The following is a 56,630-nucleotide window of genomic DNA, read 5'->3' on the forward strand; positions in this document are numbered from 1 at the left end:
TTCCGAGCCTCAGGCCGGTGTTCAACCTGACCGGCACCATCCTGCACACCAATCTCGGCCGGGCGCTGATCGCCGAAAGCGCGATCGAGGCGGCGGTCGCCGCCATGCGCTCGGCGGTGGCGCTGGAATTCGACCTCGGCACCGGCAAGCGGGGCGAGCGCGACGACCATGTCGAGGCGCTGCTGTGCGAACTGACCGGCGCGGAGGCGGCGACCGTCGTCAACAACAATGCCGCCGCCGTGCTGATCGCGCTCAACAGCCTCGGCAAGGGGCGCGAGGCCATCGTCTCGCGCGGCGAGCTCATCGAGATCGGCGGCGCCTTCCGCATGCCCGACATCATGGCGCGTGCCGGCACGCGCCTCGTCGAGGTCGGCACCACCAATCGCACCCATCTCAAGGACTATGCCGGCGCGATCGGGCCGAAGACCGGCCTCATCCTCAAGGTCCATACCTCCAACTACCGCATCACCGGCTTTACCAAGGAGGTGCCGGCCGGCGAGCTCGCGAGCCTGGCCGCCGGGGCGGATGTCCCGCTGGTGAACGACCTCGGCTCGGGCACGCTCGTCGACATGAGCGCCTATTGCCAGGGCCTGAGGCACGAGCCGACCGTCGCGCAGGCCGTGGCGGAAGGGGCTGATATCGTCACCTTCTCGGGCGACAAGCTGCTGGGCGGGCCACAGGCCGGCTTCATCGTCGGGCGCAAGGCGCTCATTGCGCGCATCAACCGCAATCCGATGAAGCGGGCGCTGCGGGTCGACAAGATCCGCCTCGCGGCGATCGAAGCGACGCTGAAGCTCTATCGCGACCCGGATCGCCTGGTGGCGAGCCTGCCGACCTTGCGGTTTCTCGCACGGCCCGCGCGCGAGATCGAAAGCCTCGGCGAGCGGCTGCGCGGCCCCGTCGAAGGGCTGCTCGGTCAGGCCTTCAGCGTGACCGTTGTGGGGGCTGATTGCCAGGTCGGTTCCGGGGCGCTGCCGACCGACACTCTGCCGGGCTTCTGCCTGGCGATCGCCGCAGCGGGCGGCAAGACGGCGAAGCGGGTCGAGGCGCTGCAGGCGGCGCTGCGCCGCTTGCCCGTGCCGGTGATCGGCCGGGTGGAGCGCCAGCGCCTGCTGCTCGATCTGCGCTGCCTGGAGGACGAGGCCGGCTTCCTCGCCAACCTCTCGGGACTTGCACGCGGAGATACCGACAATGGCCTGGCGTGACTGGCTTTCGACACGCGCCTGGGCGCGGCGCGAGGCCGCCGAGCCGGCCGACTCGATCTCGGCCATGCTCGACGAGGCGCGCGCCGCCGCCGATGCGGGCCGTTTCGAGCAGGCCCTCGCCATCTGGTCGCCGCTGGCCCATGCCGGCGTCGCCCGCGCCCAGAACAATATCGGCGCGTGCTTCTCGCGCGGCTGGGGCGTGGAGAAGGACATGGCGCTCGCCGTGCGCTGGCTGACCCTTGCGGCGCAGGGCGGCGACCATGCGGCCGAGTTCAATCTCGCCCAGCTCTATTTCAACGGCGACGAGATCGAGCGGGACTACGGGCGGGCGGCGACGTTCTACCGGCGCGCGGCCGAAGCCGGCAATGCCATGGCGCAGGACATGCTGAGCATGATGCTGCTCGACGAGGCGGTGATCCCGCCCGACTACGGCGAGGCGCGGCGCTGGGCCGAGGCGGCGGCCGGGCAGGGCATGGTGGATGCGATGGCCAGGATGGGCCTTATCTACCATGAGGGGCTCGGCGTGGAGCGGGATCCGCGGCTCGCCGCCGAGTGGTGGGCCAAGGCCGCCGAACGGGGGCAGGCCTGGGCGCAGACGATGCTGGGCGCTGCATTCCATCTCGGCGCCGGCGTGCCGAAAGACGCGGTCGCGAGCTATGCGCTGCTGCTGCGGGCGCGGGCAGGGGGCAGCGAACTGGCGCAGGCCTATATGCGTGCGGTGCTGCGCGAACTGAGCCCGGCCGAGCAGGCCGAGGCCGAGGAGCGGGCGGCGCGTCCCCTGCCGGAGCCGGGCTCATGATCGTCGGTACCGCCGGTCATATCGATCATGGCAAGACGGCCCTGATCCGGGCGCTGACCGGCGTCGAGACCGATCGGCTGAAGGAGGAGAAGGTCCGCGGCATCTCGATCGAGCTGGGCTTTGCCTATCTGAGCGATCGCGAGGGGACGAGGCTCGGCTTCGTCGACGTGCCCGGCCACGAGAAATTCGTGCACACCATGCTGGCCGGCGCCACCGGCATCGACTTCGCGCTGCTGGTGATCGCCGCCGACGACGGGATCATGCCGCAGACCCGCGAACATCTCGCCATTCTCGACCTGCTCGGCCTGTCCGCCGGGCTGGTGGCCGTGACCAAATGCGACAAGGTCGGGCCGGAACGGCTCGCCGAGGTCACCGCGGAGGCCACCGAGCTGGTGGCATCGACGCGCCTTGCCGGCGCCGCGATCGTGCCGGTCTCGGCGCTGACGGGCGAGGGCATCGACGAGCTCCGCACTCGGCTCTTCACTGCGGCTAGCGCGCTCGGCGCAAGGCGCGCCACGGGCGCCTTCCGGCTCGCCGTCGACCGCTCGTTCACGCTGGCCGGGGCCGGCACGGTTGTGACCGGCACGGTCCTGTCCGGTACGGTTGGGATCGGCGACCGCGTGATCGTCAGCCCGTCCGGTCTCGGCGCGCGGGTGCGGGCCATTCACGCGCAGAACGTTGCGGTGGAGCGCGGCCGGGCCGGGGAGCGCTGCGCGCTGAATCTCGCCGGCGAGGGCGTGAGCAAGGATGCGATCGCGCGCGGCGACGTCGTGCTCGACCCGGCCCTGCACGCGCCCGCCGCCCGCATCGACGCCGCACTCGACGTGCTGGCCTCTGAGCCGCGCGCACTCGTGCAATGGATGCCGGTCCGGCTGCATCACGCGGCCGCCGATATCGGCGCCCGGCTTGTCCTGATCGACGAGACGCCGGCGGTTGCCGGCGCGCATGTCCGCGTGCAGCTGGTGCTCGAACGGCCGATTGCCGCCGCCGTCGGCGACCGTTTCGTGCTGCGCGATACGACGGCGCAGCGCACCATGGCGGGCGGCACCATGCTCGACTTGCGGGCTCCCGCGCGCAAGCGCCGCACGCCCGAACGCATGGCGCAGCTCGATGCCCTCGGGCATGTCGATCCGGCGGCCGCCCTCGAGGCCCTTCTGGCGGCGCCGCCGCACCATGTCGACCTTGCCGCCTTCGCGCGCGACCACGCCCTGGGCGATGCCGAGCGGGAGGCCATCGCGGCGAGGCTCGGTCTCGTCAGGAGCCAGGCCGGGGCCGGCGAGATCGTGCTCTCGCCGGCATCTGCCGAGCGCTTCCGGGCGGGCATCGTCGCCGCTCTCCACGCCTATCATCAGGACAATCCGGACCTGCCCGGCATCGGGCTCGAGCGCCTGCGCATGCAGAGCGAACCCAGGCTTCCCGCACCGGCCTTCAAGGCCTTTCTCCGGCCGCTCGCCGCCGACGGCACGCTGGCGCTCGACGGCGCCTGGGTGCGGCTTGCCAGCCATGAGGTCAAGCTCTCGGCCGCCGACGAGGCGGCCTGGGAGCGGATCGCCGGCCTGATCGGCGGCGCGGAGCGCTTCAAGCCGCCGCGCGTGCGCGACATAGCAGGCCTCACCGGCCTCGACGAGGCGCATGTGCGCCGGCTCGCCAAGCTCGCCGGCCGCCTCGGCCGGGTCGACGAGATCGCCCACGACCATTTCTTCCTGCGTTCGGCGGTCGGCGAGATCGTCGCCATCATCGTCGATATCGCGGCCGCCGCTCCCAAGGGTGAATTCATCGCCGCGCAGCTGCGCGACCGACTGGACAATGGCCGCAAGGTCGCCATCCAGATCCTGGAGTTCTTCGATCGCCACGGCGTGACCTTCCGCCGCGGCGATCTCCGCCGCATCAATCCGCACCGGCTTGATTTGTTCGGGCAACCGGCGGAAGACTCGCCGACGCGCCAACAGCATTCTGGAAGAGAATCGTCCCCGGTGGGGCGTCCGGACTTCAAATCCGGGAGGGGCCGCGAGCCGGTCTCTGGTGGGTTCGACTCCCTCTCTCCTCCGCCATTTCCATGCTTCTTTCGTTCGCCCGACGCCGAGGACGGCCGTCCGGGCGAACGCAGGAGGCAAAAGGATACGGAAAGCCAGTAGCTTGCCCAGGGACGAGACGATGCCGGCCGCAGCTTTCCTCGACGATCTCGCGCGTGCCGCGAGCACGGCCGCCGAGGCGGAAACGGAGTTTCGCCGGTCCGTCGGCGCCCGCATCGCCGCGCTCGAGCAGGAGCGGGCCGTCGCCTTCCGGCGCCTCAACCTGATGCGCGGCCTCAGCGAGGCCGTGGGCCAGGCGGATGACGAGGCGGCCGCCCTCGGCGCGGGCCGGGCCATGCTGGCCGGCAGGCTCGGTTGGCAGGCCATGAGCGAGGCACGCGAAGAGGTGCTCGGCCGGTTCACGGCCGTGGTGCGCGCGGTCCTGGCCCTCGACCGCGGCGAGCCGGACCGCGAGGAGCCGGCCGATCCCGCCGGCGCGCTCGCCGAATTCGAGGCCTGGTATGCGGCGAGCCGCGGCACGCCGTTCTGGCGCCTGTTCGATACGGCCATGCCGGAGACGCCACTTGTCGACTTCTGAGCCGGTCCGCACCGATTTCGATCGCTGGCTGCGCGGCGAATTTGCCGGTCGCGGCGAGTTCACCGCCCTCGTCGTGCTCGTCGCCATTACCGAGACCAAGGTCTCGCCGCTCTGCTCGACCTATTTCAACGTCATCGGCGCGGAGGTCGACTGGCCCGAAATCACCATGCTGCTCGCCGGTTCCGGCCAGGCCTGGCAGGGCGCGGCCTTCTTTCCGGAGGTGGCGGCCGATGGCGGGGCGCTCGACAATCCGACGGCGCGGCTCCGGCTGCGGCTTCTCGAAGAACGGCTCGGCCAGGACCGGCTGGTGCTGAACGAGGGGCATTTCTTCGATCAATGGGGCCGGCGGCTCCAGGTCGAGGAAGTGTGACGCCGATGGCCGGCGCGCTCCGCCTGGTCGATACGGGGCTCGCTCCGGCGCGCTGGAACGTCGCGGTGACCGCCGCGCTGACCGAGGCGCGGCGCCGGCCTGCCGCCCGTGATATCCTGCGCTTCCACCGCTATCGGCCGGCCGTCCTCGTCGGCCGTGGCCAGAGGCTCGCCGATGCGATCGATGCCGCGGCCTGCCGGCGCGCCGGCGTCGAGATCGCGCGACGGGTCAGCGGCGGCGGTGCGATCGTGGTCACGCCTTCCGTGCTGACCTTCGACCTCGTCGTCGCCGGCGGCGTGCGCGACCTTGCCGCACGCGTCGCCTCGGCCCTGGCCGGGGCCCTCAGCGGATTGGGCGCCGAACCCGTCACGCCGACGGCCAATGCCGTGCTGATCGGCGGAGCCAAGGTCTGCGGGCTCGCCGGCGGCTTCGACGGCCAGGTCTCGGCGCTGCAGGCTTCGCTTCTCATCGCCGATATCGGCCCTGCCATCGCCATGCTGCTGGCGCCGCAGGTCGCGGCCGCGAAGGGCCCGGCCGTGACGGATCTGACCGCCGCGCTCCGGCGGAGCCCCGGCCTCGACATGGTGCAGGCCGCGATCGGCAGGGCGGTCGCGGCGGAGCTGACGCTCGCGCCGCAGCCGGATCGTCTGAGCGCCGCGGAACTGGATCTCGCCGGCCGCCTGCTGACCGAGGAGATCGGCACGGACGCCTTCGTCGACGGCGACAGGCCGGCGCCGCACCGCGCGGGAGCCGTCAGATGACCGCGCGCCGTCTGCTGATCCTGCTCGTCAACACCGATCCCGGACGGGTCGAGGAGCTCGGCGCGCCGTTCTATTACGCGGCGATCGCGGCGGCGATGGATTTCGAGGTCGATGTCGTCTGCACCGCGGCAGCCGGGCGCCTCATGGTGAAGGGCGTCGCCGAGCGGCTCGTCCTGAAGCCCGGCGATCCCAAGACCGCGCTCGACTGGATTCGCGAGGCGCACGACCAGGGCGCGCGGTTCTGGGCCTGCCCGGCCAATCTCGACCTCATCGGCCACACATCCGACGACCTCATCGCCGAATGTTCGGGCCTGATGGGTGCGGCCGCGGTGATCAATGACGTGATGGAGGGGGAATGCCGGGTGCTCACCTTCTGACGGTCGGATGCCTGCGGCCATGAGCGCGGCCGGCGAGCGCTATCCCGAGCGGCTGTTCTACGACCTGGACAACCAGATCTGGTACGAGCCGCTGGCCGACGGCACGATCCGCGCCGGCTTCACGCCGGTCGCCATGGAGCTTGCCGGCGACGTGCTGGTGTTCACACCGAAACGGATCGGACGCGATTTCGAGGCCGGGCGGTGGTTCGCCACCATCGAATGCGGCAAATGGGTCGGCTCGGCGCGGGCTGCCTTCGACGGCGTGGTGGTGGCGCACAACGAGGAGCTGGTGCGCCGCCCCGGGCTCCTCAATACCGATGCCCTCGGCGCCGGCTGGATGCTGATCGTCTCGGCCGCGGCGGCGGGCTGGCAGGCGGGGCTCGTCACCGGCCCCGCGGTCGCGCCGGCCTTCGCGGCCTGGCGGGCGTCCGATGCCTATCGCGACCGTTCGGAATAAGGCAGAGGACGCTGTCGCCGCAGGCCGCCAAGGGCCCGCACATTGCGAACGAGAGCCGCGGGGGCCGGACGGAACCATCGGTCATCCGCGATATCAGATGGTGCGCTGTCAGAACGCCTTGAACGTGATGATCGTGTGGGTGTCCTGGATGCCCGGGATGACCTGCACCTTCTCGTTGACGAAATGGCCGATGTCGACGTCGCGCTCGACATAGAATTTCACCAGCAGATCGAAATTGCCGGCGGTCGAATAGATCTCCGAGGCGATCTCGCGGTCGGCGAGCTGGGCGGCGACCTCGTAGGATTTGCCGAGCTGGCATTTGATCTGGACGAAGAAGGGGATCATGGCGGGCCTCTGTGCTGCGCAGCAGATTCCACGAGGAGGGGGGGCTTCGCAAGGGCAGGCTGCGTCATCGGCCCTTGCACGCCGGCCCGGCTTGACCTACGTCAGGATCATAGTCTCGTCGGGGTGCCTTCGGGCTGAGAGGCGGCAGAAACCGCCAACCCGCGGAACCTGAACCGGGTCATGCCGGCGGAGGAAGCGAGATGTGCGGATATTGCGCCTCGGACGGGAGGCGATGATGGCGGCCACCGAACTCGGCTGGAATGCGGCCGCCCTGGTCGACAGGATCAGGGCGAACCGGCCGCGCGTCCACTGCCTCACCAACGGCGTGGCGCAGGGCTTCACGGCCAATGCGCTGCTGGCGATCGGCGCCGTGCCGTCGATGACCACCTCGCCCGAGGAGGTCGGCGCCTTCGTCTCCGGTGCCGACGCCCTGCTGGTCAATCTCGGCACGCTCGACGAGCCGCGCCGCCAGGTGATCCGGCTCGCCGTCGCGGCGGCCGGCGCCAAGGCGTTGCCCTGGGTGCTCGATCCTGTCTTCATCGACCGTTCGCCCGGCCGGGCGGCCTTTGCCCGCGAGCTCGCCGCCGGCGCTCCGGCGGTGATCCGCGGCAATGCCGCCGAGATCGCGGTGCTGGCCCAGAGCCAGCCGGTCTCCGCCTATGCCGCCGGCCTTGCGACGGTGGTGATCGCCACCGGCGAGACCGACGAGGTGGTCGACGGCCGGCGCCGGGTCGGCACGCCGAACGGCCATCCGCTGATGGCACGCGTCACCGCCATGGGCTGCGCGGGAGCGGCGATCGTCGCGGCCTTCCTGGCCGTCACCGAAGACCGCCTGGAAGCCTCGGCCGCGGCGATGATCGCGCTCGGCGTCGCCGGCGAGATCGCCGCCGAACACGCGGCCGGCCCGGGCAGCTTCGCGAGCGCCTATCTCGATGCGCTCTACGGGCTCGATGCCGGCAAGCTCGCGACGCGCGCGCGCACCGTCTGACGCAGCGCCCTGCCGGATCAATGAAGGAGAAGAGGCCATGACGGCCATTGCCTTGACCATTGCGGGATCGGATTCGGGCGGTGGCGCCGGGATCCAGGCGGACCTGAAGACCTTTTCCGCGCTCGGCGTCTACGGCGCCAGCGTGATCACCGCGCTCACCGCGCAGAACACGCTGGGCGTCCAGGGCATTTTCGACGTGCCGGCGGATTTCATCGCCGCCCAGATGGATTCGGTCTTTTCCGACCTCAAGGTCGGCGCGGTGAAGATCGGCATGCTGTCGCAGCCCGCCGTCATCGAGACGGTAGCGGCCGGCCTGAAGCGCCACGGCGCGAGCCGCGTCGTGCTCGACCCCGTCATGGTCTCGGCATCGGGCCATCGCCTGCTCAATCCCGATGCGGTCGACGCGCTGCGGCGGGTGCTGATCCCGCTCGCGACCGTCATCACGCCCAATCTGCCCGAGGCCGCCGTCCTGCTCGACCGGCCGGTGGCGCGGAACGAGGAGGAGATGCTCGACCAGGGGCGGATGCTGGTCGCCGGCGGCGCGCGGGCGGTGGTGATGAAGGGCGGCCATGCCGAAGGGCCGGTCAGCGCCGACCTGCTGATCGTCGGCGACAAGGTCGTCCGGCTCGAATCGGCGCGGATCGCGACACGCAACAGCCACGGCACGGGATGCACCCTGTCCTCGGCCATCGCCGCCGGGCTCGCCAAGGGCCTCGAGCTCGGCCATGCCGTGGCCGAGGCCAAGGACTATGTCACCAAGGCCATCGCCGCATCCGACCGGCTGGAGATCGGCGCGGGGCATGGGCCGACCCACCACTTCCACGCCTGGTGGTGAGGCCATGAGGATCGATCGTCGCGCAACGCTCGCCGCCGCCGCGGGCCTCGTCGCCGCACCGCAGGTCGCCCGCGGCCAGGAAATCCGGCGCTGGCGCATGGCCACCTCCTGGCCGAAGAACCTGCCCGGCCCCGGCTTTTCGGCGCAGCGCATCGCCGATCGCATCGGAGCGCTGTCGGGCGGCCGCATCGCTGTGCAGGTCTTCGCCGCGAACGAGCTGGTGCCGGCCTTCTCGGTCGAGGAAGCCGTCGGCAACGCCACCATCGAGCTCGGTCACAGCGCGGCCTTCTTCGGCATGGGCCGCGAGCCGGCCTCGGCCTTCTTCACCTCGGTGCCCTTCGGCCTGACGCCGGTGGAACATCAGGCCTGGATCCTCGAGGGCGGCGGGCAGGCGCTCTGGGACGAAAGCGCCGCCCGGTTCGGCTACAAGCCGCTCATGGGTGGCAATACCGGCGTCTCCATGGGCGGCTGGTTCCGCCGCGAGCTGCACGCTGCGGACGACCTGAAAGGCCTCAAGATCCGGATGGCCGGGCTCGGCGCGGAGCTGTTCCAGCGGCTCGGCGCGACCGCGCTGGTGGTTCCGCCGGGCGACATCTATCCGGCGCTCGAACGCGGCGCCATCGACGCCGCCGAATTCACCTCGCCCGGCGCCGATATCCAGCTGACATTGTGGCGTGCCGCACCCTTCTATTACGCGCCGGGCTTCAACAAGCCGAACGGTTCGAGCGAGCTGATCGTCAACCGCAAGCTCTGGGACGGTCTCGACAGCGAGCTCAAGGGCGTGATCGAGGCGGCCGCGCTCGTCGAGCAGACCGTGGCGCTCGCCGAGATCGAGCGGCTGAACATGGATGCGCTGGCGCAGATGGTCGCCGGCCATGGCGTCAAGCTGCGCGCCTTTCCGCAGGACCTGCTGCAGCTCGCGCGGCGGCATGCCGGCGAGCTGCAGCAGGATCTCGCCGGACGCAGCCCGATGGCCGCCAAGGTGGCGCAGAGCTATGCCGCCTTCCAGGCGCGCATCGCGCCATGGACGCGCGTCTCGGTGCATGCGGCGCTCGGCGCCCGCGAGGTCTAGCCGGCCCGCCGGCCGCCTTCATCCCTCAATCCCGGAAGCGGTTCGGCCGCATCGCGCGAGCGGTGCGGCGACGCCATGTCTTCGGCAGCAACGGAAAGCCAGCACGGCCGGCCCGATTGGCGTGGCCACCCTACGGCGATCGGTCCAGCCGGCCTCCACCGTCAGCGGTTGTGGCCCTTGATCTCGCGCTATTGTCCGGTCATGTTCGATACCTCGAATGACATTCTATATGTCGAAATTAGAGAAGGGCCGCGGATGGCGATCCCTTGCGTCGCATGACGCGAGGTGCCGCGCGGGACGGAGGATGGATGACGGGGCAGAAGCAGCGGGAGCGCGATCTTGCGCCCGCCCTGACGCGCGGCTTGAAGATCCTCGACCTGATCGCCCGCCAGGGCCAGGCCGTGGCAATGAGCGAGATCGCAGAGCAACTGGACCTGGCGAAGAGCTCGGTTCATGGCCTGCTGGCGACGCTCGTTGCCGCCGGCTATGTGGAGAGGCTCCCCAGCGGCGGCTACCGGCTGGGGCTGCGGATCGTCCAGCTCGCCAATGCCAGGCTCGACAGCGCAGCGCTGCCGGCCGAATTCTACGCGCTCTGGGAGCAGCACACCACCTTCCGCGAGGAGGCGTCGATCCTGGCGGTGCTCGACGGTGCCGACGTGGTTTATGTCGCGTGCCGGAACAGCCGTCATGCGCTGGGCGTGACGTTCCGGCTCGGCATGCGGCTGCCGGCCTGCTGCACGGCGACCGGCAAGGCCCTGCTGAGCACGATGTCGGACGACGAGGTGCGCGCCTTCTACGCTCGCCACGACATGTCCGTCCTGACGCGGCGAAGCGTGCCGGGCATCGACGAACTGCTGGTTCAGCTCGCGGAGATCAGGACGCGGGGATCCTCGATCGACGACGGCGAAACGCGCGATCACATGTGGTCGGCGGGCGCGCCCGTCCGCACCTCCGACGGCCGCCGGGCGGAAGCGGCGGTGGCGATCAGTTTCCTGCGATCGGACATGACCGCCAACAAGGCCGAGATGGCCGGCGATTTCATCCGCCGCTTCGCCGCGAAACTATCCGAAAGCCAGGTGGCGCCGGCGGCCGGGTCCAGGGGGGCGTGATGTCGGTCGCCTGGCTCATTCCCCTGGAGCCTGCGGCGTCAGCGCCACGCGCCCGGGCCGGGTTGCGCGAACTGGCGGTCGATACGCGCGACGTGGAGGCGTCCGCCGAGCTTCTGGCGGGCCTCGAGATCCTCGTGACCAGCGAGGTGCCTGTCGACGCGCGCCTGCTCGGGCGCTGCCGATGGATCAGGGCGGTCGTCGGCGTCGGTCCGCGCGCGGCCGGCCTGGTCGACCAGGCGTTTGCCGAGAGCCGGGGGCTGCTGTCGGCGATCGTCGACACGGGCTCAGGGGAAGCGGCTGCGCTGGAGGTACTGGTCGCGACGCTCGCCCGGTTGGAGCGGCAGTTGCGCGTCTACGACGACATTGCGGAGACGTGGGAGGGAACATGAGCCATGGCATCGAAGCACCTGCCGCTGAACCAGCTCGGCTGGGATCATCTTCGGGTCGTGCTTGAGGTCGCACGCGCCGGCACGCTGCTGACCGCCGCGCGTCGGCTCGGCGTCGACCAGTCGACCGTCAGCCGCCGCCTGTCGCAGATGGAATTCAGCACCGGCGGATCGCTGTTCCGGCGCAACCGCCAGGGGCTGTCGCTGACCCGGCTCGGGACCGAGATCTTCGCGCGCGTCGAACGCATGGAAGCGGCGCTGATGGAGATCCAGGGCCTCGCCACCCAGGGGCAGGCGGCGAGCGGCTGCGTGACCATCGCCTCGATGGAAGGCGTTGGCGCGATGCTGATCGCCCGGTCGGTCAAGGCGATCGCCGGCGTCCACCCGCAGATCGAGGTGCACCTGGTGACGACCTCGAACTATGTCGATCTCACCAAGCGCGAGGCCGACATCTTCGTGAGCTTCTTCAAGCCGCCGGCCGCCTCCCTCGCGACGCGCAAGGTGGCGGACGTTCATTTCTATCTCTATGCCAGCGACGACTATCTGCAGGGCCGCGAGGTGATGGACCCCGACGACCTGAAGGACGACCTCTTCATCGGCTATATCGACGATCCGATCTACCTGCCGTCCGCGCGGTGGTTGGAGGACATCGTCCCCGAGGCCCGCATCGGCTTCAGGGCTACCAGCATGTTCTCGCAGATGTTCGCCGCCGAGGAAGGGCTCGGGATCGTGATGCTGCCGCCTTATGCCCGCGCGGAGACCTGGGGCCTGAAGCGGATCATTCCGCACCGGTTCGCGGTGGTGCCGATGTTCATCAGCGTGCAGCAGGACCTGCAGTTCCTGCCCCATATCCGGGCCGTACACGATTCTCTGCTCGCCTATCTCGGCGAGACGGTGAGCTGCTGAGAGCGCGTCGCGACGGCGGGGCCGGCATCGGGCAGTCCGATGCCGGGTGGTCAGGCGATGCCGAAATAGGCCTTCTTCATCTCCGCGTCGTTGAGCAATGCGTCCGAGGTGCCGTGCGCGACGACCGAGCCCTGGCTGATCACATAGCCATAGTCCGCGATGGCCAGCGTTTGCCGGACGTTCTGCTCGACGAGCAGGATGGAGACGCCGGTCTTGTTGATCTCGCGGACGATGGCGAAGGAATCGCGCACCAGCGCCGGCGACAGGCCGAGCGAGGGCTCGTCGATCAGGAGGATGCGCGGCTCGCTCATCAGGGCGCGACCGATGGACACCATGGCCTGCTCGCCGCCCGACATCGTGCCGGCGAACTGCTGCCGGCGCTCCGCCAGGCGTGGGAAGGTCTGGTAGACCCGGTCCAGGCGCTGGCCGATCAGGCGCTTGTCGGCGACGAGATAGGCGCCGACGCGCAGGTTCTCCTCGACCGTCATCTTGGGAAACAGCTTGCGCCCTTCGGGCACGCAGCCGACGCCCCGGCCGATGCGGGCATGGGGCGAGAGCCCGCTCAAGGGTTCGCCGTCGAGCACGATGCGGCCAGCAGAGGCGGGCAGCAGGCCGATGATCGCGCGGATCAGCGAGGTCTTGCCGGCGCCGTTTGCGCCGAGGATGCAGGTGATGGCGCCGGGCCTTGCCGCGATCGAGACGGCATTGAGAACCTGGGCGCTGCCATAGGCGGCGGAGATGTTTTCGGTGATCAGGCTTCCCGTCATGACGTTCCCAGATAGGCCTCCTGGACCCAAGGATCGGCCACGACCTCGTCGAACGTGCCGTCGGCGACCTTCCGGCCGTAGTTCAGGACGATGCAGCGCTCGGCGACGCGCTGCATGAGGTCCATTTCGTGCTCGATGATGATGATGCTCATCCGCGGATTGCCGCGCCTGACCTTGAGGATGTCCGCCATGAATTCGTGGGTTTCATCCGGGGTCATGCCGGCGGAGGGTTCGTCCAGAAGCAGAAGGCGCGGCTCGCCGATGAGCGCGCGGCAGACCTCGATCCTGCGGCGGTCGATCATGTTCAGCCGGTGCAGCGGCTCGAAGATCCGGTCCGCCAGCGGCGCGCTGAAGGTCGCCAGAAGGTCGCGCACACGCTCGTGATTGCTCCGGACGGCCTCAGCGAACGCACCGCGCCGCAGGAGATTGCCAATGAGGCCGAGGTCCAGCGCATTCTGCCGGCCGATCGCCACATTGTCGAAGACCGACAGCGACAGGCAGAGGCGCGAGCGCTGGAACGTGCGGGTGACGCCGCGCCGGTAGACGTGGCGGGGCTGGAGCCCGGTCATGTCCTGGCCGTCGAGGAGAATGCGGCCGCCGGCCGTCCGGCAAAGCCCGGTGAGAGCATTGAAGAAGGTCGTCTTGCCCGAGCCGTTCGGGCCGATCAGGCCGATGATGACCCCCTCGCCGAAATCGAGGGACAGTTTGTCGAGGGCCTGCAGCCCGCCGAAACGGACCGAGACCTCCTGGGCTGAGAACAGCTGCGTCATTGCGCGACCTCCCTTCGGAATTGCCGGAGAGCGCGCGGGAACAGGCCGCTTGGGCGGAAGCGGAGCACGAGCACGACGAGCACGGCGAAGGCGAGGATGCGGAACTCGCCGATCTCCTGCAGCTTCTCCGGAATCACGACGACGAGGATCGCCGCGGGAATGATCGCCCAGAGATTGCCGAGCCCGCCGAGCACGATGATCGACAGCATGATGAGGGAATCCGAAAAGGTGAAATTGCTCGGCGCAATGAAGTTCTGCATCATCGCGAAGAGGGCGCCGGCAACCCCGATCACGAAGTTGCCGACGACGAAGGCCATGATCCGCCAATAGGCGACATTGATGCCGAAGGCGGCGGCGCCGATCGGATCCTCGCGGACCGCGTCGAAATTGATGCCGATCCAGCTCTTTTCGAGATTGCGCGCCAGAAGGAAGAAGACGGCGAAGACCGCGAGGGCGAACAGCACGTAGTTGAGGTAGAACGAAGCCTGCAGGGCGCCGACCTCGATGCTGCTGGCAAGCGATTGCCCGGCAATGCTCGCGCCTTCGACTTTCAGGCCCTGGGGGCCGCCGAGCGTCGGATTGACCTCCAGAAAGCTGCGGAAGAGCAGGCCGAAGGCGATAGTGATCAGCGCGGCATAGTGGCCCCTGGTCCGCAGCACGGGAAGGATCAGGACGGCGCCGATGACTGCAGCCGCGGCACCGCCGGCCAGCAGGATCAGCAGCGAGGGCACGCCCCAGCCGCCGAGGACGGCGGCGGTGTATCCGCCGATCCCGAAGAATGCCGCGCCCGCGAAGTTGATGACGCCGGCATAGCCGAACTGGATGGTCAGGCCGATGCAGGCAAGGCTGTAGATCAGCACGGTCGCCAGCATCATGAGCGGAAAATGCTCGGCATGGAGCGCCAGGCCAACGGCGAGGCCGCCGAGCGGAATCAGCAGGACGACCCAGGCGCCGGATTCGTTCAAGGTCGCGGCGAAGCCGCGGCCGATGCCGAGGCGGGACAGCGCCGCGGCGAGCGCCGCGGCCGCCACCGCGGCTCCGGCCACGAGCCACTGGCTCTCGGCCATGAGGATGGTGCCGGCCAGAACGATCGCGAGGGTGGCGATCGACAGGAATTGGATCATGTTTCTCGTGGTCATCGTCTACACCCGCTCGCTGTAGCGTTCGGCGATGAGACCGGTCGGCCAGATTGTCATGGTGAGGATGACAGCGGCGAAGGCGAAGACGTCGCGATAGCCGCTGGCATCCGGAAAGAACACGACCCACAGCGTCTGCAGCGCCGCGAAGGTGAAGCCGCCGATGATCGCGCCCCAGATGCTGCCGAGCCCGCCGACGACGGCGGCGGAGAAGCCGATGACGCCGAGAAGCAGGCCGACGCTGAAATTGACCTCGCTGTAGTAGATGCCGTGCATGACGCCGGCGGTACCGGCCAGCATTGAGCCGAGCGCGAAGGTCGCGAGCACGATCCGCTGGAACGGAATGCCCATCGCCTGGGCGGTGTCCCCGTCCTGGGCGACCGCGCGAATGGCGAGGCCGAGCCTGGTGTGGCGGATCACCCAGTGGGTGAGGAGAACGACCGTGAAGCCGAGAACGAGCAGGATCAGGCTGTCGAGGCGGAAGAACACCGAACCGATCTCGATCGGAGTCTTGGGCAGAAGCGTCGGAAACGCCTTCGGATTGGCGCCGTTCGGATAGAACAGGCGGATCGCCTCGCGGATCGCGGTGCCGATCATCAGCGTCATCAGCAGGATGTTGAAGCTGGACGCGTTGCGCATCGGGATGACGAAGACCTTGCCGATGAGCATGCCGGCCGCACCGGTGACGATGCAGGCGGCGAGCAGCACGACGACCAGACCGACGACGGGAAGGTCGAGGCCGACGGACTGGAGCGCCAGAAAGGCGACCAGGCCGGAAAAGGCCCCGAGCGTCAGGACATCGCCGTGCGAGAACTTGATGATGTCGAGGACGCCGAAGAACAGGGTGAAGCCGACGGCGACGAGCGCGTACATGATGCCGAGAACGGCGCCGTTGAGGACATATTCGAACAGAATTGCCATTGCCTGGACCTTCTCTTCTAGAGGCCCTTCAGGCGGCGCTGGCCGCTGGCATACTGGCTGTCCTCCCAGCGCACCCAGTGGCCGTCCTGCGCGACATATTTGGTGGAGACGACGCTGTGGTGGCGGTGATCGTCGAAGGTGATCGGCCCGGTGATGGTTTCGTAGTTGCGGGTCGCATTCAGGATCTCGCGAACCTTGGTCCGGTCCGGTCCGACCCGCTCGATGGCCGCCATGATGAGATCGGCGGCGACGAAGGCATAGGGACCATAGGGCTCGGCGGGATCGGTGAAGCCGGCCTTGCGGTACTCCTCCACGAAGAGCCGCCCGCCGGGCAGGCTTTCGGCTGGCGCCCCGTTATGGAACGCGATGGTTCCTTCCGCGGTCGGGGCGAGCGCTTCCAGGTAGGAGGCGGACATGATGCCGGAGACGCCGGCGAACTGGATGTTGACGCCGAGCCGCTCCATCTGCGAGCGGATGCGGACGCCGAGCGGCGTCAAGCCCGCGAAGACGACCACGGCCGGCTGGATCTCCTTGATCTTGAGCAGCTCGGCCGAGAAGTCCTGCTGGTCGGCGCCGACGCCGAAGGTGCCGGCGAGCTGCGCGTCGCTCTCCGCCATCCGCTCCTTGAAAAAACGCAGAAGGCCGTTGCCGTAGTCGGTCGTGTCGTGGACGATGACCCACTTCCTGTAGCCGAGCCCGGTCAGGAAACGCGTCGCGACGCGGGTCTCGTCGAGCATCGAGCCGTTGACGCGGTGGATCTCCCGGTAGTCGTTGCCATAGGTGATCGCGGGCAGGATGGCGCCCCAGACGACCACGGGCAGCTTGAAGCGATGGTAGACGTCGACCGCCGCGATCGCCACGGCGGAGCAGTAATGCGTCACGCCGGCGACGATGTGCCGGTCGGTCGCGGCGCGTGTCGCCACCTGGATGCCGACATTGGGCTTGCACTCGTCGTCGAGGGTGACGAGCTGATAGGCGTATTTCGATGCGGGATTGGCGTTGCGCAGCCGCACCGCCAGTTCCGCCGAGTTGCGGCCGCCAACGCCGGCGGCGGAATTGCCGCCCGACAGCGGGCCGATGAAGGCGATCCTGACCGTCTGTTTCGGCTGCTGCGCGCGAAGGGCGCCGGTTCCGGCTAATAGGGTTCCGGTCGCTGCCGCCATGGCCTTGAGCACTGTCCGGCGTAACATGGTGTCCTCCCTTGTCTTGCGACGATGGTGCGTTTCTCTCCCGATCCCGGCGGGCTTGCCCGACGGGTTGCTTCTGCGCTGACTTTTCGAAGTCATTTCGCTGATGCGGCGTCTGTCCAGGTGATCCCGGTGCGGCATGCATGTCTTGCCGGCTGCCCGCCGTGCAGCGGACAGCGATGCCTTCCGTCCGCGGGCTTCCGCCGTGCTGGTTTCCGGTGCGGGCGAAGGCCAGCTGCGCATGCCGGGAACGGGGTGTTCCACCGGCGGACGGCAAGGCCACCGGCTATTTTGCCGCCGCCTTGATCTCGGCCACCAGTTCGGCCACGCGCTGGGGGCTCGCGCCCTGGACGCGGGCGTTGACGCGGGTGGTGCCGAAGCCGACGAAGAGGGCGATTTCTTTCGGGCCGGGCGCACCCGGGATGGTCACCGTCGTGGCGTCCATGGCGTCGTAGTCCCAGGCCTCGTCCGCGCCGCCGAAGATCACGTCGATCGCGGTTCCGGCCGCGGCGACCTTGGCATTGCCGGGGATCAGGGCCGGGCCGGCGCCAAGGCCGCGCCGCATGGCAAGTCCGATGCGCGGATGGATCAGGGCCGCGCCGTGCTCGTTCTCGCCATCGGTGCCGACGATGACGGCCTTGCCGTAGGCGCGCGGGCGCTCCACGCCGGCAAAGCGCTCGAGCGCGCGCCGGGTGAGCAAGGTGCCGATTTCGACGGAGATCTCGGCGAGTCGGGCGAGGTCCTCCTCCGATGCCTTGCCCTTCCCGGCGAACGGATTGGCGAAAACCGCGCCCGCGACGACATGCCGGGTCAGCCGGTCGGCCAGGCTGTTCGCTTCGGACAGAATGTCGCGCTCGAAGAGATGGAGTTGGCGAATGCTCGCCGTCGTTGCGCCGTCAGCCATGCTTTTTTCCTCCTGCAGCCTTGGTTCAACCCGCCCCGAAGAGGCGGTGTGGCGATGGAGGCTATGGAGGGGATGGGACGCTGTCAGGCTGGAAGAACGCATGGACGCTTGCAGAATTGCCGTCTGGATTTGCGCCGACCGACAGCCTTCTTCTCCTGCAGCGAAATGCTCATGTGCGGCCGCTCGTCTTTGTGCCTTGCAGCATTTCAGGTCGGCAAGGAGGAATGAGCATGAATATGGCGGTGACGTCGGAGATCACCCTGATCGGCCACTGGATCAACGGTCAGGCCGTCGCCGGGACGACCGGCCGGACGTCCGATGTCTACAATCCCGCGACCGGCGCCGTCGGGGCACGGGTCGCTCTCGCGAGCCCCGCGGCGGTCGATGCCGCGGTTGCCGCCGCCAAGGCCGCGTTCCCCGCCTGGTCGGAAACGCCGCCGCTGCGCCGTGCGCGCATCCTGTTCAAGTTCAAGGAACTGCTCGACCAGCATCACGATCGCCTGGCGGAGATCATCACCCGCGAGCACGGCAAGGTGTTCTCGGATGCGAAAGGCGAGGTGACGCGCGGGATCGAGGTCGTCGAGTTCGCGACCGGCATCCCCAACCTGCTCAAGACGGAGTTCACCGACAATATCGGCGGCGGCATCGACAACTGGAACCTGCGCCAGCCGCTGGGCGTGGTTGCCGGCATCACGCCGTTCAATTTTCCGGTCATGGTGCCGATGTGGATGTTCCCGGTCGCGCTCGCGGCCGGGAATACTTTCGTGCTCAAGCCCTCCGAGCGGGACCCCTCGGCGAGCCTGCTGCTCGCGCAACTGCTGAAGGAAGCCGGCCTGCCCGACGGCGTGTTCAACGTCGTCCAGGGCGACAAGGTCGCGGTCGACGCGCTGATTGCCCATCCCGATGTCGAGGCACTGTCCTTCGTCGGTTCGACGCCCATCGCCGAATATATCTATGCCGAGGGCACGCGCCGGGGAAAGCGCGTGCAGGCCCTGGGCGGCGCGAAGAACCACCTCGTGGTGATGCCGGATGCCGATCTCGACCAGGTGGTCGACGCCCTCGTCGGCGCCGCCTATGGCTCCGCCGGCGAGCGCTGCATGGCGATCTCGGTCGCGGTGGCGGTGGGCGATGTCGCCGACGAGCTCGTGCCGCGCCTTGCGGAACGCGCGCGCACGCTGAATATCGGCAGCGGGCTGGACGCGCAGGTCGAGATGGGCCCGCTCGTCACCCAGGCCCACAAGGCCAAGGTCGAAGGCTATATTGCCGCCGGCATCGACGAGGGCGCGGCGCTGATCATCGACGGCCGCGGCTGCAAGGTCGAAGGCCATGAGGACGGGTTCTTCGTCGGCGGGACCCTGTTCGACCACGTCAGCCCCGACATGACGATCTACAGGGAAGAGATCTTCGGGCCGGTCCTGTGCGTCGTGCGCGTCAAGGAATTCGCCGAAGCGGTGGCTCTGATCAACGCCCACGAATTCGGCAACGGCGTATCGTGCTACACCAGCGACGGCGCCGTCGCGCGCGCCTTCTCGCGGCAGATCAAGGTGGGCATGGTCGGCATCAACGTGCCGATCCCGGTGCCGATGGCCTGGCATTCCTTCGGCGGCTGGAAGCGGTCGCTGTTCGGTGACCACCATGCCTATGGCGAGGAGGGCATCCGCTTCTACACGCGCTACAAGAGCATCATGCAGCGCTGGTCGGATTCGATTGCCAAGGGCGCCGAGTTCACGATGCCCGTCGCGAAGTGAGAGGCCCGCCGCGGGCGGCGAAGAGCCCGCTTCCGGATCGCCCGCGCCGCCATGGCGCGGGCGTCGAAGGCTTGCGGAAAGGGCGGGGCCTCAGGCCCATTCGCCCTTGCGGAACACCGGCACGCGGCCGCCGTCGGCGGTGAGGCCGTCGATGTCGATCTCGCCCGAGCCGATCATCCAGTCGATGTGGATGAGGCTCTTGTTGCCGCCCTGGGCGGCGATCTGGTCGGGCGTCAGACTGGCGCCGTCGACGAAACATTTCGAATAGCACTGGCCGAGCGCGATGTGGCAGGCGGCGTTCTCGTCGAACAGCGTGTTGAAGAACAGGAGCCCGCTCTTCGAGATCGGCGAGGAATGGGGCACCAGCGCCACCTCGCCGAGGCGGCGTGCGCCCTCGTCGCTGTCGAGCACCTTGCCGAGCACCTCGCTGCCGCGGCTGGCGCTGGCCTCGACGATCCGGCCGGCCTCGAACCTGACCTCGATATTGTCGATCAGCGTGCCCTGATAGGACAGCGGCTTGGTGCTGCGGACGCGGCCCTCGACGCGCCGGGCGTGCGGGGTGGTGAACACCTCCTCGGTCGGGATGTTCGGGTTGCAGACGATGCCGTTCTTGGCCTTGGACGCGCCGCCCTGCCATTCATGGCCGTCGGCGAGCCCGACCGTGAGATCGGTGCCCGGGCCGGAGAAATGCAGGGCCTGGAAACGATGGCCGTTCAGCCAGGCGGTGCGCCTGCCGAGATTGGTGTTGTGCGCGGTCCAGGCGCCGACGGGATCGTCGGTATCGACGCGCGAGGCGGCGAAGATCGCCTCGGCCAGCTTGCCGACCGCCACGTCCTCCGGCTCGCCCGGGAAGACCTGGGCCGCCCAGGCCGCGCCGGGATAGGCGACGATGTTCCAGTTGATGTCGAAATTGACGATGCGCTCCAGCGCCGGCTGATAGGCGAGGGAATTGGCCTTGTTGGCGCGCGCGACCTTGGCCGGATCCTCGCCGGCGAGCAGCATGGGATTGTCGCCGACGACGGCGAGCCGGGCGGTGTTGGCGGCGAAGGCCTTGGCCGCACCCTCATGCAGCCAGCCGGCGGCACGGTCGAAGCTCGCATCGGCGCCGTAACGGTACCGCGCCAAGGTCACCTGCTCGTCGGAGAGGATCGGCGTGACCAGGCCGGCGCCGGCCCGGTAGGCATGTTCGGCGATGCGGCGCACCAGCGGCAGGGCCGCGACCGGCGCGGTCATGAACAGGTCCTGGCCGGGAGCGAGCTGCAAGCCGATCCTGACCGCGACCTCGGCGAGCCGGTCGAGTTTTTTCGGGTCGATCGAAGCCGGGGTGTCCTGTGCCTGACGCGTCATGCCGTACTGTCCTGTCGATGAAACACCAAAGGGGCCGCCGCCATGTCGATCGTCGATGCCGCGTGGCGATCGAGCCGAAGCAGGCGTCCGGAACCGGACTCTAGCGTGAATCGTCCGGCCCGGCCATGCGGGCACCGCCCGGGGCTCATCCGAGCCGCAGCAGGGGCACCGCCGCGGCGGCCAGCAGCACGGCAATGACACGGGTCGGCGTGAACGGCTCCTTCAGCCAGATGACCGCGATCAGGATCGCGAAGACAGCGCTGGTGTCGCGCAGGGCCGATGCCGCGGCGATCGGCGCGTTGCTCCACACCCAGAGGATGAGCAGGTAGGAGGCCATCGAGGCGAGGGCGGCGGGTGCGGCGACCAGCCACTGGCCGTCGAGCTGGCGCCAGGGAGCACCGACATGGCGCTGGTGCCAGCACATCGCCGCGGCATTGGCGACCGAGACGGCAAAGCCGTAGGCGACGGGCGAGCCGGCCGCGCGCACGCCCTGCGCGTCGCACAGCACATAGGCCGCGGTGCCAAGGCCCGCGGCGAGCGTCCAGCCGAGCGCCTTGGGGCTCAGGGCCTTGCCGCGCGTCGCGTCATAGGCGAGCGCGGCGAGCGAGAGGATGATGACGATCACGCCGGCGAGGGCGTAGGAGCCGATGCGGTCGCCGGCGATCGCCGCCGCCAGGGGCACGACCATGAGCACGGCCAGGGCCCGCACCATGGGATAGACGATGCCGAAGCCGCCGAACGCATAGGCGCGCAGCAGCGCGCGCACCGTCACGACATTGATCAGGGTCGAGCCGACGAGCCAGGGCCAGGACGCGCGGGCCGGCAGGCCGGTGACGGCAAGGCCCGGCACCACCAGAACGGCTCCGATCAGCATCTGCGCGGTCATGGCCCGGGACGGCTCGCGGCTCGCCTTGACAGCGGCGTTCCAGCCGGCATGGAGCAGCGCGCTGAGGAGGGCGGCACCGACGTGAATCAGGTCCATCGGCGCGCCGCTCGATCTTCGGGGCGGTCGATCGGTCCGGTCATCACGGTCTCCAATATAAGAGACACTATTCTCTTATATTGGATAGTGGGTCAAGGCACACATGTCACGCGCCTTTGATTGCATGCCATGCCGAGCGCGCTATCGTCACCGCGCCCTTGCCAAGGATCTTCCCGATGACCGATCTCTCCGTCTTCCCGATTACCCGCCGCTGGCCGGCGAGCCATCCCGACCGGCTGCAGCTCTATTCGCTGCCGACGCCGAACGGCGTCAAGGTGTCCATCATGCTGGAGGAGATCGGCCTGCCCTATGAGCCGCATCTCATCGATATCGGCAAGAACGAGACCTGGGGGCCGGAATTCCTGTCGCTCAATCCGAACGGCAAGATCCCTGCAATCATCGATCCCGACGGCCCTGGCGGCAAGCCGATCGGCCTGTTCGAGTCGGGCGCCATTCTGCTCTATCTCGCCGAGAAGACCGGCAAGCTGCTGCCGGCCGATCCGGCGCGGCGCTACGAAACCATCCAGTGGGTGTTCTTCCAGATGGCGGCGGTCGGCCCGATGTTCGGCCAGGTCGGCTATTTCTTCAAATTCGCCGGCCGCGAAATCGAGGACAAACGGCCGCTGGCGCGCTATCGCGACGAGTCGAAGCGCCTGCTGGGCGTGCTCGAGACCCGGCTCGAAGGCCGGCAGTGGATCATGGGCGACGACTATTCGATCGCCGACATTTCCCTGTTCGGCTGGGTGCGCAACCTGATCGGCTTCTACGGCGCGCGCGACATCGTCGAATACGACAAGCTCAAGCAGGTCCCGGGCTGGCTCGAGCGCGGGCTGGCGCGGCCGGCGGTGCAGCGCGGCCTGGAGATCCCGAAACGGCCATGAGGCCGAAGGGCGCGGATGTCAGGCCGTGCCCGCCACCTGCGCCTGCCGACGCTGCAGATAGCGCCTGACGGCCGGGTCGGCGGTCAGTCCGATGGCCAGCGTGAAGGCCTCCGCCGCCTCGGCCGAACGGCCGGCGCGGGCGCAAAGGTGGGCGCGGGCCGCCCAATAGGGCTGGTAGCCGGCAAGCCGGGGATCGGCGCCGGCAAGGTCGAGCGCGGCGAGCGCTGCGGCTGGGCCGTCGCGCTCGCCGAGAGCCACGGCGCGGTTGAGCGCGACCACGGGCGAGGGCGCGATCTCGCCGAGAATGTCATAAAGCGCGACGATGGCTGGCCAGGTCGCCGCGCCGGCCAGGCGTCGTGCCGCATGGGCCGACTGGATGGCCGCCTCGATCTGGCACCGGCCGCTCGGGCCGGAGGCGCTTGCCGCCGAGAGCAGCGCCTCGGCCTGGTCGATCATGGCGAGGTTCCAGAGCCGCGTGTCCTGCTCTTCCAGCGGCACATAGGCGCCGTCGGCATCGCGCCGCGCCGCGCGCCGGGCTTCGGTGTGCAGCATCAGGGCGAGCATGCCCTTGGCCTCGGGCTCGTCGGGCATCAGCGCAACGATGACCCGGCCGAGCCAGATCGCCTCGTCGGCGAGCTGCGAGGCCGCGGCGTCGCCGGTATCCGCCCAGCCCTTCGTATAGGCGGCATAGACGGCCGCGAGCACGGCATCGAGCCGCTCGGGCAGCTCCCGGCTCTCGGGCACGTCGAAGGCAATGCCGGCATCCTTGAGGCGTGCCTTGGCCCTGACCAGCCGCTGGCCCATCGTGGCCGGCGGCACCAGGAAGGCCGAGGCGATCTCCGCGGCGGTCAGGCCGAGAATGGTCTGCAGGATCAGCGGCGTGCGGATGCCCGGCTCGATCGCCGGATGGGCGCATGCGAACATCAGGGCAAGGCGCCGGTCGGGAATGTCGTCCGACAGCGCGCTGGCGGCATCGAGTTCCTCGGCGATCAGCCTGACATCCCGCGCATGGGCAAGGCCGGTCGCACGCCGCCGCAAGGCATCGGTGCTGCGCCGGCGCGCCACCGTCAGCAGCCACGCGTCGGGATTGTCCGGAACGCCGTTCTCCGGCCATTGCTGCAGCGCCGCCGCGAAGGCGTCGGCAAGCGCGTCCTCGGCGCCGGCGACATCGCGCGTCCGCGCTGCCAGAAAGGCGACGAGCCGGCCATAGCTCTCGCGCGCGGCCCGCTCGACCGCGCGCCGGGCCGCCGCATCAGGGTTCGATTCATCGCCGCTGCCGCTCATGTGCAATCATAGACCGCGATCTGGCGGATCTCGATGCTGCCCCAGGTGGCCGCGGGGCAGCGCGCCGCCCATTGGCGCGCCGCGTCCATGTCGCGCGCCTCGATGATGAAATAGCCGCCGAACTGCTCTCGGGTCTCGGCGTAGGGGCCATCATGGACCTTCAGCTCGCCGTCCTCCAGGCGGATGGTGCAGCCTTTCGTCGTCGGCGTCAGCGCCTGGGTCGCGACGAAGGCGCCGGCCTTCCTCAAGGCTTCGGCATAGGCGGTCATCTGGCCCATATAGCCGCGCATCCGCTCCGGCGGAATCGCCGCGCCCGCGGCCTCGTCGGCATAGAGCATCAGGAGATATTGCATGTCGCTCGTCCTCTGATCGACCCGCCACGGCGGCGGGCAACACACTGTCGGGCGGCCGGGGCCGATTTCGACAGGGCGGCGCAGAAAATCGGGCCGGCGCCGGCTAGAGCGGCGGCAGGCGACGCCGGATCGGCTGCATCTTGACGATCGCGGTGTTGGTTTCGGCCTTCTCGACGATGCGCTCCAGGATCGGATCGAGCTCGTCGATCGTGCGCAGGTGGAGGCGCGCGATGAAGCAGTCGTCGCCCGTCACCTTGTCGCATTCGGTGAAGGCGGGAATGTCCTGGATCAGCTTCTCGACGACATGCAGCTGGCCGGGCAGCGGCCGGATCCGGACGATCGCCTGCAGCATGTAGCCGAGCGCGCGCGGGTCGATGTCGACGGTGAAGGCGCGGATCACACCGCGGTCCTCCAGGCGTCGCAGCCGGTCCGACACGCTCGGCGCCGAGAGCTGCACGCGGGCGGCGAGATCCTTCAGCGAGATGCGCGCATCGTCCACCAGGATATCGACGATGCGCCTGTCGATGTCGTCGATCATTGTGGAAGGCCTTTCGCGGCGCCAGCCTTCAATTTGAAGGCCAAAGGCGCCATTGGCTTTCCTTTGATCATATCACGTGCCTGCGGTCATGCCTATTCTTGCCGGCATTCTCGCGAGAGCGCCGCCAATGACCGACAGAAACCGGGGAATTGCCGAGATGACGACGGCCATGGCGCTGTCCGGCACGATCGGCTGGTTCGTGGTCGTGTCCGGCCGTCCGGTGACCGACGTGGTGTTCTGGCGTTGCCTGTTCGGCACGGCGGCCCTGGCTTTCGGCTGCGCAGCCATGGGGCTGCTGAGGCGCCACAGCCTGACCTGGCGCCAGGTGGGATTTGCCGCGCTCGGCGGCATGGCGATCGTCGCCAACTGGCTCCTCTTGTTCGCGGCCTATCCGCATGCCTCGATTTCGATCGCGACCGCGGTCTACAACACCCAGCCCTTCATGCTGGTCGGCCTCGGCATGCTGTTCCTCGGCGAGCGGCCGACGGCGAGCCAGTTCGCCTGGCTCGGCATCGCCTTCGCCGGCGTACTGGCGGTCGCCGAAGCGCGCGCGGGCGGCAGCGCCGGCGGCAACTATCTCACCGGCATCGCGCTCGCGCTCGGCGCGGCCTTCTTCTATGCGCTGGCGGCCTTCGTCGCCAAACGGCTCAAGGGCGTCGCGCCGCACCTGATCACGCTGATCCAGGTCGCGGTCGGCGCCGCGCTGCTGCTGCCCCTTGCCGATCTCGGCCGGCCGCCGGCGAGCCTCAGCTCCTGGGCGGCGCTGGCAACGCTCGGCGCGGTCCATACCGGCATCGTCTTCGTGCTGCTCTACGGCGCGATCCAGAAGCTGCCCACCAACCTGGCCGGCGCCCTGTCCTTCATCTATCCGCTCGTCGCGGTGCTGGTCGATGTGTTCGCCTTCGGCCAGCGCCTCGCGCCGCTGCAGATCGCGGGCGGCGCGGCCATCCTCGTCGCCGCCGCCGGCATGACGCTCGGCTGGTCGTTCCGCCGGCGGGCCCCGGCGGCTGCCGGACCGGCACCGGACGGAGCCGTCTCGTCGCGCTCCTGACCGGGGCGGTCGCAGGCGCGGCTCCGCCCTTGCATTCGTCTGTTCGGGGCTGCAAGGCTGCGGCACGGCGTGCGAGGCCGACCGGCGGGAGGCGAGGGCAATTGGCGAGGGGCGAGTTCCGGATCAGGCGCTGCGTGGTGCCGGGCGTCATGGCCGTCGAGGCGACGAGCCGCCATGCCTTTCCCAAACATTGGCACGACCAGTTCGGCGTCGGCGTCATCCTCGCCGGCGCCCAGCGTTCGCTCAGCGGCCGCGGCACGGTCGAAGCCGGGGCGGGCGACCTGATCACGGTCAACCCCGGCGAGGTCCATGACGGCGAGCCGCTCGGCGAGGCCGGGCGGACCTGGCGCATGCTCTATTTCGACCCGCCGGTGATCGCCGCCGCCGTCCGCGACGTGGCGAGGCCGGCTGCCGCCGAGTTCGCCAGCCCCGCCTTCAGCCATCCGGGCATGGCGGTCCTGTTCGGCCGGCTCTATGCCGCCATGACGACCGACGCGGTCGAGATGCTCGCCCGGGACGAGCTGATGCTGGAGCTGGCGGCAGGGCTTCTCGCCGCGCCGGAAGCGACCGCGCCGCGCGGCACGGCCGCGCCGATCGACCGGGCCCGCAGCCTGATCGACGATGCGCCGGCCCGGACGGTGACGCTTGCGGCGCTCGCCCGCGCGGCCGGCCTCAGCCGCTTCCAGGTGCTGAGGGGCTTCGTGCGGGCGACCGGGCTGACGCCGCATGCCTATCTCATGCAGCAGCGCATTGCCCTGGCCCGCCGGCTGATCGCGGCCGGCACGGGTCTCGCCGAGGCGGCGGCGGCCAGCGGCTTCGCCGACCAGAGCCATATGACGCGCCTCTTCGTCCGCACCTTCGGCCTGTCGCCGGGGCGTTATGCGGCCGCGCTTGGCTGACGGGCCTGCAATTGCGTTCAAGACGCCGAGGGCCATTTCGGCGCTTCTGCCCGCGACGAGACGGAAAGGCAGGCCATGTCGCAGAGGCTCCAAGGCTATTTCTATCTGACGCTCGCCATGGTCACGGTCGGCAGTACCGTGGTGGCGAGCAAGGTGATCGCGGCGGGCATGCCGCCCTTCGCCGCGACCGCGCTGCGCTTCGCCGTGGCGCTGCCGGTCTTCGTCGTGCTCATGCGGCTAGCCGGTGCGGCGCGGCCGAAGCTCGAAGCGCGCGACTGGGCCATCATGGTGCTCCAGTCCGCGGCCGGCAGCGTCGGCTACACCGTGCTGCTGATCCTCGGCCTGCGGCTGACATCGGCGGCCGATGCCGGCGTCGTCACCGGCACCTTGCCGATCGTCGCCGCCGCCATCTCGGTCATCGTGCTCGGCGAGCGGCCCGACCGCCGGCTCGTCTTCGCCGTGGCGCTCGCCGCCGTCGGCGTGCTCGCCATCACCGTGCCGACGGGCGGCGGCATGCATTCGCTCGTCGGCAATGCGCTGGTCTTCGCCGCGGTGGTCGGCGAGGGCCTGTTCATCCTGCTCAACAAGCGCATGCGCGTCGCCATCCCGCCGCTCGTCCTGTCGACCTGGCTGACCGGCATCGGCCTCGTCCTGTCGGGGCTGGCCGCCGTGGCGGAGGCTGCCGTCGGCGGGTCGGCGGCCTGGCCCGCCGCGACGCCGGGTGCCGTTCTCGCCATCGTCTACTACGGCCTGGTGCCGACGGTCGGCGGGTTCCTGGCCTGGTATGCCGGGGCCGCCCGCGTGAGCGGCGTGGAGGCATCGCTCTTCACCGCGCTGGCGCCGGTGACTGCCGTGCTGCTCGCCGTCGCCGTGCTCGGCGAGACGATCGGCTCGCTGCAGGTGGCCGGCATCGGCCTCGTGCTCGCCGCGGTCCTGACCCTCGGCCTGCCGCGCCGGACGGGGGATGCGGCCGCCTGACGCGGCCACCCGGCCATCGCATCTTGCACCGCAGCGAGGATATCCCTAGGGTACTTTTTGCCGAACGATCGTTCGGCGCAACGACCGGAACGAGCTGCAAACGAATCCCATGGCCGATCGCGATCCGAAAAAAACCGAGCTGGACGCAGGCGCCCATGTGCTCTCGGGCAATCTCGGCCGCACGGTCCAGCGCCTGCGCAAGGCCTATAATCTCTCGCTGTCGGAACTCTCCGAGCAGTCCGGGGTCGCCAAATCGATCATCAGCCAGATCGAGCGCAACGAGACCAATCCGACGCTCGCCACCATCTGGCGCCTCAGCCAGGCTCTCGACGTCTCGATCGAGCGGGTGCTGGCCACCGCGACCGAAGAGCCGTTCCTGGAAAAGCTGTCGCGCGGCGACACGCCGCTGCTCGTCTCCGACGACGGCAAGTGCCGGCTGGCGATCACCGGCTGGATCAAGACGGTCGAGTGGCTGCAGTGGTACGACTTCCACTGCGATCCGGGCGGCGTGCTGGAAAGCGAGGGCCACCAGCGCGGTTCCGTCGAGAGCCTATCGGTGCTGTCGGGCGAGCTCCTCGTCGAGGTCGCCGACCGCGTCGAGACGGTCAAGGCCGGCGAGAGCGTGCGCTATCGCTGCGACGGCCGGCACGTCATCCGCAATGCCGGCACGGTGACCGCCCATGCCACGATGGTGTGCATCCTGAAGGCGGCCGTGATGGAGTGAGGTCGGCAGTTCGACCCGCGCTCCCGCTACCATTCATCATTGGCCTGCAATATCAGGCGGTTGCCGGCGCTTCCTGCAGGTTCGAATCCACATGAAGCGCTTCATGCGCCGAATCCGGTCGAAGCCCTGCGGCCGACATGAAAACCCCGGCTCGTGGCCGGGGTTCTTCGGATCCGGAGGCGGTCGCTGCGGCTCAGCGCCAGGCGACGACCTTCTGGGTCTGCTGGCCGAGGCCCTCGATGCCGAGCGTCATGATGTCGCCGGCCTTGAGGAATTTCGGCGGCTTCATGCCGAGGCCGACGCCCGGCGGCGTGCCGGTGGTGATGACGTCGCCCGGTTCCAGCACCATGAATTCCGAGACGTAGGAGACGATGGTCTTGACGTCGAAGATCATGGTCTTGGTCGAGCCGGTCTGCATGCGCTCGCCGTTGACGTCCAGCCACATGCCGAGCTTCTGCACGTCGGCGATCTCATCGACCGTGACCAGCCAGGGGCCGAGCGGGCCGAAGGTCTCGCAGCCCTTGCCCTTCATCCACTGGCCGCCGCGCTCGATCTGATAGGAGCGCTCGGAGACGTCGTTGCAGATGCAGAAGCCGGCGACGACGCTCAGCGCATCGGCCTTGTCGACATAGCGCGCGCGCTCGCCGATGACGATGGCGAGCTCGACCTCCCAGTCGGTCTTGTCCGAGCCCTTGGGCAGCATCACGTCGTCGTCGGGGCCGACGATGCAGGACGGCGCCTTGTTGAACAGGATCGGCTCGGTCGGGATGGCCGCGCCGGTCTCGGCCGCGTGATCGGCATAGTTGAGGCCGACGGCGATGAAATTGCCGACCTTGCCGACGCAGGCGCCGATGCGCGGATTGCCCGTCACGACCGGCAGCTTCTGCCAGTCGGCCTTGGCGATCTTGGCAAGGCCCTTCTTCGACAGGGCTTCGCCCGCAATATCGGAAACCACCTCCGAAAGGTCGCGGATCTTGCCCTCGGGATCGACCAGGCCAGGCTTTTCCTTACCCGCGGCTCCGAAGCGTACCAGTTTCACGATAGTGCCTCCCAGGCTCGATGTCGTTCGCGCGGATGTTGAGCGGGTCTTGAGCGGCCGTGCAAGCCCGTCATCGCATCGGCGCCTTGCGCTGAGCCCGGTTGCCTAGCGATCCCCGGCCTCCCGGGACGGGCCATGATGGGCCAGGATCGAGGCGACGATATCGCGCGTGGCCAGCGGCCGCCCGAGGCTGCGGGCCCGCTCCGCCATTGCCGCGAGGCGGCTGCCGTCGCGGGTCAGAAGGGCGGCCGCGCGTGCGCCCAGCCGCGTCGGATCCGGCTCGAACAGGCCCGCGCCGGCCCGCACCACATGATCGACATTGGCTTCCTCCTGACCAGGAATGAACCCGAAGATCAGCATGGGCAGGCCGCAGATCGAAGCTTCTGCGATGGTGCCGGGGCCGGCCTTGGTGACCAGCAGGTCGCTTGCATGCATCAGGTCGGCCATGCGCTCGACGAAACCGAGCGGGACGACCGGCACCGGCCAGGAGCCGGCGGCGAGCCGCGCGCGCAGGCCCTCGTTCTTGGCGGCGATGACGGCGATCTGGGCCTTGCCCGCCGCCCCGGCCGCCGCGACCGCATCGGCGGTGGCCGCAACGATCGCCTCGATCGGGCCGATGCCGCCGCCGCCGCCCATGACGAGGACGACAGGCCGGTCCGGAGCGAGGCCGAAACCCGCGCGCGCCGCCGCCCGGTCGGGAGCGTCATGCGCGAATTCGGCGCGGACCGGCAGGCCCAGGGCATGCAGCCGCTCGCGCGGCAGGCCCCGGCCCGCGGCGAGCTCCAGGGCTTCGCCGGTGGGCAGGTAGATCGCGCTGCTGGCGCGATGAAGCCAGGTCGGGTGAATGCCGCCGAGATCGGTGACGACGGTGACGTAGGGCGTGCCGGGTGCCGTGCGGGCGAGAATGGGGATCACGAGGTCGTTGACGAGGGGATGCACCGACACGACGAGATCGGGGTTCACGGTACGGATCAGCCGCGCGATCCGGGGCCGCGACATCAGCCGGACCAGGCTCGAGGACGCGCCGCCGACGGTCTGGCGCGTCGTTGCCTGCCACAGGGCCCGCCACAGGCGCGGTGCCCGGTTGACCAGGGTGTCGTAGGTCTGTGGCAGCCGGTTGAACGGGAAGGCCAGATGGTCGACGAGGAGATCGACTGTTGTCACGCGGGTCGCCGGGGCCTGGCGCCGGAACTCGGCTTCCAGCGCCCGCGCGCTCGCCAGATGGCCGCCGCCGGTGCGGCTCATCAGGATCAGGACATGCATGGCCCGCGTGGCCGGATCGGCGCCGTCGCGCCCGGATATCGGCATCGGGTCGGGTTGCTGCACGTGGATCCTCCGCGGCGCTGCTCTTAGCCTGATCGCGAGGGAATGGCGAGCGCGCCGAACTTCGGGGACAATCGCGCCAGGCCTTGCAGTTGCCGCACTGCCCCCGCCATATGGTGCAAAGCCATCCGGAGAGCCGCCATGCCCGCCCCCACCGCCGCCGCGCTGCCGACCGCCAGCGATGTTGCCGAAGCCGCCCGCCTGATCGCGCCCGTCGCGCGGCGGACGCCGCTGCTCAGCCTGCCCGAGCTCGACGCGCTCACCGGCGCGCGGGTCTTCCTGAAGGCCGAGCCGCTGCAGCGCACCGGCTCGTTCAAGTTCCGCGGCGCCTACAACCGGCTTGCCCGGCTCAACGATGCCGAGCGCAAGGCGGGGGTCGTCGCCATGTCCTCCGGCAATCACGCACAGGGGGTTGCGACCGCCGCCCAACTCATCGGCATGCCCGCGGTCATCGTCATGCCCAAGGACAGCCCGACCCTGAAGCGCGAAAGGACCGCCGCCGCCGGCGCCGAGATCGTGCTCTACGACCGCGAGAAGGACGACCGGGCGGCGATCGCCAGGCAGATCGCCGACGAGCGCGGGGCGACGCTGGTGCCGCCCTATGACGATTTCCACATCATGGCCGGCCAGGGCACGGTCGGCCGCGAGATCGTCGAGGATCTCGCGGCCCAGGGGCTGTCGCCCGACACGGTGCTGGTCTGCTGCTCGGGCGGCGGGCTGCTCGCCGGCGTCGCCCTGGCCGTGCACGAACGGGCGCCCAAGGCCAGGCTCTACAGTGTCGAGCCGGAAGATTTCGACGATCACGCGCGCTCGTTCGAGGCCGGTCGCCGGGTCGCCAACAGCAAGCTCGGCGGTTCGCTCTGCGACGGCCTGCTCGCCCAGACGCCGGGAGAGCTCACCTTCGCCGTCAACCAGCCGCATGTGGCCGGCGGCGTCACCGTGTCGGAGGACGAGGTGAAGCGCGCCGTCGGTTTCGCCTTCCGTGAGCTCAAGCTGGTGGTCGAGCCCTCGGGCGCCGTGCCGCTGGCCGCGCTTCTGTCCGGCCGGCTCGACGTGCGCGGCCAGGTGGTCGCAGCCGTCGTTTCCGGCGGCAATGTCGATCCCGCCCTGTTCGCGCGCCTGGTGGCGTGACGCTGGAGCAAGGCCGGCCTCGCTGGCCGGCCTCAGCTCATCAGCGCGACCTTTTCGACGAAGCTGAGCTTCTCGATATCCTCGATGCTGGGCAGGTCCGGCGGCGGGCTGCCGGCCATGCGCGCCGGCGGCGGCATCGGCGCCATCGGCCGCTCGTCGGTCGACAGGGCGGCCGCCGCGGTCGCGCGGGCCGTGACCGGGATCTCGATCGCCGCCGCGGGCGCGGGTGGAGGCAGCTTCGGCGCGTCGAACAGCGCGTCGTTCATCATCAGGTCGACGTCGTCCTGCGCGAGCCCTTCGCCCGGCCGCGCCGGGCCGTTCTGCAGCGAGGGCTCGCGCGGCCGCGGAACGGCCGCGGGCGGACTGTCGCCGGCTTCGTGCGCTTCACCCCAGATGTTCATCATCGAATCGATGCGGTCTTCCAGGAAGCGCAGGACACCGATGACCTTTCGGGTGCGCTGGCCGGTGACGTCCTGGAACGAACAGGCCGTGTAGATGTCGGTCGCCTTGGTGTCGATGAGGTCGCAGACCTCGCCCTCGGTGCCCATCTCGCGCAGCGTCCAGGCAATTTCCTGGATCGTCTCCGCCGCGCCGAGAATGTCCGACGTCGCCGCCTCGGTGGCCTGGACGATGGCGTCGAGCTCGACGGAGGCTTCCTCGAACCGGCCGATATCGCCGCCTTCGGGCTTGATCGCGGCGATCTCGGCCTTGGTGCGGGCGATGGCGCGCGCCATTTCCCTGATGTCGAGGCGGATGCGGTCGAGTTCGGGCGCCGTCCGCGGCGCCTCGACCATCGCCTCGATCCGGGCAAGAGCGGTCAGCACCACGGCCGTGTCGGCGGCGCGCTGGCGGCGCGCGTGCTCGGCCAGGAACCAGCGGCCCCGCGCGGTCTCCATCACTGCCGCTTCGATGACGTCGTAGTCGTCGAGCCTGACGGGTTGTGTCACGGTCTCGTCACTCATGCCGATTGCGCTCTCGCGGGACAGGGCTGGGCAGTCTAGAAAGAAGGCTCGACCCGCGAATCTCCTGCGAAATCTTAGTGCGAGCCGTGCCGCAAGCAAAATCCGACGATTCGAAGCTATTTGCGACCCGCCTGGCGCTGTTCTACGCAGCTTTGTTCGTCGGATTCGGGATCCATCAACCGTTCTTTCCGGTCTGGCTGCGCGCCAAGGGGCTGACCGACGGCGAGGTCAGCATGGTGCTCGCCTCGGCCCTGATGGTGCGCCTCGTGGCGACGCCGCTGATCACGACGCTGGCCGACCGGGCCGGCGTGCTGTCGACGGCCGTGGTCATCTGCGCCGCCGCCACGACGGTCGCCTATATCGGCGTTGGCCTGGCGTCGGGCTTCGTGCTGATCCTGCTCGCGGTGCTCGTCGCCCATTTCGTCTGGGCGCCGATGATGCCGCTCTCGGATGCCTATGGCCTCGCCGGGGTCGCCAAGCGTTCGCTCGACTACGGCCGCATCCGGGTGTGGGGGTCGGTCGCCTTCATGGGCGCCAATGTCGCCGGCGGCGTGCTGCTGACCATGCTGGCGCCGACCAGCATCGTCTGGATGCTCTGCCTCAGCTTCGGGCCGCTGCTGCTGGCAAGCATCGGCCTCGTCAAGGACCGGCGCGAGCCGTCCTCCGGGCCGAGAGGGCCGGGCTATTTCAACCGGCGCTTCGTGCTGGTGATGATCGCGGCGGCGGCGCTCCAGTCGAGCCACGCCGTCTACTACACGTTCTCATCGATCCACTGGAAGGAGCATCTGGGCTATTCCGCCGCCACGGTCGGCCTGCTCTGGGCGGTCGCGGTGGGCGCGGAGATCGTCATCTTCTGGGTGGCAGGCCGGTTCACCCGCGGCTGGCGCCCGACCAGCTACCTGATCATCGGCGCCGTCTCGAGCATCGCCAGATGGGCCGTGATGGCGGTCGATCCGCCGCTGGCCATTCTCGCGCCGCTGCAGGTGCTGCATGGCGGTGGCTTCGGCCTCGTCCATCTCGGCACCATGGCTTATCTCGCCGACCGCCTGCCGCCCCATGCGCGGGCGAGCGGGCAGGGCACGGTCTCGATCGCGATGGGCGCGACCATGGCTGGCTCGACCCTGCTCGCCGGCTATTTCTATGCGCGGGTCGGAGCCGGCGCCTATTTCGCCATGGCCATGCTGTGCCTCGCCGGCCTGGCCCTCACGCTGATCGCGCGGTCACTGCCGGTGCCGGTGCACCGGCCGGTGTTTCAGCCCCACAGGGACGGGGCGGGCGGATAGACGGTCGCACCGTCGTACCGCAGGCCCTCCGGCCGGTCCTCGCGCAGCAGGAGCGGGCCGTCGAGGTCGACCAGGAAGGCGCGCTGCGCCACCAGGGTTGCCGGCGCCATCGACAGCGAGGTGCCGACCATGCAGCCGGTCATGATCTTGAAGCCGAGCCGGGCGGCGTCGTCGGCAAGAAGCAGCGCCTCGGTCAGCCCGCCGGTCTTGTCGAGCTTGATGTTGATCGCGTCGTATTTGCCCGACAGCGACGACAGCGTCGTGCGGTCGTGCACGCTTTCGTCGGCGCAGATCGGAATGGGCCGGCGGATGCCGGCGAGCGCGCCGTCCTCGGCCGCCGGCAGCGGCTGCTCCACCATGGCGATACGGAAGCGCTCGCAGACCGCGAGGTTCGCGGCGAGATTGGCCGGCGTCCAGGCCTCGTTGGCATCGATCACCAGGGTCGCCTCCGGCACGGCCGCGCGGATCGCCGCCAGCCGGTCGGCGTCACCCTCGCCGCCGAGCTTGATCTTCAGGTGGCTGCGGCCGCAATGGGCGGCCGACTGCGCCATTTCCTCGGGGGAGCCGAGCGAGATCGTATAGACCGTCGTCAGCGGCTTCGGCGCCGCGATGCCGGCCAACTCCCAGGCGCGCTTGCCGGCGAGCTTGGCCTCGAGGTCCCACAGCGCGCAGTCGATGGCGTTGCGCGCCGCGCCGGGCTTCATGGCTGCGATCAGGCCCTGCCGGTCGAGGCCGTTGTCGATCGGATCGATCATGGCCTCGATCTCCGCGGCGACGCCATCGACAGTCTCGCCGTAGCGCGGATAGGGCACGCATTCGCCGCGCCCGACCGCCGACCCCTGGCGGATCTCGCAGACCACCACGACGGCTTCGGTCCGCGAGCCGCGCGAGATGGTGAAGGTGCCGGCGATCGGCCAGCGTTCGGTGGAAACGACGAGGTCGCGCGAAGCCATGACGGGTCCTTGTTCTCAGCGCGCGCGGCGGGCGGTGGAGCGCGGCTTCGGTTTCGGCTCGGGCTCGCCGTAGAGCTCGGCAATGGCATCGACCAGCGGCTCGACGCCGAAACGCATCGGGTCGGTCGCGGGCAGCTCGTATTCGCGCGCCAGCCGGTCGAGCACGGTGAAGGCGGCATCGTCGTCGAGATGTTCGGTATTGATCGACAGGCCGACACAGGTGATCGCCGGATTGGTCAGCCGGCCGAGCGCGACCGTCATGTCGATGACTTCGCCGATCGAGGGGAGTGGCGTGTCGACGCCGCGCATGGTGCGCCGGGTCGGCTCATGGCAGACGACGAAGGCGTCGGGCTGGGCCCCGTGCAGGAGACCGAGCGTCACGCCGGCGAAGGAGGGATGGAACAGCGAGCCCTGGCCCTCGACCACGTCCCAGTGCAGTGGGTCCGCATCGGGCGTCAGCCACTCGGCGGCGCCGGCAATGAAGTCGGCGACGACCGCGTCGACCGCGACGCCGCGGCCGGAAATGAAGATGCCGGTCTGGCCGGTGGCGCGGAAATCGGCGTCGAAGCCGCGGTCGCGCATGCCCTTCTCAAGGGCGAGCGCGCTGTATTTCTTGCCGACCGAGCAGTCGGTACCGACCATCAGCAGCCGCTTGCCGCTGCGCAGCCGGCCCTTGCCGGTGGGGAAGGTCTGCTGGGGATGGCGCACGTCGAACAGCTGAGCACCGTGCTTCTTGGCGGCCGCGGCGATCTTCGGCGTGTCGGCGAGCCGGGTGTGCAGGCCGGTGGCGACGTCCATGCCCGCCTCGATGGCGGCGACGATGGTGTCGATCCAGTGCGGCGCCAGCACGCCGCCGGCATTGACCACGCCGACGACGAGCGTCTTGGCGCCGGCCTTCACCGCCTCCGCGATGGTTGCGTCGGGCAGGCCGGTATCGGCCTTGCAGCCCTCGAGTCGCAGCTGGCCGACGCACCAGTCGCGCCGCCAGTCGACGATGCCCTGGGCGGTCTTGGCGGCGAGCTGGTCCGGGACGTCCCCCAGGAACAGAAGGTAGGGCTTGGCAATTTCCATGACGGGATCCGCAGCGGGTGGGAGACGGGCAGGGCGCCTCGACGGAACCCGGCGCCTCCTTTATGGAGAGGAGTGGCGCGTGTGCCAAGACGTCCGCGCGCATGCGCCGCAATCAGTCGGGAACCGGGCAGATCAGAGCCGTGCCAGCCGCATCGCCAGCAGTGGATGCCAGCCTCTCCAGCCGGGTCGAGGGCAATGTGCTCAAGGTGGCGCTCGTCGGTGCATGGACCGGCGAGAATGCCGGCGTGCTGGAGCAGGAGACGCGGCAATTGCTGGCGAGCAGCGGCGCGCCGGCCTCCGTCCTCGTCGATTTTTCCGGGCTGAAGCGGCTGGATACGCTCGGCGGCACGCTCGCCTGGAGCATCGAGCAGAATTTTCGCGACAAGGGCGTGCCGGTCGAGCGATCCGGCCTGACCGAAGCGGCCAATGTCATCTATGGCGAGGTCAGCGAGGGCCTCTCGGCGCCGGTCGAACCGCCGCCACCGCCGGCGCCCGCGCTGATCCAGGGGCTGCGCAAGGTCGGCGAGCAGACGCTCAGCGCCCGCGACGACCTCGTCGCGCTCCTGTCGTTCCTCGGCGAGGTCGTCACCGCCACGGGCAAGCTGGCCACGGGGCAGGGACGTTTCCGCCTGCCGGCGGTCGTCACCCAGCTCGACCATATCGCCTTCCGCGCCGTGCCGATCATGATGCTGATCACCTTCGTCATCGGCGCGATCATCGCCCAGCAGGGCCTGTTCTTCTTCGCCCGGTTCGGCGCCGATACCTATGTCGTCGACCTCGTCGCGATTCTCACCATGCGCGAGATCGGCGTGCTGATCGTCTCGATCATGGTCGCCGGCCGCACCGGCTCGGCCTTCACCGCCGAGCTCGGCTCGATGAAGATGCGCGAGGAGATCGACGCCCTCAGGGTCATGGGCCTCAATCCGATCGAGGTGCTGGTGCTGCCAAGGCTGATCGCGCTGATCATCGGCCTGCCGCTGCTGGTCGCGATCGGCGACCTCTCGGCGCTGATGGGCGGGGCGATCGTGTCCCAGCTCTATGGCCAGTTGCCGATGGAGCTGTTCTTCAGCCGCATGCAGGAGGAGGTCGGCCGCCGCCACGTCTGGATCGGCCTCGTCAAGGCGCCCTTCATGGCGCTGATCATCGGCCTCGTCGCCTGCGTCGAGGGCCTGAGGGTCGAAGGCTCGGCCGAGAGCCTCGGGCGCCAGACCACGGCCTCGGTGGTGAAGGCCATCTTCCTGGTGATCGTCATGGACGCGGTCTTCGCCATGTTCTTTGCGGCGATCGACCAGTGAGCATGATCCAGGACCCGATCATCTCGGTCAGGGACCTTGCCGTCGGCTTCGGCGAGCGCCTGATCATCAACGGGCTCGATCTCGACGTGCAGCGCGGCGAGGTGCTGGGGGTGGTCGGCGGGTCGGGCACCGGCAAGTCGGTGCTGACGCGCTGCATCATCGGCCTCGTGCCGAAGCGGCGTGGCCGGATCGCGGTGTTCGGCGAGGATCTCGACGACGCCTCGGCGCTCGAACGCAAGGCGATCGAGCGGCGCTGGGGCGTGCTGTTCCAGCACGGTGCGCTGTTCTCGTCGCTGACCGTGAAGCAGAACATCCAGGTGCCGCTGCGCGAATATCTCAAGCTGTCCGAGCCGCTGATGGACGAGATCGCGCGGCTGAAGATCGCCCTCGTCGGGCTGCGGCCCGACGCCGCCGACAAATACCCCTCCGAACTGTCGGGCGGCATGATCAAGCGGGCGGCGCTCGCGCGTGCGCTGGCGCTCGATCCGGAAATCGTCTTCCTCGACGAGCCGACCTCCGGCCTCGACCCGATCGGCGCCGGCGAGTTCGACGCGCTGATCAAGACGTTACGGGACACTTTGGGCCTGACCGTGTATATGGTCACCCATGATCTCGATAGCCTGGCGCGAATCTGTGACCGGATCGCAGCGCTCGCCGACGGCAAGGTGATCGCGACGGGAACGATGGCGGACATGCTGCGCCAGACGCATCCCTGGCTCAGGAGCTATTTCGGCGGCGACCGCGCGCGGTCGGCCGGAATATCGAAGTGAGGCGCTAGGAGGCCATGGAAACCAAGGCCAATACCACATTGATCGGGGCTTTCACGCTGGCCGTGCTGGCGGTTTTCGGCCTGTTCCTGTGGTGGTTCCTCCGCGCCGGCGATACCACCGTGCGCACGCAGTACGGCATCGTCTTTCCGGGTGCCGTGGCGGGCCTGAAGCCGGGCGCCAGCGTCTATTTCAACGGCCTCAGGGTCGGCGACGTGCGCAGCGTGCGGGTCGACCCGAAGGATCCGCGCCAGGTGCTCGGCGTCATTTCGGTCGCCTCCGACACCCCGGTGCGCAGCAATACGCGCGTCAGCCTGGATGTCGCGCTCCTCTCCGGCGTCGCGGCGGTCTCGCTGGCCGGCGGTTCGGCGGATGCGCCGCCACTGGTGCCGCCGGCGCCGGGCGAGCTGCCCATGCTGCGGGCCGATCCTTCGGCGATCCAGGACCTGCTGCAGGGCGCGCGCCAGATCATGACGAATGTCGACAATCTGGTGCGCCGGCTCGACGATACGATCGCGGCCGGCCAGGGCGGTTTCGACCGCAGCCTGCGCAATGTCGAGCGCTTCACCCAGGCGCTCGGCGACAATGCCGACAACATCAACACCTTCCTCAGCCAGGTCGGCGGCATTTCGAAGCGGCTCGACGTGATCCTGAGCCAGATCGAATCGGTCATGCAGGGCACCGAGCCCGGCCGGGTCGCCTCGATCCTGCGCAATGTCGACGACTTGACGCGCGGCCTCGCCAGCCAGACCGATTCCTTCGCCGAGCTCATCCGCGAGGCCAAGACCGCCTTCGGCTCGGCCGGCCGCACGCTTGCCGCGCTCGACGCCGACCGGATCAACCGCTCGTTCGCCAATATCGAGCGCTTCACCCAGACGCTGGGCGACAACTCCGCCAATGTCGACCAGATCGTCAAGAACGCCGCCGAGGTCTCGGCCAAGCTCAACGGCATGGCGGACCGGGTCGACGCCCTGCTGCGCAGCTTCGACGGCAATGGCGGCAACAACATGTTCGCCGAGTTCACCAATACCGCGCGGTCGATCCGCACGCTCGCCGAGCGGCTGGATACCCGGACCGCCCAGCTCTCCAATTCCATTTCGGGGTTCACCGACCGGACGTTGCGCGACATCCAGTCGCTCTCGGCCGACGGGCGGCGCACGCTCTCCGAGCTCGACCGCACGTTGCGCGCGCTGGAGCGCAACCCGCAGCGGTTCATCTTCGGCGGCTCGGGCGTGCCGGAATATCGCCGGTGAGCCCCGCGCTGACGGTTTCGTGCTGCATTTCCTGCGCTTTTGCGGTTTCTGGAATCGCGCGCAGCCGCTAACCTGCGGTCTCGATGTCATGGACTTGCAAGCGAGCGATCCGTGTCACTATGTAGAGGCAGCACCGTCTGCGGCGGCTGAAAGGCCGGTTGCTTGCGGAAATCCGCGCCCGATGCGGGCGGTCGATGAGGTTGGTATTGGTGCAGCGGCGCGGAAAGCTTCGGATCGGGCTGGCTCTCGCCGTCGCGCTCGCGCTGACGGGCTGCGCCTCGAGCAACACGCCGCAGACCTATGACCTGACGGCGCCGTCGAATTTCCCGACCCGTCCGGGGGCGCAGCGCGGCCAGCTCATCGTCGCCGAGCCGAAGGCGATCGCCAATATCGACACCGAGCGCATGGCGGTGCGCAACGCGGCCGGGGCGGTTTCTTATCTGAGCGACGGCGCCTGGGCCGACCGCCTGCCGCGGCTTCTGCAGGCGCAGATCATCCGCACCTTCGAGAATGCGAGCCATCTGCGCTCGATCGGGCGGCCCGGCGACCGTCTCACCGCCGATTTCCAGCTTCTCACCGAGATCCGTTCGTTCGAGGTGGTGGTCGGATCCGGCGCGGAGGCGGTGGTGGAACTGTCGGTGAAGCTCGTCAACGAGCGCACCGGGCGGATCCTGGCCGGCCAGGTGTTCAGTGGCCGGGCCCCGGTCGGCAGCGTCGACGCGGCCTCCGTTGCCGCCGCCTTCGACCGGGCGGCGCAGGACGTTCTGCGCAGCATCGTCGTCTGGGCCTCGGGACGGGTCTGACCCGACCGGATAGCGGCCGGCCCGATGGCGCGGGCAGAGGGCTGGCTCACCAATTGACCAGCAGCGCCACCGGGAACTCGCGGAGAAGCTCATCGAGGTTGAACGGTGGCCCGGTGAAGCGCCGCCCGTCGCAGACATTGCGCAGAACGCCGGTCGCCGGCCCGCCCATCGCGACCGAGGTGCCGTCCCAGGTGCCGGCGGCGAAGGACGGCCCGCCGCCGTCCGGAAGCATCGCAAAGACCTCGCGCGGCACCACGGTCACCGCGATCCTGCCGCGGAAACTGCGCGCGAAGGCGAGGACATGACGATGGCGGTCCCCCTCGGCCGCAAGCGGATCGTAACGCCCGGCGGCGAAGACGTCGGGGCAGCCGGCGCGCGCGGCGAGCACGGAGCCGATCAGCGCCTGCTTGGCGCGCCCGTCACGCCACGTGCCGAGATGGCGTGCCGGCGGCTCGCCCGGCGCGAAGCACGCCTTGCGCCGCGCCCAGTCGACCGGCCGGCGATTGTCGGGGTCGACGAAGCTGAAATCCCAGAGGTCGCAGCCCTGATAGATGTCGGGGACCCCCGGCGCGGTCAGTTTCAGGAGGCATTGCGCGAGGCCGTTCACGGCGCCGGCCGGCGCGATCCGCTGCGCCGCGACGGCCAGCGCGAGGCCGACCGGGCTGGCGCCATCGAGGATCCGGTCGATGCAGGCCGCCGCGGCCGCCTCATAGGCCGCGTCGGGGCTTTCCCACGAGGAGCGCTGCTTGGCCTCGCGCAAGGCCTTGACCTGCCAGGCCTTGAGCCGGTCGGCGAAGCCCCGCCGCTCCGCCTCGCTCAACGGGCCTTCGGCCAGAGGCCAGCCGCCGACGATCATCTGGAAGAGCGTGGCGCGGTCGGCGCGCGATACTCCACCCGCGGCGGCTTCGGTGCCGGCGAGCGCCGAGCGGACGATGCCGGCCCAGAGCGCGGGGGCTTCGCTCAGCACGGCGAGACGGGCCCGGAGATCCTCGCCGCGCTTGTGGTCGTGGGTCGCGGTGGCGAGCAGCGCCGCCGGGTAGGTGGCGAGCCGCTGTTTCGCCGCCTCATGAAAGGCGTCCCCGGCCGCCAGGCGCCCGGGGTCGAAGCCGACATCGACGCGCGACAGGATCCGGCCATAGCGATAGAAGGCCGTGTCCTCGCCGGCCTTCGCCGCCAGCGATACCGAGAGCTGGCGGAATTTCCGCAGCGCCGCGCGCCGCCGCCGGCGCGCCGGCACATCGCGGTCGCGCAGGATCTCGCCGACCAGCCGGATCAGGTCGCGGTCGGCGGGATGGGCGCTCGCCGTCGCCCGGGCGATGGCGTCGTCGAGCGCCACGCTCTCGCCGGCCTCATAGGTGCGGTAGCGGCGGAAGCAGACCAGCACGCCGCGTAACGCCCGCCGCAGCGACGCCATACCGTGGTCGCGATGCGCGGGATCGGCCTGCAGCAGCAGCGCGACGGCACGGCAGAGCGCTTCGAACGACGCCCCGAAATTGCGCTCCAGCAGCTCGCCGCGCGCCTGTCCCTCGATCGCCGCGAAATCCCGGCCGTCGCCGCAGATCTCGCGCCAGAGCGCGTCGAGCGGCGCCTCTCCCGACGGCGCGTGGAGCAGCAGCGACACCTCGTTCATGAAATCGTATCCGCTCGTGCCGTCCGTGCCCCAGCCGCGCGGCAATTGCTCGCCGGGGGCGAGAATCTTCTCGACGACGAGATAGGCCGGCCCCGCGCCGGCCTGCGGCGGGCGCTGCGGATCAAGGCCGGCGAGGCGGCGGCGCAGGCGCCGGCAATAGGCTTCGGGATCGGCCAGGCCGTCGACATGATCGATGCGGAAGCCGTCGACGACGCCCTCGGCATAGAGGCGCAGCAGCGTCTCGTGCGTCGCCTCGAAGACGCCGGCATCCTCGATGCGCAGCCCGGCGAGCTCGCTGACGTCGAAGAAGCGGCGCCAGTTGATCATGTCGTTGGCGGTGCGCCACCAGGCCAGGCGATAGTGCTGGCGCTCCAGCAGGGCGTGGAGCCTGCCGCGCCCGTCCGGGGTGGCGGGATCATAGGCGGCAGGCCCCGCGCCGCGCACGGTCTCCGCATCCTCCGGGCGCAGCGGGAAGAGATGATCGAAATGGCGCAGCGCGATCGGTAAGCCCGCTTCTCCGCCCGCCAGCCGGATCTCGCCGGCGGCGAGCGCTTCGCCATAGGGGCGGCCGAGAAAAGGGACGAGCACCTTGCCGCGCAGGCCGGGGACGGGCGAGGCCCAGTCGATGTCGAAGACGGCTGCAAACGCGCTGTTGCGGCCGTTCGCCAGCACATCCAGCCACCAGCGGTTTTCGTGGCCGCCGACGGCCATGTGGTTGGGCACGATGTCGACGATCAGGCCCATGCCGCGCGCCCGAAGCGCCTCCGACAGGGCGCGCAGCGCATCCTCGCCGCCAAGCTCGGGATTGACCTCTGCCGGATCGACCATGTCGTAGCCGTGCATCGATCCGGCGCGCGCCTTGAGGATCGGCGAGGCATAGAGATGGCTGATGCCGAGCGCGCGCAGGTGCTCGAGCTGCGGCAGCATGTCGGCGAAGGTGAAGCCGGCATGGAACTGGATGCGCATGGTTGCGCGCGGCGCGGTCATCGCGCGGGCCTCCGGGCGCTGAGGAGCCGCGCGCGCCTGGCCACGCGCGGTTCGGCGAGGCTCTGCGCCGCCTCATGCGGCATGCGGCGGCGCCAGTTCGGGTGCTGATCGATCGTGCCCGGCATGTTGGGCTGGTCAGGCGTGCCGACGAGATCCTCCATCGGAACGAGGCAAAGGCCGGCTTCGCCGGCTGCGGTGAAATCGATGGCGCGGTCGACGAAGGCCTGGGCATCGCTGGCAGCCGGCGCGGGGCCGGCGCTCGGGTCGTGGGCGCGAATGGCGCGCCAGAGCGCTGCGCGGTCGCGCCGCCGGACCGCTGCCGCCTCCTCGCCGCCCGCCAGGCCGGCCGCCTCGCGCCAGGCGAGATCCGCGCCGGACCACCAGCCGGCCAATGTCGGCAGGTCATGGGTCGAGGTCATCGCGACGCCGTTCGCCGGCCAATCCTCAGGCGTGGCAAAGCCGGCGCCGGCGCGCTCGAACCAGAGCACGTTCATGCCGCAGACGCCGCGGGCGGCCAGCGTGCCGCGAAAGCCCGGCGGCACGGTGCCGAGGTCCTCGGCGATCACGACAGCCTTGCGCCGCCGCGATTCCAGCGTCACGCAACGGATCAGGTCGTCGAACGGATAGGCGAGATAGGCGCCGTCGGTGGGGTCGGCGCCTTCCGGAATGAGCCAGAGCCGCCTGAGGCCCATCACATGGTCGAGGCGAACCCCGCCGGCATGGGCCATGGCGGCGCGGAGCATGGCGGCAAAGGGTGCGCAGGCCGTGTCCCGCAGCGCCAGCGGCGAGAAGGTCGTCAGACCCCAGTTCTGGCCCGCGCGGTTGATCAGGTCGGGCGGCGCGCCGATCTGAAGTCCGACCAGCATGCTCGCCTGATCGCTCCAGGCATCCGACCCGTCGGGGCTGACGCCGACGGCGACATCGGCGATGAGGCCGATGCTCATGCCGGCCTGGCGCGCGCGACGATGAGCCTGTTCATGCGAACAGGCCGCGAGCCATTGCAGGAAGCCATGGAATGCGACGGCGTCGCCGTCGGTGAGATCCGGCCCGGGGGCTCGCCAAAGGCGCCAGGGCAGCGGCACACCGGAGGCGTCGCGACGGGCATCGTGCGAGGCCTCGAAACGGGCATGCCGGGCCAGCGCCGCGCCGCCGGCCTTGCGGAAGGCGGCGAGGGCGGCCGCCTCCAGTCCGGAGGTCCGCCTGATATCGGCGAAGAGCTCTCTCAGCCAGGCCATCTTGAGCGCGTGGGCGTGCGGCCAGTCGATCAGTTCGCCGGTCTCGAGCCGTCGGCGCGGCGCCTCGGGGGCAACCTTGTGCAGCGCCGCGGCGCAGCGCTCCTCGCCGAGGGCCGCCGCGGGGTCCGCGAGCAGCGCGTTGAGGAAGAGGCGGCTCGAGGGCGAATAGGGGCTGTAGGCGGAGGGATCGGCGGCGAACAGGGCGTGAGCGGGGCTCAGCGCCAGCGCCGCCGCGCCGGCTGCTGCCAGGCGCTCGGCCAGAACCGCGACGCTGCCCATGTCGCCAATGCCGCAGTCGCCGGCGCGGCGCAGGCCGTAGATCTGCGCCACGGCGCCCCATGCGTGGGCATCGCCGATGGCCTCGGCGATCGTCCAGCACCGCTGCGGCGCGACGCAGAGCGTGATCTCCGTGCCGTCGGCGATCAGGCGGTGGCGGCCGGTCTCGCCGAGCACCGGCAGGGCGGCCTGGACATCGGCGAGCGGCACTTCGGCGCCGCTCTCGCAGAGGATGACGCCCCGGCCGATCGTGAAGCCCGGCGGCAGCGCGATCGGCGATCCGGCATCGCCGGTCAGCGCGCGCGGCCTTGCGTCGCGGCGCAGCTCCAGCCGGCGCAGGCTGTCGGCGACATCGGCATCGCTGTCGCAAGGCAGATGCAGCGCGCCGAGGATCCGGCGCAGGACCGGCGGCGCGACACGGCGGTCGGCGCCGGCATAGTCGGTCCATTCGACCGCGATGCCGGCCGACCGCGCCAGCCGTTCGAGCCGCGCGTCGGTCATGACGGAGCGTCCAGCATCACCACCGTGCAGCGTGCGGGAAGCGCGCCGCCGCGCACGGCGTCCGCGCCGCCGGGACGGCTTTCATGCAGCAGCCGGCCGCCAAGATTGCCGCAAGCGGCGGGGTGGGGTGCGAAATTCGCCGCGATGGCGAGCGTGCCGGCCGCTCCGAGGCGCCAGCGCGCCAGCACCGCCGCATCCGAAAGCGTGACCGCATCGAGGCTCTCCGTCCGGTCGAGATGCGGCATCAGCACGGTCCGGCGCAGCTCGAGCAGCCGCCGGTAGAGCGCATGCCGCGCCGGCCCGGCCTCGGCATCCGGCCGCGGCAGGGAGGCTTCGAAAGTGTCGGGACTGTTGGGGTCGGGCAGCGGGCGCTGCGACGCCACCCGCGCGAACCCGTCGAAGGCCTGGAATTCGCGCGTCCGGCCTTCGCGGACGGCGGCCGCCAGAGGCTCGTCGTGGTCCGTGAAGAACAGGAACGGCGAGCGGCTGGCGGTTTCCTCGCCCATGAAGATCAGCGGGATCTGCGGCGACAGACATTGCAGCGCGATGGCCGCTTCGAGCGCCTGGGGATCGGCGAGCGCGGTCAGCCGTTCGCCGAATGCGCGGTTGCCGATCTGGTCGTGGTTCTGAAGAAAGGCCACGAAGGCTGTCGTCTTCAGCCCCGTGGTCGAAACGCCGCGGCGGCGCCCGCCGCGATGAGCCGAGGGCTCGCCCTGATACACGAACCCGTGCGCCAGCGCGCGTGCCAGTCGTTTCGCCGGCGCGTCGGCATAATCGCGGTAATAGCCGTCCGTTTCGCCGGTCAGGAGGACATGCAGCACGTGATGCAGGTCGTCGTTCCACTGGGCGTCGAACCCTTTGGCGAGCAGGCGCGCGTCATTGTCGTCGTTCTCCAGGACGAGATGGATCAGCCGGTCCGGAAAGCGCGCCCTGACCGCGCGCGCCGTGTCTTCGAGCCAGTCGGGCGCGCCGATCGCGTGGACGGCATCGAAGCGCAGGCCGTCGAAGCGGAATTCGTCCAGCCAGTAGAGCGCATTCTCGGTGAAGTAGCGCCTGACTTCCGGCTGGCCGAAATCGATGGCGTCGCCCCAGGCGGTGCCGCCACCGGGCCGGAAGAAATCGCGGGCATAGGACGGCAGGTAGTTTCCGTCCGGCCCGAAGTGATTGTAGACGACGTCCAGAAGCACCATCAGGCCGTGGCCGTGGGCCGCATCGACCAGCGCCTTGAGGTCGTCGGGCGAGCCATAGGCCTCGGCCGGCGCGAAAGGCAGGACGCCGTCGTAACCCCAGTTGCGGCGGCCCGGAAAGGCGTTGACCGGCATCAGCTCGACCGCCGTCACGCCGAGCCCTGCGAGGTCCGGCAGCTTCGCCGCGACGCCGGCATAACCGCCGCAGGCGCCGGCGTGCAGCTCGTAGATGACGGCTTCGCGCCAGGGACGCCCGCGCCAGGCCGCGTTGCGCCAGCGATAGGCGTTCGGATCCGGCACCAGGCTCCACCCGTGCACGCCGCCCCGCTGCGCGCGGGCGGCCGGATCGGGCACGGCGAGATCGCCGTCGATCCGGAACCGGTAGGCTTCGCCCGGCCGGCAATGATCCACCGCCTCGAACCATCCGCCCGCGCCTGCGCTCATCCCGGTCGTGCCTCGGCCGTCGATGTCGAGCGCGACGCTCCCGGCCTGCGGCGCCCAGAGGCGAAACCGGGTTCGGCCATCCGCGGTGGCGGCGGGGCCGAACCGGGGAGCGTCGGAAGCGGCGCCGGGTGCCGGCAGCCGGCAATGCACCAGCACCACGCCATGAGCCGGCACGGCAAGCGGCGATGCCGCCGGACCTTCGGGACGATCGGGCTGCGCGCTGTCGAGCAGCAGCCGTGCGTCGGAAGCCGGAGGCGGAAGGACGAATTCGCGGTCCTCACCGAGCGGGTTGAGCATCATCAGGAAGATGTCGATCGAACCGTCGCCGGCCACGCTGGCGCGGCGCAGCATGAGCAGCTGGTGGGCGCCGTCGGTCCAGGCCTCCTCGGTCAGCCGTTCGCCGCGCTCGTCGAACCAGTCGATGTCCGGCAGGCCGGGCGCCAGCTCGTCCCTGCCGTGCAGGAACTTCCGGCAGCGCAGGATCGGGTGCGCGTGACGCAGGGCGATGAGGCGCCGGGTATAGGCGAAAAGCGCTTCGCCCCGCGGCGCCTTGGCAAGGGTCCAGTCCAGCCAGGAGATCTCGTTGTCCTGGCAATAGGCATTGTTGTTGCCCCCCTGGCTCCGGCCGAATTCATCGCCGGCGAGCAGCATGGGCGTGCCCGCCGCCATGAACATGGTCGCGAGCAGGGCGCGCTGCACGCGGCGGCGGGTCTCGTTGATGGCATCGTCGTCGGTTGCGCCCTCCACCCCCCAATTGGCGGAGAGATTGTCGCTTGCGCCGTCGCTGTTGCCTTCACCGTTCGCCTCGTTGTGCCGGTCGGCATAGGAGACGAGGTCGAGGAGGGTGAAGCCGTCATGCGCGGCGACATAGTTGACCGAGGCCCAGGGCCGGCGCGCGCGGCGGTCGAAGAAGTCGCTGGAGCCGGCGAGGCGAGCGGCGATTTCCGCCCGCTGGCCCGTGTCGCCGCGCCAGAACCGGCGGGCGCCGTCGCGGAAGCGATCGTTCCACTCGGCAAAGCCCGGCGGATGGTGGCCGAGCTGGTAGCCGCCCGGGCCGACGTCCCACGGTTCGGAGATGAGCTTCACCTGCGACAGGACCGGGTCCTGGCGCAGGGCGTCGAAAAAACCGGCGCCGGGATCGAAGCCATGCGCTTCGCGGCCGAGCGTCACGCCGAGATCGAAGCGGAAGCCGTCGACGTGGAACGAGGTGACCCAGTAGCGCAGCGAATCCAGCACGAGCTGGATAACGCGCGGATGGCTGAGATTGAAGGTATTGCCCGTGCCGGTATCGTTGACGCAGTGGCGCGGGTCCTCCTGCAGCAGACGATAGTAGCTGGCATTGTCGAGGCCGCGGTAGCTGAGCGTCGGTCCGAGCTCGCTGCCTTCGGCGGTGTGGTTGTAGACGACGTCGAGGATGACTTCGATGCCGGCGGCGTGCAGGCGGCGCACTGCCACGCGGATTTCGTTGAGATCGCCGTTGGAGAGATAGCGCGCCTCCGGCGCGAAGAAGCCGAGCGTGTTGTAGCCCCAGTAGTTGCGCAGCCCCTTTTCGAGCAGATGCCTGTCCTGAACGAAGGCGTGGATCGGCATGAGTTCGATCGCGGTCAGGCCGAGGCGCCGCAGATGATCGAGCACGGCGGGATCGCCCAGCGCCGCGAAGGTGCCGCGCTCGGGCGTGCGAATGCTGTCACACAGCATGGTCAGCCCGCGCGGATGGGCTTCGTAGATGACGGTGTCCGCCCAGGGTGTGCGCGGCGGCCGGTCGTCGGCCCAGTTGAAGCTGTCGTCGGTGACGACCGCCTTGGGCATCCCGGCGGCGCTGTCGCGGCGGTCGAAGGACAGGTCGGCGCGGGGCGAGGCGACACGATAGCCGAACAGCGCATCGGTCCAGCGGACATGGCCGCTCATGCGGCGCGCATAGGGGTCGAGCAGCAGCTTGTGCGGATTGAAGCGATGGCCTTCGTGCGGCCGGTAGGGACCGTAGGCGCGATAGCCGTAGAGGAGGCCGGCCCGGGCATTCGGGAGATAGCCGTGCCAGACCTCGTCGGTGCATTCCGGCAGCGGCAGGCGGGCGATCTCGCGCCGGCCGGTAGGGTCGAACACGCACAGATCGATCCGTTCGGCATGGGCGGAGAAGACCGCGAAATTGACGCCGAGTCCGTCGGAGCTCGCGCCGAGCGGGTATGGCTTGCCGGGGTCGAGCGTGTCGGCGATGACGGACATTCAGCCCTCGTGCTTCAGGATGATCACGGCCAGAGGCGGAACCGTCGCCCGGATCGAGAAGGGCTGGCCGTGAGCGGGGGCGGCGAACGCCTCGACGCTGCCGCCATTGCCCATGTTGGAGCCGCCATAGACGGCGGCGTCGGTGTTCAGGAGTTCGCTCCAGCGGCCACGCAGCGGCGCCCCGACGCAGTAGTTCTCGAGCGGCGTCGGCGTCATGTTGACGAGCACCAGGATCGGCGGCGTCCCGGCTGCGCCGAGGCGCAGAAAGGCGAAGACCGAGTTCGTCCGATCGTCGCCGATCAGCCAGCGGAACCCCTCCGGATCCGCATCGCGCTGATGCAGCGCGGGCTCGCGCCGATGGAGGATGTTGAGGTCGCGAACCAGGCGGCGCACGCCGTCATGGCGTGGATCGTCGGCGAGCGGCCAGTCGATCTCGGCTTCATGGTTCCATTCGCGCATCTGGGCGATCTCGCCGCCCATGAACAGCAGCTTCTTGCCCGGATGCGCCCACATGAAGCCGAAATAGGCGCGCAGATTGGCGAACCGACGCCAGTCGTCGCCCGGCATCCGGCCGATGAGCGAGCCCTTGCCGTGCACGACCTCGTCATGGGACAGCGGCAGGATGAACTTTTCCGAGAAGGCATAGACGAGGCCGAAGGTAAGGTCGTCATGGTGCCATTTGCGATGGACCGGATCGCGGCTCATGTAGCGCAGCGTGTCGTTCATCCAACCCATGTTCCACTTGTAGGAAAATCCCAGCCCGCCATCGCGGACCGGGCGCGTGACGCCCGGCCAGGCGGTCGATTCCTCGGCGACCATGATCGCGCCCGGACAGCGCTCGGCCACCGCCCCGTTGAGGCGCTGCAGGAAATCGACGGCTTCCAGATTTTCCCGTCCGCCGTGGATGTTGGGCGTCCATTCGCCGGCGGCCCGGCTGTAGTCGCGGTAGAGCATCGAGGCGACCGCATCGACCCGCAGTCCGTCGACATGGAACTTTTCGAGCCAGAACAGCGCGCTGGCGATGAGGAAGCCCTGCACCTCGTGCCGGCCGAAATTGTAGATCAGGGTGTTCCAGTCGCGGTGGAAACCCTGATGCGGGTCGAGATGCTCATAGAGCGCCGTGCCGTCGAAGCGCGCGAGGCCGTGCGCGTCGGTCGGAAAGTGCGCGGGCACCCAGTCGAGCAGGACACCGATACCGGCGAGGTGGCAGGCGTCGATGAAGGCGGCCAGATCGTCCGGCGAGCCGTAGCGCGCGCTGGGCGCGAACAGCCCGAGGGGCTGATAGCCCCAGGAGCCGCCGAAGGGATGTTCGGTCACCGGCAGCAGCTCGATATGGGTGAAGCCCATCTCGCCGACATAGGGGATGAGGGTGCGTGCCAGCCGCCGCCACAGCGGCTCGGAGGACTCGCCGCCGCGCGGCGCCATCCATGAGCCGACATGCACCTCGTAGATCGACATCGGTGCGTCGGCCTGCTGCCCCGCCTCGCGCCGGGCCATCCAGTCCCGGTCGTGCCATTCATGCACCATCGGCCCGGGCGCGACGGAGGCCGTGGAGGGCGGCCGCTCGGTTTCGCGCGCCAGCGGGTCGGCCTTGGCCGCCAGGCGCGTGCCGTCGCGGGCGCGGATTGCATATTTGTAGCGATCGCCCGGTCGGGCGCGCGGCACGAAGATCTCCCAGATGCCGGCCTCGCGCCGCAGGCGCATCGGGTGGCGCCGTTCGTCCCAGGCGTTGAAGTCGCCGATCACGGCGACGCGGCTCGCATTCGGCGCCCAGACGGCAAAGCACAGTCCCGGAACGCCGTCGATCGTCCGGCAGGATGCGCCGAGCGCCTCGCTCAGCTGGAAATGGCGGCCCTCGGCAATGAGATAGAGATCGAGTTCGCCGAGCAGGGGGCCGAATGAATAGGGGTCTTCCGTCTCCTGCACTGCGCCCGGCCAGCGGATGCGCAGGCGATAGGGGACGGACCGCCCCAACACGCCCTCGAACAGGCCTTCGGCCGGACCGGGCGACAGTTCGGCGAGCAGCTTGCCGCCGTCCCGTTCGATCGCTTCCACGCCGATGGCGCCGGGCAGACAGACGCGCAGCAGTTGACCCTTGCCCGCCGCGTGCGGCCCAAGCACGGCGAAGGGGTCGCCATGCGTGCCCTCGACCAGGGCGCGCGCCTCGGCCGGATCGAGTGTCGTCGCGGAGCGTCTAGCCATCGACCGCCTCCGCCTCGACGACGGTATCGAGAACCGCTGCGAGGCCGCGCAGCGGCACGTGGATCCAGGCCGGCCGGTTGGCGGCTTCATAGGCGATCTCGTAGGCCGCCTTCTCGATCAGGAAGAGGTCGAGCAGCGCCTGGTGGTCGCCGAGCGGCAGCGAAGCCGCTGCCGCGCGATAGCTGTCGAGAAAGGCGCTGGAGGCCCTGGCGCGGAACCGCGCCAGCAGGCGGTCGCGCTGCTGCGCATTGGCCGGCGCGACACCGGTTTCGGCGCGCTGGGTCACCATCTCCGCGGCATAGTCCAGCGAGCGCAGCAGCCCGGCGGCGTCACGCAGGGGACTCGCCTTGGCGCGGCGCTCGTCGAGACTGCGCTGCGGCTCGCCTTCGAAATCGATGATGTAGGCATCGCCATTGGCGACCAGCACCTGGCCGAGGTGGAAATCGCCGTGAATGCGGCACAGAAGGGCGCCATGCAGGCCTTGCGCCAATCGTTGGATCGTTCTGCGCGTGGCGTCCGCGCGCGCGGCGACGGTGCGCGCGATCTCGGCATCGGCAGCGGCGAGCTGCGCCTCGGCAAGACGGTGCAGCGCACGGTCGAAGCCGGCGGTCACGCGTGCCGCGCAGGCCGCCACGTCGGCCGCCTGGGCATGGCGCGGCGCGAAGGCCGGATCCTGGGTGGGCGCTGCCAGCGCAACATGCATCGCGCCGAGGCGGGCGCCGATCGTGCCGGCCAGCGCGACGCTGGCGGCAAGCGCGTCGTCGGCCTGGGCCGAGTCGTCGCCGAGGCCATATTCGTCAGCCGCGCGCGCCGTCTGCTCCAGCGTCCACGCCCAGGCATCGCCCTGGTTGCGCACGAAGCCCTGGGCGATCGCGATGGTCGTCGGTTCCTCGCCGTCCCGGACATGCACGACCTCGCCGAGCAGCGGCGCAGTGTTGGCGAAGGCGCGGTCGGTCAGGCAGCGCGTCATTTCCGGCTCGGGATGCCGGCCGCGGAACAGCGAGCGGATGATCTTGAGCACCACGGCATCGCCGACGATGAGCGAGCTGTTCGACTGCTCGGCCGCGATCCATTGCACCTCGGCGCCCGGCGGCGGCGCGGCGGCCGCGAGCAGCGGGCTGGCAAGGAAGCGGATCTCGCCGTCGGCGACCGGCATATGCGCTCCGGCCACGAGGCCGGCGATCAGGGCGTGCGCGAAGTCGGGCATGGCGAAGGCGTCGGTCAGCATGCCGACGCGCCGGCCGCGGCGTACGCGCACGAGGCCGAGCTGGGTCGGCAGCGCCGCGTGAACCTCGTCCTCCCAGGCGATCGTCATAGGCAGGAACCAGCGGTTTTCCGGGTTCGGGCCGGCGGTGATCTCGATCAGCAGCGTCTCGCGCACGGCCCCGGGCAGGGCGGCGATGGTGCGGAACGCGACGCGGCCGACCTTGTCGCTCTTGCCCGAATACCAGCGGCGCTTGGCGAGGTAGACCGGCAGGATGGCCTCGCGCAGGCGCTCGCCCGCCGGCCCCTCCAGCCCCTCGGCGAGGCTGCCCCGCAGGACCAGCGTCTCAGTCTCCGGCATCGGCTCGGGTGCCGGCGTATGCCAGCTGGGCCATTGCGCTTCGGTCGCCAGCAGGAACCAGTAGAAGCCGTAGGGCGGCAGGGTGAGCAGGTAGGTCAGCTCGCCGATCGGCGGGAAGACGGAGCCGCCGGTCATTTCGATCGGCAGCCGGCCCGCCAGCTCCGACAGGTCGAGCTCGACGGCCTGCGGCGTCCGCGCGAGATTGGCGACGCACAGGATGGTCTCGTCATCGTATTGTCTGAGATAGGCGAGCACCTTGCGGTTCGTGGGATAGAAAAACTTGAGGTTGCCGCGGCCGAAGGCCTTGTGCTGGCGACGCACGCCGAGCATGCGGCGCACCCAGTTGAGCAGCGAATGCGCGTCGCGGCTCTGGGCCTCGACATTGACCGAGTCGAAGCCGTAGAGCGGATCCATGATCGGCGGCAGAACCAGCGCCGCGGGATCGGCGCGCGAGAAGCCGCCGTTGCGGTCCGGCGACCACTGCATGGGCGTGCGCACGCCGTCGCGGTCTCCGAGATGGATGTTATCGCCGATGCCGAGCTCGTCGCCGTAGTAGATGACCGGCGTCCCGGGCATGGAGAACAGGAGGCTGGTCATCAGCTCGATGCGGCGGCGGTCGCGGTCGAGCAGCGGGGCGAGCCGGCGCCGGATGCCGAGATTGAGCCGTGCGCGCCGGTCGCTGGCATAGGCCTGCCAGAGATAGTCGCGTTCGGAGTCGGTCACCATTTCGAGCGTCAGCTCGTCGTGGTTGCGCAGGAAGATCGCCCATTGGCAGTTGGCCGGAATGTCCGGCGTCTGGCGCATGATGTCGGTGATCGGGAACCGGTCCTCGCGCGCCAGTGCCATGTACATGCGCGGCATCAGCGGGAAATGGAACGCCATGTGGCATTCATCGCCGTCGCCGAAATAGTCCTTGGTGTCTTCCGGCCACTGGTTGGCCTCGGCCAGCAGCATCCGGTCGGGATAGCGCTCGTCGAGCGCGGCGCGCAGCCGCTTCAGCACGTCATGCGTCCCCGGCAGGTTCTCGCAGCTGGTTCCCTCCTGTTCGATCAGATAGGGAACCGCATCGAGCCGGAGACCGTCGACCTGCATGTCGAGCCAGAACTTCATGACCCGCAGGATGGCGCGGAAGACGTTCGGGTTCTCGAAATTGAGGTCGGGCTGATGCGAGTAGAAGCGATGCCAATAATAGGCGCGCGCCTCGCTATCCCAGGTCCAGTTCGACCGCTCGGTGTCGACGAAGATGATGCGCGCGTCGGCATATTTCCTGTCGTTGTCGGACCAGACGTAGAAATCGCGATAGTTGGAGCCGGGCTTGGCGCGGCGCGCCCGCTGGAACCAGGGATGCTGGTCGGAGGTGTGGTTGATCACCAGTTCGGTGATCACCCGCAGTCCGCGCGCATGCGCTTCCGTGATGAAGCGCCTGACGTCGGCCAGCGTTCCGTAGTCGGGATGGACCGCGAGATAGGCGCTGATGTCGTAGCCATCGTCGAGGCGCGGCGAGGGGTAGAAGGGCAGAAGCCAGATCGTGTTGACGCCGAGCTCGGCAATGTAGTCAAGCTTCTCGATGAGGCCGGGGAAGTCGCCGATGCCGTCATTGTTGCTGTCGAAGAACGACTTGACGTGCAGCTGGTAGATGGCCGCGTCCTTGTACCACAGCGGGTCGCTGCTGAAGTTCGGATGACGGCGATGGTTCCGTCCCTTCATGACCGGCCTCCGCTGCGCGGCGCGATGCGGAAGATCGCGAAGGGCAGGTCCTGCGGGTCGAGGCGGATGTGCTGGATCTTGCCGGTCCAGCTGAAGCGCTCGCCGCGCCAGAGGTCCTCGACCTCCACCGTTTCATGGTCGGGCAGGCCCCATTCCCAGAGCGGTACCTCGAACGCGCATGCCTGCACGCCGTGGGGGTCGAGATTGACGAGGACGAGGATCAGCGTGCCGGTCGATGGGGCGCCCTTGCCGTAATAGAGGACCGCGTCGTTGAAGGCGTTGTAGAAGCGGACGTCGAGATGCGTCTGCAGCGCGCCATGGCCGCGCCGGAGCCGGTTGAGCCGCGCGATCTCCGCGACGATGTTGCCGGGCGCCGCATAGTCGCGCGGACGCAGTTCGTATTTTTCGGAATCGCGATATTCCTCGCGGCCCGGAAGAGCGGCGGCCTCGCACAGTTCGAAGCCGGAATAGACGCCCCACAGGCCCGACAGGGTGGCGGCCAGTGCCGCGCGGACGAGGAAGCCCGGCCGGCCCGACGTCTGCAGATAGAACGGGTTGATGTCGGGTGTGTTGACGAAGAAATGGGGGCGGAAATAGTCCTTCGGCTCGGCCGTGCTCAGCTCTTCGACATAGCTCGCGATTTCCGCCTTGGTGTTTCTCCAGGTGAAATACGTGTAGGACTGCGAGAAGCCGACCTTGGCCAGCCGGTACATCATCTTGGGCCGGGTGAAGGCTTCCGAGAGGAAGATGACGTCGGGCCGGGTGTTGCGGATATCGGCAATCATCCATTCCCAGAACGGCAGCGGCTTGGTGTGCGGATTGTCCACGCGGAACATGCGCACGCCCTGGTCGATCCAGAACCGCACGACATCGCGCAGCGCCAGCCAGAGCGCAGGAATGGCCGCCGGGGCATAGAAATCGACATTGACGATGTCCTCGTATTTTTTCGGCGGGTTCTCGGCGTAGCGGATCGTTCCATCCGGCCGCCGCTGGAACCAACCGGGATGATCGGTCAGCCAGGGATGGTCCGGCGCGCACTGGATCGCGAAATCGAGGGCGATCTCGAGACCCTGGTGCTGCGCTGCGGTGACTAGGGCGCGGAAGTCGTCGAGCGTGCCGAGCGCCGGCAGGATGGCGTCGTGGCCGCCCTCCGCCGCGCCGATCGCATAGGGGCTGCCGACATCGCCGGGCGCGGCGGCGAGGCTGTTGTTGCGCCCTTTGCGGTTCTTGCGCCCGATCGGATGGATCGGCGGAAAATAGAGAACGTCGAAGCCCATGGCGCGGATGGCCGGCAGCCGGTCGATCACGTCGCGCAGCGTACCGTGGCGATGCGGATCGTCGGTCACGCTGCGTGGGAAGAGCTCGTACCAGCTGGCGAAAGCAGCCTGCGGACGCTCGATGTCGAACGGCAGCTGCGGCTCGCTGCGCGTCAGGAATTTGCGCGGATCGCGCGCCGCCATCGCCTGTCCGATGGCGGGCGACAGCAGCATCTCCGTACCTGCCGGATCGCGCTTCCCGAGACATTCGGCAAGCCGGGCGAGGTCAGGGTCGGGCGCGTGGGCCAGCGCCGCCTCGACCAGCAGCCGGGCCTCCTCCAGCTCCACGGCAATGTCGACCTCGGCCGCGATCTTGGCGCGCAAGGCGTGCCGCAGGCTCCCGAATACGTCCTGCCAGGCTTCGATCGCGACCAGATGCCGGCCGATGCGATCGGGCAGGATGACGGCCCGCCACCGGTCGTTGCCCATTGGCTCCATGGCGACGCGCCGCCAGTCCCTTTCGTCCGCCGGCCGCCACAGCAGCTCCGCCGCGATGAGGTCGTGGCCGTCCGAAAAGATGTCGGCCTCGACGTCCACCGGCCGCCCGACGATACGCTTGGCGGCGAAGCGGCCGCCGTCGATGGCGCCGCTGATGTGCTCGATGGCGATGCGCGGCGCCTGCGCCCAGCGGTCGACGGCCGGCCGGGGCCTCTTCACGATGACCGGCCGCGATGCGGCGAGCGGAATGAGGCGAACCTCTCCTGGCCCGAGCGGCCGCAGCTCTGCATCCCGGCCGGCGGCCGGCCGCAGGCTGCCGAACGCCATGGCCGGCAGGCCTGCGGGATCCG

Annotated in this window: 48 protein-coding genes, 1 tRNA gene, 2 pseudogenes and 1 riboswitch (1 of these 52 running past the window's edge); of the genes and pseudogenes, 27 read left to right on the forward strand and 24 right to left on the reverse strand. The window is 69.5% G+C overall.

Annotated features, from left to right (window positions below; all coding sequences use genetic code 11):
* The 9 genes and pseudogenes from selA to OZ671_RS14635 all read left to right on the forward strand — a co-directional run.
* A partial coding sequence (gene selA, locus OZ671_RS14595) for an L-seryl-tRNA(Sec) selenium transferase (RefSeq protein WP_268861425.1) occupies positions 1–1,205 on the forward strand: 1,205 nt, incomplete at its 5' end.
* Entirely contained in the window at positions 1,192–2,004 is an 813-nt protein-coding gene (locus tag OZ671_RS14600) for a tetratricopeptide repeat protein (RefSeq protein WP_268861426.1), read from the forward strand. The genes selA and OZ671_RS14600, both read left to right, overlap by 14 nt.
* Positions 2,001–3,833, forward strand: a pseudogene (selB, locus tag OZ671_RS14605) (selenocysteine-specific translation elongation factor); the annotation flags it as partial. The gene OZ671_RS14600 and the pseudogene selB, both read left to right, overlap by 4 nt.
* A 126-nt stretch (positions 3,834–3,959) precedes the next feature.
* A tRNA-Sec gene (locus tag OZ671_RS14610) sits at positions 3,960–4,055 on the forward strand.
* Positions 4,056–4,158: 103 nt separating this feature from the next.
* Complete coding sequence (locus OZ671_RS14615; RefSeq protein WP_268861427.1) at positions 4,159–4,614, forward strand: hypothetical protein; 456 nt, start codon at positions 4,159–4,161, stop codon at positions 4,612–4,614.
* Complete coding sequence (locus OZ671_RS14620; RefSeq protein ID WP_268861428.1) at positions 4,601–4,984, forward strand: hypothetical protein; 384 nt, start codon at positions 4,601–4,603, stop codon at positions 4,982–4,984. The genes OZ671_RS14615 and OZ671_RS14620 overlap by 14 nt, the downstream gene beginning before the upstream one ends.
* A gap of 5 nt (positions 4,985–4,989) precedes the next feature.
* Positions 4,990–5,745 (forward strand): lipoate--protein ligase family protein, encoded by a 756-nt coding sequence (locus OZ671_RS14625; protein WP_268861429.1) that lies wholly within the window; start codon positions 4,990–4,992, stop codon positions 5,743–5,745.
* Positions 5,742–6,122: a DsrE/DsrF/DrsH-like family protein gene (locus OZ671_RS14630; protein ID WP_268861430.1), complete on the forward strand. Its 381-nt coding sequence runs from the start codon at positions 5,742–5,744 to the stop codon at positions 6,120–6,122. Before OZ671_RS14625 ends, OZ671_RS14630 begins: the two co-directional genes overlap by 4 nt.
* A gap of 19 nt (positions 6,123–6,141) precedes the next feature.
* Positions 6,142–6,579: a glycine cleavage system protein H gene (locus OZ671_RS14635; protein WP_268861431.1), complete on the forward strand. Its 438-nt coding sequence runs from the start codon at positions 6,142–6,144 to the stop codon at positions 6,577–6,579.
* Positions 6,580–6,687: 108 nt separating this feature from the next.
* On the opposite strand, the gene OZ671_RS14640 is transcribed toward OZ671_RS14635, so the two are convergent.
* The gene (locus OZ671_RS14640; protein WP_038306572.1) at positions 6,688–6,924 is read right to left on the reverse strand and encodes an Lrp/AsnC ligand binding domain-containing protein; all 237 of its coding nucleotides are present in this window, start codon (positions 6,922–6,924) and stop codon (positions 6,688–6,690) included.
* A 109-nt stretch (positions 6,925–7,033) separates the two neighbouring features.
* Positions 7,034–7,136: riboswitch (TPP riboswitch) on the forward strand.
* Between the two features lie 23 nt (positions 7,137–7,159).
* Here OZ671_RS14640 and OZ671_RS14645 point away from each other — a divergent pair.
* From OZ671_RS14645 to OZ671_RS14670, 6 genes are all read left to right on the forward strand, one after another.
* Positions 7,160–7,912, forward strand: a complete 753-nt coding sequence (locus tag OZ671_RS14645) for a hydroxyethylthiazole kinase (protein WP_268861432.1) — start codon at positions 7,160–7,162, stop codon at positions 7,910–7,912.
* Between the two features lie 37 nt (positions 7,913–7,949).
* Positions 7,950–8,747 (forward strand): bifunctional hydroxymethylpyrimidine kinase/phosphomethylpyrimidine kinase, encoded by a 798-nt coding sequence (gene thiD, locus OZ671_RS14650; protein ID WP_268861433.1) that lies wholly within the window; start codon positions 7,950–7,952, stop codon positions 8,745–8,747.
* A gap of 4 nt (positions 8,748–8,751) precedes the next feature.
* Positions 8,752–9,819, forward strand: coding sequence for a TRAP transporter substrate-binding protein (locus tag OZ671_RS14655; RefSeq protein ID WP_268861434.1), 1,068 nt, complete (start codon positions 8,752–8,754; stop codon positions 9,817–9,819).
* Positions 9,820–10,127: 308 nt separating this feature from the next.
* Positions 10,128–10,928: an IclR family transcriptional regulator gene (locus OZ671_RS14660; RefSeq protein WP_268861435.1), complete on the forward strand. Its 801-nt coding sequence runs from the start codon at positions 10,128–10,130 to the stop codon at positions 10,926–10,928.
* Entirely contained in the window at positions 10,928–11,317 is a 390-nt protein-coding gene (locus tag OZ671_RS14665; protein WP_268861436.1) for a hypothetical protein, read from the forward strand. The genes OZ671_RS14660 and OZ671_RS14665 overlap by 1 nt, the downstream gene beginning before the upstream one ends.
* 3 nt (positions 11,318–11,320) lie before the next feature.
* Positions 11,321–12,220 carry a LysR family transcriptional regulator gene (locus OZ671_RS14670; protein ID WP_038306564.1) on the forward strand — a complete coding sequence of 300 codons (900 nt, stop codon included), beginning with the start codon at positions 11,321–11,323 and terminating at the stop codon, positions 12,218–12,220.
* Positions 12,221–12,270: 50 nt separating this feature from the next.
* Here the strand turns inward: OZ671_RS14670 and OZ671_RS14675 are convergent, their stop codons facing one another.
* The 6 genes from OZ671_RS14675 to OZ671_RS14700 all read right to left on the reverse strand — a co-directional run bounded on the left by OZ671_RS14675 (position 12,271) and on the right by OZ671_RS14700 (position 17,905).
* Positions 12,271–12,987, reverse strand: a complete 717-nt coding sequence (locus tag OZ671_RS14675) for an ABC transporter ATP-binding protein (protein ID WP_268861437.1) — start codon at positions 12,985–12,987, stop codon at positions 12,271–12,273.
* Complete coding sequence (locus tag OZ671_RS14680) at positions 12,984–13,757, reverse strand: ABC transporter ATP-binding protein (protein ID WP_038306560.1); 774 nt, start codon at positions 13,755–13,757, stop codon at positions 12,984–12,986. Before OZ671_RS14680 ends, OZ671_RS14675 begins: the two co-directional genes overlap by 4 nt.
* Positions 13,754–14,896, reverse strand: a complete 1,143-nt coding sequence (locus OZ671_RS14685) for a branched-chain amino acid ABC transporter permease (protein WP_268861438.1) — start codon at positions 14,894–14,896, stop codon at positions 13,754–13,756. The genes OZ671_RS14680 and OZ671_RS14685 overlap by 4 nt, the downstream gene beginning before the upstream one ends.
* Positions 14,897–14,899: 3 nt before the next feature.
* Entirely contained in the window at positions 14,900–15,814 is a 915-nt protein-coding gene (locus OZ671_RS14690) for a branched-chain amino acid ABC transporter permease (RefSeq protein ID WP_268861439.1), read from the reverse strand.
* Between the two features lie 17 nt (positions 15,815–15,831).
* Entirely contained in the window at positions 15,832–17,004 is a 1,173-nt protein-coding gene (locus OZ671_RS14695; RefSeq protein WP_268861440.1) for a branched-chain amino acid ABC transporter substrate-binding protein, read from the reverse strand.
* Between the two features lie 283 nt (positions 17,005–17,287).
* A complete protein-coding gene (locus OZ671_RS14700; protein WP_268861441.1) occupies positions 17,288–17,905 on the reverse strand; it encodes an amino acid synthesis family protein in 618 nt (205 codons plus the stop codon).
* 230 nt (positions 17,906–18,135) lie between these two features.
* Between OZ671_RS14700 and OZ671_RS14705 the strand changes: the two genes are divergently transcribed.
* Positions 18,136–19,653: a CoA-acylating methylmalonate-semialdehyde dehydrogenase gene (locus OZ671_RS14705; RefSeq protein ID WP_328286363.1), complete on the forward strand. Its 1,518-nt coding sequence runs from the start codon at positions 18,136–18,138 to the stop codon at positions 19,651–19,653.
* Positions 19,654–19,743: 90 nt separating this feature from the next.
* Here OZ671_RS14705 and OZ671_RS14710 read toward each other — a convergent pair whose 3' ends face one another.
* Together OZ671_RS14710 and OZ671_RS14715 are read right to left on the reverse strand one after the other, a co-directional pair.
* Positions 19,744–21,000 carry an aminopeptidase gene (locus OZ671_RS14710; protein ID WP_268861442.1) on the reverse strand — a complete coding sequence of 419 codons (1,257 nt, stop codon included), beginning with the start codon at positions 20,998–21,000 and terminating at the stop codon, positions 19,744–19,746.
* Positions 21,001–21,145: 145 nt separating this feature from the next.
* Entirely contained in the window at positions 21,146–21,982 is an 837-nt protein-coding gene (locus OZ671_RS14715; RefSeq protein WP_268861443.1) for an EamA family transporter, read from the reverse strand.
* A gap of 176 nt (positions 21,983–22,158) precedes the next feature.
* Between OZ671_RS14715 and OZ671_RS14720 the strand changes: the two genes are divergently transcribed.
* Positions 22,159–22,863 (forward strand): glutathione S-transferase N-terminal domain-containing protein, encoded by a 705-nt coding sequence (locus tag OZ671_RS14720; protein WP_268861444.1) that lies wholly within the window; start codon positions 22,159–22,161, stop codon positions 22,861–22,863.
* An 18-nt stretch (positions 22,864–22,881) separates the two neighbouring features.
* Here OZ671_RS14720 and OZ671_RS14725 read toward each other — a convergent pair whose 3' ends face one another.
* The 3 genes from OZ671_RS14725 to OZ671_RS14735 form a co-directional block, all read right to left on the reverse strand.
* Positions 22,882–24,147: an RNA polymerase sigma factor gene (locus tag OZ671_RS14725; RefSeq protein ID WP_268861445.1), complete on the reverse strand. Its 1,266-nt coding sequence runs from the start codon at positions 24,145–24,147 to the stop codon at positions 22,882–22,884.
* Positions 24,144–24,500, reverse strand: a complete 357-nt coding sequence (locus OZ671_RS14730; RefSeq protein ID WP_038306539.1) for a YciI family protein — start codon at positions 24,498–24,500, stop codon at positions 24,144–24,146. Before OZ671_RS14730 ends, OZ671_RS14725 begins: the two co-directional genes overlap by 4 nt.
* A gap of 103 nt (positions 24,501–24,603) precedes the next feature.
* Positions 24,604–25,038, reverse strand: coding sequence for an Lrp/AsnC family transcriptional regulator (locus OZ671_RS14735; RefSeq protein WP_268861446.1), 435 nt, complete (start codon positions 25,036–25,038; stop codon positions 24,604–24,606).
* Positions 25,039–25,165: 127 nt separating this feature from the next.
* Here OZ671_RS14735 and OZ671_RS14740 point away from each other — a divergent pair, with 127 nt between their 5' ends.
* From OZ671_RS14740 to OZ671_RS14755, 4 genes are all read left to right on the forward strand, one after another.
* Positions 25,166–26,089 carry a DMT family transporter gene (locus OZ671_RS14740; RefSeq protein WP_268861447.1) on the forward strand — a complete coding sequence of 308 codons (924 nt, stop codon included), beginning with the start codon at positions 25,166–25,168 and terminating at the stop codon, positions 26,087–26,089.
* A 101-nt stretch (positions 26,090–26,190) separates the two neighbouring features.
* Positions 26,191–26,988 (forward strand): AraC family transcriptional regulator, encoded by a 798-nt coding sequence (locus OZ671_RS14745; RefSeq protein ID WP_268861448.1) that lies wholly within the window; start codon positions 26,191–26,193, stop codon positions 26,986–26,988.
* A gap of 75 nt (positions 26,989–27,063) precedes the next feature.
* The gene (locus OZ671_RS14750; protein ID WP_268861449.1) at positions 27,064–27,966 is read left to right on the forward strand and encodes a DMT family transporter; all 903 of its coding nucleotides are present in this window, start codon (positions 27,064–27,066) and stop codon (positions 27,964–27,966) included.
* Between the two features lie 109 nt (positions 27,967–28,075).
* The gene (locus OZ671_RS14755) at positions 28,076–28,690 is read left to right on the forward strand and encodes a helix-turn-helix domain-containing protein (protein WP_038306525.1); all 615 of its coding nucleotides are present in this window, start codon (positions 28,076–28,078) and stop codon (positions 28,688–28,690) included.
* Between the two features lie 193 nt (positions 28,691–28,883).
* Here the strand turns inward: OZ671_RS14755 and OZ671_RS14760 are convergent, their stop codons facing one another.
* Entirely contained in the window at positions 28,884–29,729 is an 846-nt protein-coding gene (locus OZ671_RS14760; RefSeq protein ID WP_268861450.1) for a fumarylacetoacetate hydrolase family protein, read from the reverse strand.
* A 105-nt stretch (positions 29,730–29,834) separates the two neighbouring features.
* On the reverse strand, positions 29,835–31,055 hold the full coding sequence (locus OZ671_RS14765) for an MGDG synthase family glycosyltransferase (protein WP_268861451.1): 1,221 nt from the start codon (positions 31,053–31,055) through the stop codon (positions 29,835–29,837).
* Between the two features lie 138 nt (positions 31,056–31,193).
* Between OZ671_RS14765 and OZ671_RS14770 the strand changes: the two genes are divergently transcribed.
* Positions 31,194–32,183, forward strand: a complete 990-nt coding sequence (locus tag OZ671_RS14770) for a threonine ammonia-lyase (RefSeq protein WP_268861452.1) — start codon at positions 31,194–31,196, stop codon at positions 32,181–32,183.
* A 32-nt stretch (positions 32,184–32,215) separates the two neighbouring features.
* Here OZ671_RS14770 and OZ671_RS14775 read toward each other — a convergent pair whose 3' ends face one another.
* A complete protein-coding gene (locus OZ671_RS14775; protein WP_268861453.1) occupies positions 32,216–33,145 on the reverse strand; it encodes a hypothetical protein in 930 nt (309 codons plus the stop codon).
* Positions 33,146–33,231: 86 nt separating this feature from the next.
* On the opposite strand from OZ671_RS14775, the gene OZ671_RS14780 reads away from it, so the two are divergent.
* Positions 33,232–34,428, forward strand: coding sequence for an MFS transporter (locus OZ671_RS14780; protein ID WP_268861454.1), 1,197 nt, complete (start codon positions 33,232–33,234; stop codon positions 34,426–34,428).
* Here OZ671_RS14780 and dgcA read toward each other — a convergent pair.
* A complete protein-coding gene (gene dgcA, locus OZ671_RS14785) occupies positions 34,398–35,381 on the reverse strand; it encodes an N-acetyl-D-Glu racemase DgcA (protein ID WP_268861455.1) in 984 nt (327 codons plus the stop codon). The genes OZ671_RS14780 and dgcA overlap by 31 nt on opposite strands.
* A gap of 15 nt (positions 35,382–35,396) precedes the next feature.
* Positions 35,397–36,452: an N-acetyltransferase DgcN gene (gene dgcN / locus OZ671_RS14790; RefSeq protein ID WP_103168724.1), complete on the reverse strand. Its 1,056-nt coding sequence runs from the start codon at positions 36,450–36,452 to the stop codon at positions 35,397–35,399.
* A 161-nt stretch (positions 36,453–36,613) separates the two neighbouring features.
* On the opposite strand from dgcN, the gene OZ671_RS14795 reads away from it, so the two are divergent.
* The 4 genes from OZ671_RS14795 (at position 36,614) to OZ671_RS14810 (ending at position 40,570) form a co-directional block, all read left to right on the forward strand.
* Positions 36,614–37,747: an ABC transporter permease gene (locus tag OZ671_RS14795; protein WP_268861456.1), complete on the forward strand. Its 1,134-nt coding sequence runs from the start codon at positions 36,614–36,616 to the stop codon at positions 37,745–37,747.
* A 2-nt stretch (positions 37,748–37,749) separates the two neighbouring features.
* Complete coding sequence (locus OZ671_RS14800; protein ID WP_268861532.1) at positions 37,750–38,517, forward strand: ABC transporter ATP-binding protein; 768 nt, start codon at positions 37,750–37,752, stop codon at positions 38,515–38,517.
* A 14-nt stretch (positions 38,518–38,531) separates the two neighbouring features.
* A complete protein-coding gene (locus OZ671_RS14805; protein ID WP_268861457.1) occupies positions 38,532–39,767 on the forward strand; it encodes an MlaD family protein in 1,236 nt (411 codons plus the stop codon).
* A gap of 209 nt (positions 39,768–39,976) precedes the next feature.
* The gene (locus OZ671_RS14810) at positions 39,977–40,570 is read left to right on the forward strand and encodes an ABC-type transport auxiliary lipoprotein family protein (protein WP_268861458.1); all 594 of its coding nucleotides are present in this window, start codon (positions 39,977–39,979) and stop codon (positions 40,568–40,570) included.
* A gap of 46 nt (positions 40,571–40,616) precedes the next feature.
* On the opposite strand, the gene treY is transcribed toward OZ671_RS14810, so the two are convergent.
* The 7 genes and pseudogenes from treY to OZ671_RS14845 all read right to left on the reverse strand — a co-directional run.
* Positions 40,617–43,187, reverse strand: coding sequence for a malto-oligosyltrehalose synthase (treY, locus tag OZ671_RS14815; RefSeq protein ID WP_268861459.1), 2,571 nt, complete (start codon positions 43,185–43,187; stop codon positions 40,617–40,619).
* Positions 43,184–45,199, reverse strand: a complete 2,016-nt coding sequence (malQ, locus tag OZ671_RS14820; RefSeq protein WP_268861460.1) for a 4-alpha-glucanotransferase — start codon at positions 45,197–45,199, stop codon at positions 43,184–43,186. The genes treY and malQ overlap by 4 nt, the downstream gene beginning before the upstream one ends.
* Positions 45,196–46,986: a malto-oligosyltrehalose trehalohydrolase gene (gene treZ, locus OZ671_RS14825; protein WP_442957085.1), complete on the reverse strand. Its 1,791-nt coding sequence runs from the start codon at positions 46,984–46,986 to the stop codon at positions 45,196–45,198. Before treZ ends, malQ begins: the two co-directional genes overlap by 4 nt.
* Positions 46,960–49,053 (reverse strand): annotated as a pseudogene (glgX, locus tag OZ671_RS14830) (glycogen debranching protein GlgX); the annotation flags it as partial. The gene treZ and the pseudogene glgX, both read right to left, overlap by 27 nt.
* Complete coding sequence (gene glgB, locus OZ671_RS14835; RefSeq protein WP_268861461.1) at positions 49,054–51,255, reverse strand: 1,4-alpha-glucan branching protein GlgB; 2,202 nt, start codon at positions 51,253–51,255, stop codon at positions 49,054–49,056. It lies immediately after the preceding pseudogene.
* Complete coding sequence (gene treS, locus OZ671_RS14840; RefSeq protein ID WP_268861462.1) at positions 51,248–54,526, reverse strand: maltose alpha-D-glucosyltransferase; 3,279 nt, start codon at positions 54,524–54,526, stop codon at positions 51,248–51,250. The genes glgB and treS overlap by 8 nt, the downstream gene beginning before the upstream one ends.
* Positions 54,523–56,630 carry the 3' portion of an alpha-1,4-glucan--maltose-1-phosphate maltosyltransferase gene (locus OZ671_RS14845; protein WP_268861463.1) on the reverse strand. 985 nt of this gene lie beyond the right edge of the window, so only the last 2,108 of its 3,093 coding nucleotides appear in the window; its start codon lies beyond the right edge, outside the window; it ends in the stop codon at positions 54,523–54,525. The genes treS and OZ671_RS14845 overlap by 4 nt, the downstream gene beginning before the upstream one ends.

This window comes from Phreatobacter sp. AB_2022a, from assembly GCF_026847585.1.
Lineage (GTDB): Bacteria > Pseudomonadota > Alphaproteobacteria > Rhizobiales > Phreatobacteraceae > Phreatobacter.

Coding starts and splice junctions, on each gene's coding strand:
- OZ671_RS14685 (WP_268861438.1), bottom strand. CDS start 14,896: ATGACCACGAGAAACATGATCCAATTCCTGTCGATCGCCACCCTCGCG.
- OZ671_RS14805 (WP_268861457.1), top strand. CDS start 38,532: ATGGAAACCAAGGCCAATACCACATTGATCGGGGCTTTCACGCTGGCC.
- dgcA (WP_268861455.1), bottom strand. CDS start 35,381: ATGGCTTCGCGCGACCTCGTCGTTTCCACCGAACGCTGGCCGATCGCC.
- OZ671_RS14695 (WP_268861440.1), bottom strand. CDS start 17,004: ATGTTACGCCGGACAGTGCTCAAGGCCATGGCGGCAGCGACCGGAACC.
- OZ671_RS14690 (WP_268861439.1), bottom strand. CDS start 15,814: ATGGCAATTCTGTTCGAATATGTCCTCAACGGCGCCGTTCTCGGCATC.
- OZ671_RS14600 (WP_268861426.1), top strand. CDS start 1,192: ATGGCCTGGCGTGACTGGCTTTCGACACGCGCCTGGGCGCGGCGCGAG.
- OZ671_RS14660 (WP_268861435.1), top strand. CDS start 10,128: ATGACGGGGCAGAAGCAGCGGGAGCGCGATCTTGCGCCCGCCCTGACG.
- OZ671_RS14705 (WP_328286363.1), top strand. CDS start 18,136: ATGAATATGGCGGTGACGTCGGAGATCACCCTGATCGGCCACTGGATC.
- OZ671_RS14640 (WP_038306572.1), bottom strand. CDS start 6,924: ATGATCCCCTTCTTCGTCCAGATCAAATGCCAGCTCGGCAAATCCTAC.
- OZ671_RS14755 (WP_038306525.1), top strand. CDS start 28,076: ATGGCCGATCGCGATCCGAAAAAAACCGAGCTGGACGCAGGCGCCCAT.
- OZ671_RS14710 (WP_268861442.1), bottom strand. CDS start 21,000: ATGACGCGTCAGGCACAGGACACCCCGGCTTCGATCGACCCGAAAAAA.
- OZ671_RS14700 (WP_268861441.1), bottom strand. CDS start 17,905: ATGGCTGACGGCGCAACGACGGCGAGCATTCGCCAACTCCATCTCTTC.
- OZ671_RS14720 (WP_268861444.1), top strand. CDS start 22,159: ATGACCGATCTCTCCGTCTTCCCGATTACCCGCCGCTGGCCGGCGAGC.
- OZ671_RS14645 (WP_268861432.1), top strand. CDS start 7,160: ATGGCGGCCACCGAACTCGGCTGGAATGCGGCCGCCCTGGTCGACAGG.
- OZ671_RS14665 (WP_268861436.1), top strand. CDS start 10,928: ATGTCGGTCGCCTGGCTCATTCCCCTGGAGCCTGCGGCGTCAGCGCCA.
- OZ671_RS14715 (WP_268861443.1), bottom strand. CDS start 21,982: ATGGACCTGATTCACGTCGGTGCCGCCCTCCTCAGCGCGCTGCTCCAT.
- malQ (WP_268861460.1), bottom strand. CDS start 45,199: ATGACCGACGCGCGGCTCGAACGGCTGGCGCGGTCGGCCGGCATCGCG.
- OZ671_RS14630 (WP_268861430.1), top strand. CDS start 5,742: ATGACCGCGCGCCGTCTGCTGATCCTGCTCGTCAACACCGATCCCGGA.
- OZ671_RS14800 (WP_268861532.1), top strand. CDS start 37,750: ATGATCCAGGACCCGATCATCTCGGTCAGGGACCTTGCCGTCGGCTTC.
- glgB (WP_268861461.1), bottom strand. CDS start 51,255: ATGGCTAGACGCTCCGCGACGACACTCGATCCGGCCGAGGCGCGCGCC.
- OZ671_RS14635 (WP_268861431.1), top strand. CDS start 6,142: ATGAGCGCGGCCGGCGAGCGCTATCCCGAGCGGCTGTTCTACGACCTG.
- thiD (WP_268861433.1), top strand. CDS start 7,950: ATGACGGCCATTGCCTTGACCATTGCGGGATCGGATTCGGGCGGTGGC.
- treS (WP_268861462.1), bottom strand. CDS start 54,526: ATGAAGGGACGGAACCATCGCCGTCATCCGAACTTCAGCAGCGACCCG.
- OZ671_RS14675 (WP_268861437.1), bottom strand. CDS start 12,987: ATGACGGGAAGCCTGATCACCGAAAACATCTCCGCCGCCTATGGCAGC.
- OZ671_RS14680 (WP_038306560.1), bottom strand. CDS start 13,757: ATGACGCAGCTGTTCTCAGCCCAGGAGGTCTCGGTCCGTTTCGGCGGG.
- OZ671_RS14775 (WP_268861453.1), bottom strand. CDS start 33,145: ATGAGTGACGAGACCGTGACACAACCCGTCAGGCTCGACGACTACGAC.
- treY (WP_268861459.1), bottom strand. CDS start 43,187: ATGACCGCGCCGCGCGCAACCATGCGCATCCAGTTCCATGCCGGCTTC.
- OZ671_RS14740 (WP_268861447.1), top strand. CDS start 25,166: ATGACCGACAGAAACCGGGGAATTGCCGAGATGACGACGGCCATGGCG.
- OZ671_RS14770 (WP_268861452.1), top strand. CDS start 31,194: ATGCCCGCCCCCACCGCCGCCGCGCTGCCGACCGCCAGCGATGTTGCC.
- OZ671_RS14615 (WP_268861427.1), top strand. CDS start 4,159: ATGCCGGCCGCAGCTTTCCTCGACGATCTCGCGCGTGCCGCGAGCACG.
- OZ671_RS14735 (WP_268861446.1), bottom strand. CDS start 25,038: ATGATCGACGACATCGACAGGCGCATCGTCGATATCCTGGTGGACGAT.
- OZ671_RS14725 (WP_268861445.1), bottom strand. CDS start 24,147: ATGAGCGGCAGCGGCGATGAATCGAACCCTGATGCGGCGGCCCGGCGC.
- OZ671_RS14655 (WP_268861434.1), top strand. CDS start 8,752: ATGAGGATCGATCGTCGCGCAACGCTCGCCGCCGCCGCGGGCCTCGTC.
- dgcN (WP_103168724.1), bottom strand. CDS start 36,452: ATGGAAATTGCCAAGCCCTACCTTCTGTTCCTGGGGGACGTCCCGGAC.
- OZ671_RS14750 (WP_268861449.1), top strand. CDS start 27,064: ATGTCGCAGAGGCTCCAAGGCTATTTCTATCTGACGCTCGCCATGGTC.
- OZ671_RS14730 (WP_038306539.1), bottom strand. CDS start 24,500: ATGCAATATCTCCTGATGCTCTATGCCGACGAGGCCGCGGGCGCGGCG.
- OZ671_RS14670 (WP_038306564.1), top strand. CDS start 11,321: ATGGCATCGAAGCACCTGCCGCTGAACCAGCTCGGCTGGGATCATCTT.
- OZ671_RS14625 (WP_268861429.1), top strand. CDS start 4,990: ATGGCCGGCGCGCTCCGCCTGGTCGATACGGGGCTCGCTCCGGCGCGC.